Source organism: Sorangium sp. So ce1335 (assembly GCF_051521615.1).
GTDB lineage: Bacteria > Myxococcota_A > Polyangia > Polyangiales > Polyangiaceae > Sorangium.
In genome coordinates this window covers 1,498,557-1,554,011 of record NZ_CP150363.1, presented here as the reverse complement: position 1 = coordinate 1,554,011, position 55,455 = coordinate 1,498,557, and the positions used below count along the sequence as shown (strand labels likewise).

At 70.4% G+C, this 55,455-nt stretch carries 54 protein-coding genes (1 of these 54 cut by a window edge); 27 read left to right on the top strand and 27 right to left on the bottom strand.

Features of this window, described 5'->3' with window-relative positions:
* Positions 1-42: 42 nt before the first annotated feature.
* The 8 genes from WMF24_RS05635 to WMF24_RS05600 all read left to right on the top strand — a co-directional run bounded on the left by WMF24_RS05635 (position 43) and on the right by WMF24_RS05600 (position 9,448).
* Positions 43-921 (top strand): SDR family oxidoreductase, encoded by an 879-nt coding sequence (locus WMF24_RS05635; RefSeq protein WP_437735316.1) that lies wholly within the window; start codon positions 43-45, stop codon positions 919-921.
* A gap of 11 nt (positions 922-932) precedes the next feature.
* Positions 933-3,251: a tetratricopeptide repeat protein gene (locus tag WMF24_RS05630; RefSeq protein WP_437735315.1), complete on the top strand. Its 2,319-nt coding sequence runs from the start codon at positions 933-935 to the stop codon at positions 3,249-3,251.
* Positions 3,248-3,571, top strand: coding sequence for a GIY-YIG nuclease family protein (locus WMF24_RS05625; protein ID WP_437735314.1), 324 nt, complete (start codon positions 3,248-3,250; stop codon positions 3,569-3,571). The genes WMF24_RS05630 and WMF24_RS05625 overlap by 4 nt, the downstream gene beginning before the upstream one ends.
* A gap of 303 nt (positions 3,572-3,874) precedes the next feature.
* The gene (locus tag WMF24_RS05620) at positions 3,875-4,192 is read left to right on the top strand and encodes a hypothetical protein (RefSeq protein WP_437735313.1); all 318 of its coding nucleotides are present in this window, start codon (positions 3,875-3,877) and stop codon (positions 4,190-4,192) included.
* Positions 4,193-4,348: 156 nt separating this feature from the next.
* On the top strand, positions 4,349-5,299 hold the full coding sequence (locus WMF24_RS05615; protein WP_437735312.1) for an esterase/lipase family protein: 951 nt from the start codon (positions 4,349-4,351) through the stop codon (positions 5,297-5,299).
* Positions 5,299-5,646, top strand: a complete 348-nt coding sequence (locus WMF24_RS05610; protein ID WP_437735311.1) for a hypothetical protein — start codon at positions 5,299-5,301, stop codon at positions 5,644-5,646. The genes WMF24_RS05615 and WMF24_RS05610 overlap by 1 nt, the downstream gene beginning before the upstream one ends.
* 567 nt (positions 5,647-6,213) lie before the next feature.
* Positions 6,214-8,727, top strand: a complete 2,514-nt coding sequence (locus tag WMF24_RS05605) for a hypothetical protein (RefSeq protein ID WP_437735310.1) — start codon at positions 6,214-6,216, stop codon at positions 8,725-8,727.
* Between the two features lies 1 nt (position 8,728).
* Positions 8,729-9,448: a hypothetical protein gene (locus WMF24_RS05600; RefSeq protein WP_437735309.1), complete on the top strand. Its 720-nt coding sequence runs from the start codon at positions 8,729-8,731 to the stop codon at positions 9,446-9,448.
* A gap of 65 nt (positions 9,449-9,513) precedes the next feature.
* On the opposite strand, the gene WMF24_RS05595 is transcribed toward WMF24_RS05600, so the two are convergent.
* Together WMF24_RS05595 and WMF24_RS05590 are read right to left on the bottom strand one after the other, a co-directional pair.
* Positions 9,514-9,963: a hypothetical protein gene (locus tag WMF24_RS05595; RefSeq protein ID WP_437735308.1), complete on the bottom strand. Its 450-nt coding sequence runs from the start codon at positions 9,961-9,963 to the stop codon at positions 9,514-9,516.
* Positions 9,964-10,302: 339 nt separating this feature from the next.
* Entirely contained in the window at positions 10,303-10,869 is a 567-nt protein-coding gene (locus WMF24_RS05590; protein WP_437738769.1) for a hypothetical protein, read from the bottom strand.
* A 520-nt stretch (positions 10,870-11,389) separates the two neighbouring features.
* Between WMF24_RS05590 and WMF24_RS05585 the strand changes: the two genes are divergently transcribed.
* From WMF24_RS05585 to WMF24_RS05575, 3 genes are all read left to right on the top strand, one after another.
* Positions 11,390-12,376: an alpha/beta hydrolase family protein gene (locus tag WMF24_RS05585; RefSeq protein WP_437735307.1), complete on the top strand. Its 987-nt coding sequence runs from the start codon at positions 11,390-11,392 to the stop codon at positions 12,374-12,376.
* A 191-nt stretch (positions 12,377-12,567) separates the two neighbouring features.
* Entirely contained in the window at positions 12,568-13,311 is a 744-nt protein-coding gene (locus tag WMF24_RS05580; protein ID WP_437735306.1) for a hypothetical protein, read from the top strand.
* A gap of 180 nt (positions 13,312-13,491) precedes the next feature.
* A complete protein-coding gene (locus tag WMF24_RS05575; protein ID WP_437735305.1) occupies positions 13,492-14,085 on the top strand; it encodes an HdeD family acid-resistance protein in 594 nt (197 codons plus the stop codon).
* A 377-nt stretch (positions 14,086-14,462) separates the two neighbouring features.
* Here the strand turns inward: WMF24_RS05575 and WMF24_RS05570 are convergent, their stop codons facing one another.
* The 7 genes from WMF24_RS05570 to WMF24_RS05540 all read right to left on the bottom strand — a co-directional run bounded on the left by WMF24_RS05570 (position 14,463) and on the right by WMF24_RS05540 (position 20,041).
* Positions 14,463-14,849, bottom strand: a complete 387-nt coding sequence (locus WMF24_RS05570) for a VOC family protein (protein ID WP_437735304.1) — start codon at positions 14,847-14,849, stop codon at positions 14,463-14,465.
* A gap of 83 nt (positions 14,850-14,932) precedes the next feature.
* On the bottom strand, positions 14,933-15,493 hold the full coding sequence (locus WMF24_RS05565) for a hypothetical protein (protein ID WP_437735303.1): 561 nt from the start codon (positions 15,491-15,493) through the stop codon (positions 14,933-14,935).
* 183 nt (positions 15,494-15,676) lie between these two features.
* A complete protein-coding gene (locus tag WMF24_RS05560) occupies positions 15,677-16,474 on the bottom strand; it encodes an alpha/beta fold hydrolase (RefSeq protein WP_437735302.1) in 798 nt (265 codons plus the stop codon).
* Positions 16,475-16,606: 132 nt separating this feature from the next.
* Positions 16,607-17,236: a GDSL-type esterase/lipase family protein gene (locus WMF24_RS05555; protein WP_437735301.1), complete on the bottom strand. Its 630-nt coding sequence runs from the start codon at positions 17,234-17,236 to the stop codon at positions 16,607-16,609.
* Positions 17,237-17,594: 358 nt separating this feature from the next.
* Complete coding sequence (locus WMF24_RS05550; RefSeq protein ID WP_437735300.1) at positions 17,595-17,984, bottom strand: hypothetical protein; 390 nt, start codon at positions 17,982-17,984, stop codon at positions 17,595-17,597.
* A 190-nt stretch (positions 17,985-18,174) separates the two neighbouring features.
* Entirely contained in the window at positions 18,175-18,360 is a 186-nt protein-coding gene (locus WMF24_RS05545) for a hypothetical protein (RefSeq protein WP_437735299.1), read from the bottom strand.
* Between the two features lie 451 nt (positions 18,361-18,811).
* Positions 18,812-20,041 carry a styrene monooxygenase/indole monooxygenase family protein gene (locus tag WMF24_RS05540; protein ID WP_437735298.1) on the bottom strand — a complete coding sequence of 410 codons (1,230 nt, stop codon included), beginning with the start codon at positions 20,039-20,041 and terminating at the stop codon, positions 18,812-18,814.
* A 479-nt stretch (positions 20,042-20,520) separates the two neighbouring features.
* Here WMF24_RS05540 and WMF24_RS05535 point away from each other — a divergent pair, with 479 nt between their 5' ends.
* Positions 20,521-21,402 carry a glutathione S-transferase family protein gene (locus tag WMF24_RS05535; RefSeq protein WP_437735297.1) on the top strand — a complete coding sequence of 294 codons (882 nt, stop codon included), beginning with the start codon at positions 20,521-20,523 and terminating at the stop codon, positions 21,400-21,402.
* 128 nt (positions 21,403-21,530) lie between these two features.
* On the opposite strand, the gene WMF24_RS05530 is transcribed toward WMF24_RS05535, so the two are convergent.
* The 4 genes from WMF24_RS05530 to WMF24_RS05515 all read right to left on the bottom strand — a co-directional run bounded on the left by WMF24_RS05530 (position 21,531) and on the right by WMF24_RS05515 (position 23,417).
* Positions 21,531-21,926 carry a GFA family protein gene (locus WMF24_RS05530; protein WP_437735296.1) on the bottom strand — a complete coding sequence of 132 codons (396 nt, stop codon included), beginning with the start codon at positions 21,924-21,926 and terminating at the stop codon, positions 21,531-21,533.
* 96 nt (positions 21,927-22,022) lie between these two features.
* Entirely contained in the window at positions 22,023-22,397 is a 375-nt protein-coding gene (locus WMF24_RS05525; protein ID WP_437735295.1) for a VOC family protein, read from the bottom strand.
* A gap of 165 nt (positions 22,398-22,562) precedes the next feature.
* Complete coding sequence (locus WMF24_RS05520) at positions 22,563-23,171, bottom strand: GyrI-like domain-containing protein (protein WP_437735294.1); 609 nt, start codon at positions 23,169-23,171, stop codon at positions 22,563-22,565.
* 18 nt (positions 23,172-23,189) lie between these two features.
* Complete coding sequence (locus WMF24_RS05515) at positions 23,190-23,417, bottom strand: hypothetical protein (RefSeq protein WP_437735293.1); 228 nt, start codon at positions 23,415-23,417, stop codon at positions 23,190-23,192.
* A gap of 32 nt (positions 23,418-23,449) precedes the next feature.
* Here WMF24_RS05515 and WMF24_RS05510 point away from each other — a divergent pair, with 32 nt between their 5' ends.
* Entirely contained in the window at positions 23,450-23,704 is a 255-nt protein-coding gene (locus WMF24_RS05510) for a hypothetical protein (RefSeq protein ID WP_437735292.1), read from the top strand.
* A 96-nt stretch (positions 23,705-23,800) separates the two neighbouring features.
* Here WMF24_RS05510 and WMF24_RS05505 read toward each other — a convergent pair whose 3' ends face one another.
* Positions 23,801-24,706 carry a hypothetical protein gene (locus tag WMF24_RS05505; RefSeq protein WP_437735291.1) on the bottom strand — a complete coding sequence of 302 codons (906 nt, stop codon included), beginning with the start codon at positions 24,704-24,706 and terminating at the stop codon, positions 23,801-23,803.
* A 74-nt stretch (positions 24,707-24,780) separates the two neighbouring features.
* Here WMF24_RS05505 and WMF24_RS05500 point away from each other — a divergent pair, with 74 nt between their 5' ends.
* Together WMF24_RS05500 and WMF24_RS05495 are read left to right on the top strand one after the other, a co-directional pair.
* The gene (locus tag WMF24_RS05500; RefSeq protein WP_437735290.1) at positions 24,781-25,233 is read left to right on the top strand and encodes a hypothetical protein; all 453 of its coding nucleotides are present in this window, start codon (positions 24,781-24,783) and stop codon (positions 25,231-25,233) included.
* A gap of 594 nt (positions 25,234-25,827) precedes the next feature.
* The gene (locus WMF24_RS05495; RefSeq protein WP_437735289.1) at positions 25,828-27,384 is read left to right on the top strand and encodes a hypothetical protein; all 1,557 of its coding nucleotides are present in this window, start codon (positions 25,828-25,830) and stop codon (positions 27,382-27,384) included.
* Between the two features lie 38 nt (positions 27,385-27,422).
* On the opposite strand, the gene WMF24_RS05490 is transcribed toward WMF24_RS05495, so the two are convergent.
* Complete coding sequence (locus WMF24_RS05490) at positions 27,423-27,797, bottom strand: hypothetical protein (protein WP_437735288.1); 375 nt, start codon at positions 27,795-27,797, stop codon at positions 27,423-27,425.
* Between the two features lie 10 nt (positions 27,798-27,807).
* On the opposite strand from WMF24_RS05490, the gene WMF24_RS05485 reads away from it, so the two are divergent.
* The gene (locus tag WMF24_RS05485; protein WP_437735287.1) at positions 27,808-29,754 is read left to right on the top strand and encodes a family 43 glycosylhydrolase; all 1,947 of its coding nucleotides are present in this window, start codon (positions 27,808-27,810) and stop codon (positions 29,752-29,754) included.
* Positions 29,755-30,406: 652 nt separating this feature from the next.
* Here the strand turns inward: WMF24_RS05485 and WMF24_RS05480 are convergent.
* From WMF24_RS05480 to WMF24_RS05470, 3 genes are all read right to left on the bottom strand, one after another.
* Positions 30,407-30,823 carry a DUF6210 family protein gene (locus WMF24_RS05480; RefSeq protein WP_437735286.1) on the bottom strand — a complete coding sequence of 139 codons (417 nt, stop codon included), beginning with the start codon at positions 30,821-30,823 and terminating at the stop codon, positions 30,407-30,409.
* Positions 30,824-31,060: 237 nt separating this feature from the next.
* A complete protein-coding gene (locus WMF24_RS05475) occupies positions 31,061-31,978 on the bottom strand; it encodes a hypothetical protein (protein WP_437735285.1) in 918 nt (305 codons plus the stop codon).
* A gap of 467 nt (positions 31,979-32,445) precedes the next feature.
* Positions 32,446-33,081, bottom strand: coding sequence for a TetR/AcrR family transcriptional regulator (locus WMF24_RS05470; RefSeq protein ID WP_437735284.1), 636 nt, complete (start codon positions 33,079-33,081; stop codon positions 32,446-32,448).
* 61 nt (positions 33,082-33,142) lie between these two features.
* On the opposite strand from WMF24_RS05470, the gene WMF24_RS05465 reads away from it, so the two are divergent.
* A complete protein-coding gene (locus tag WMF24_RS05465) occupies positions 33,143-34,123 on the top strand; it encodes an aldo/keto reductase (RefSeq protein WP_437735283.1) in 981 nt (326 codons plus the stop codon).
* Between the two features lie 146 nt (positions 34,124-34,269).
* On the opposite strand, the gene WMF24_RS05460 is transcribed toward WMF24_RS05465, so the two are convergent.
* Positions 34,270-36,840: a hypothetical protein gene (locus WMF24_RS05460; protein ID WP_437735282.1), complete on the bottom strand. Its 2,571-nt coding sequence runs from the start codon at positions 36,838-36,840 to the stop codon at positions 34,270-34,272.
* Between the two features lie 86 nt (positions 36,841-36,926).
* Here WMF24_RS05460 and WMF24_RS05455 point away from each other — a divergent pair, with 86 nt between their 5' ends.
* Positions 36,927-37,394, top strand: a complete 468-nt coding sequence (locus WMF24_RS05455) for a hypothetical protein (RefSeq protein ID WP_437735281.1) — start codon at positions 36,927-36,929, stop codon at positions 37,392-37,394.
* A 176-nt stretch (positions 37,395-37,570) separates the two neighbouring features.
* Here the strand turns inward: WMF24_RS05455 and WMF24_RS05450 are convergent, their stop codons facing one another.
* A complete protein-coding gene (locus WMF24_RS05450) occupies positions 37,571-38,320 on the bottom strand; it encodes a glutathione S-transferase (RefSeq protein ID WP_437735280.1) in 750 nt (249 codons plus the stop codon).
* A 132-nt stretch (positions 38,321-38,452) separates the two neighbouring features.
* Here WMF24_RS05450 and WMF24_RS05445 point away from each other — a divergent pair, with 132 nt between their 5' ends.
* Both WMF24_RS05445 and WMF24_RS05440 read left to right on the top strand, forming a co-directional pair.
* Complete coding sequence (locus WMF24_RS05445; protein WP_437738768.1) at positions 38,453-39,478, top strand: GlxA family transcriptional regulator; 1,026 nt, start codon at positions 38,453-38,455, stop codon at positions 39,476-39,478.
* Between the two features lie 83 nt (positions 39,479-39,561).
* Positions 39,562-40,197 carry an HD domain-containing protein gene (locus WMF24_RS05440; RefSeq protein ID WP_437735279.1) on the top strand — a complete coding sequence of 212 codons (636 nt, stop codon included), beginning with the start codon at positions 39,562-39,564 and terminating at the stop codon, positions 40,195-40,197.
* 52 nt (positions 40,198-40,249) lie between these two features.
* Here WMF24_RS05440 and WMF24_RS05435 read toward each other — a convergent pair whose 3' ends face one another.
* Positions 40,250-41,770, bottom strand: coding sequence for an L-fucose/L-arabinose isomerase family protein (locus WMF24_RS05435; RefSeq protein WP_437735278.1), 1,521 nt, complete (start codon positions 41,768-41,770; stop codon positions 40,250-40,252).
* Between the two features lie 723 nt (positions 41,771-42,493).
* Between WMF24_RS05435 and WMF24_RS05430 the strand changes: the two genes are divergently transcribed.
* Positions 42,494-43,717, top strand: a complete 1,224-nt coding sequence (locus WMF24_RS05430; protein WP_437735277.1) for an MFS transporter — start codon at positions 42,494-42,496, stop codon at positions 43,715-43,717.
* Positions 43,718-43,847: 130 nt separating this feature from the next.
* Here the strand turns inward: WMF24_RS05430 and WMF24_RS05425 are convergent, their stop codons facing one another.
* Both WMF24_RS05425 and WMF24_RS05420 read right to left on the bottom strand, forming a co-directional pair.
* On the bottom strand, positions 43,848-44,234 hold the full coding sequence (locus WMF24_RS05425; protein ID WP_437735276.1) for a hypothetical protein: 387 nt from the start codon (positions 44,232-44,234) through the stop codon (positions 43,848-43,850).
* A gap of 324 nt (positions 44,235-44,558) precedes the next feature.
* Complete coding sequence (locus tag WMF24_RS05420; RefSeq protein ID WP_437738767.1) at positions 44,559-45,467, bottom strand: NmrA/HSCARG family protein; 909 nt, start codon at positions 45,465-45,467, stop codon at positions 44,559-44,561.
* A 128-nt stretch (positions 45,468-45,595) separates the two neighbouring features.
* Between WMF24_RS05420 and WMF24_RS05415 the strand changes: the two genes are divergently transcribed.
* The 3 genes from WMF24_RS05415 to WMF24_RS05405 all read left to right on the top strand — a co-directional run bounded on the left by WMF24_RS05415 (position 45,596) and on the right by WMF24_RS05405 (position 49,201).
* On the top strand, positions 45,596-46,624 hold the full coding sequence (locus tag WMF24_RS05415) for an AraC family transcriptional regulator (protein ID WP_437735275.1): 1,029 nt from the start codon (positions 45,596-45,598) through the stop codon (positions 46,622-46,624).
* Between the two features lie 151 nt (positions 46,625-46,775).
* The gene (locus WMF24_RS05410) at positions 46,776-47,489 is read left to right on the top strand and encodes an HAD family hydrolase (RefSeq protein WP_437735274.1); all 714 of its coding nucleotides are present in this window, start codon (positions 46,776-46,778) and stop codon (positions 47,487-47,489) included.
* A gap of 110 nt (positions 47,490-47,599) precedes the next feature.
* Complete coding sequence (locus WMF24_RS05405; RefSeq protein ID WP_437735273.1) at positions 47,600-49,201, top strand: PAS domain-containing protein; 1,602 nt, start codon at positions 47,600-47,602, stop codon at positions 49,199-49,201.
* 8 nt (positions 49,202-49,209) lie between these two features.
* On the opposite strand, the gene WMF24_RS05400 is transcribed toward WMF24_RS05405, so the two are convergent.
* Together WMF24_RS05400 and WMF24_RS05395 are read right to left on the bottom strand one after the other, a co-directional pair.
* Positions 49,210-50,256: a hypothetical protein gene (locus WMF24_RS05400; RefSeq protein WP_437735272.1), complete on the bottom strand. Its 1,047-nt coding sequence runs from the start codon at positions 50,254-50,256 to the stop codon at positions 49,210-49,212.
* 32 nt (positions 50,257-50,288) lie between these two features.
* Complete coding sequence (locus WMF24_RS05395) at positions 50,289-50,825, bottom strand: hypothetical protein (RefSeq protein WP_437735271.1); 537 nt, start codon at positions 50,823-50,825, stop codon at positions 50,289-50,291.
* A gap of 224 nt (positions 50,826-51,049) precedes the next feature.
* Between WMF24_RS05395 and WMF24_RS05390 the strand changes: the two genes are divergently transcribed.
* Entirely contained in the window at positions 51,050-51,397 is a 348-nt protein-coding gene (locus tag WMF24_RS05390; protein ID WP_437735270.1) for a hypothetical protein, read from the top strand.
* Positions 51,398-51,724: 327 nt separating this feature from the next.
* Here the strand turns inward: WMF24_RS05390 and WMF24_RS05385 are convergent, their stop codons facing one another.
* Complete coding sequence (locus WMF24_RS05385; RefSeq protein WP_437735269.1) at positions 51,725-52,720, bottom strand: metal-dependent hydrolase; 996 nt, start codon at positions 52,718-52,720, stop codon at positions 51,725-51,727.
* Between the two features lie 544 nt (positions 52,721-53,264).
* Between WMF24_RS05385 and WMF24_RS05380 the strand changes: the two genes are divergently transcribed.
* Both WMF24_RS05380 and WMF24_RS05375 read left to right on the top strand, forming a co-directional pair.
* The gene (locus WMF24_RS05380) at positions 53,265-54,062 is read left to right on the top strand and encodes a GNAT family N-acetyltransferase (protein WP_437735268.1); all 798 of its coding nucleotides are present in this window, start codon (positions 53,265-53,267) and stop codon (positions 54,060-54,062) included.
* Positions 54,063-54,093: 31 nt separating this feature from the next.
* Complete coding sequence (locus WMF24_RS05375) at positions 54,094-54,843, top strand: iron-containing redox enzyme family protein (protein ID WP_437735267.1); 750 nt, start codon at positions 54,094-54,096, stop codon at positions 54,841-54,843.
* Between the two features lie 3 nt (positions 54,844-54,846).
* Here WMF24_RS05375 and WMF24_RS05370 read toward each other — a convergent pair whose 3' ends face one another.
* Positions 54,847-55,455: the 3' portion of a type 1 glutamine amidotransferase domain-containing protein gene (locus WMF24_RS05370; protein ID WP_437735266.1), read on the bottom strand. The gene runs 213 nt beyond the window's last position; 609 of the gene's 822 nt are visible here — the last part of the coding sequence; the start codon falls outside the window, past its right edge; it ends in the stop codon at positions 54,847-54,849.

The following is a 55,455-nucleotide window of genomic DNA, read 5'->3' as shown; positions in this document are numbered from 1 at the left end:
AGGTTGGTGGCGCCGCCACGTGACCCGTTGTAAACGCGGGGCGTGACCCAGGTGCGCTCGATCTTCGCCCGAGGACTCTTCGCCAATCAGGTCGCCATCATCACCGGCGGGGGCAGCGGGATCGGCCTCGCGTGCGCCCGCGAGCTCGCGCACCTCGGCGCGAGGGTCGCCGTCTGCGGGCGCAAGGCCGACAAGCTGGAGGCGGCGGCGAAGGCGCTCGAGTCGGACGGGATCCCCGGCGACCACGCGCTCGCCGCGCCGTGCGATATCCGCGAGCCGGAGCAGATCGCCGCGTTCGTGACCCAGGTGCTGGACCGCTTCGGCCGCGTCGACGTGCTCGTGAACAACGCCGGGGGCCAGTTCCCGAGCCCGGCCGCGGACATGACCCCGAAGGGCTGGGAGGCGGTCGTCCGCAACAACCTGAATGGCACCTTCTACATGACCCGCGAGGTCGCGCGGCGGGCGATGATCCCGGCGCGGCGCGGCCGCGTCGTGAACGTCACCGCGTCGGTCGGCCGCGGCTTCCCGGGCATGGCGCACACGGGCGCCGCGCGCGCCGGCGTCGAGAACTTGACCCGCTCGCTCGCCGTCGAGTGGGCGGCGCTCGGCATCCGCGTCAACGCCGTCGCGCCGGGCAACAACATCCGATCGAGCGGCACCGCGCAGTACGGCGACGAGCTCCTCGAGCTCGCGCGGCGCGCGACGCCGCAGAAGCGCCTCGGCACCCCGGAGGAGGTCTCCCGGCTGATCGTCTTCCTCGCGAGCGACCAGAACGACTTCATCACCGGCGCGGTGTACGGCATCGACGGCGGACAGCCGCTCTGGGGCGACATCTGGGTCATCCCCGAGCCGGAGGGCCCCGCGCCGGAGGCCCCCGCGTCGGAGCGCGCGCCGGGCGCCGCTCCGGAGAGCGCGAGCTGAAGGGGCCGGGCGTGAACTCCCCGCCCCCGTACGCCGCCGGCGATCAGGTCGGGCCCGCCTCGGGCGCGCTCGGAGAGCCGCTGTCCGCGCCCCCGATGTCCGCGCCGCCGTCCACGCAGCCGCCGTCCGGGCCGCCCGTGGCGCCGTCGTTCCTCGGGAGGGTCGCGCAGCGCGCGCGCGGCTACTTCCTCGCGGTCGACCCGACCTTCCTGTACGCGTTCGCGCCGTTCGCGGTGCTCGCGGTCATCCTGTTCACGCGCACCCCGTCGACGAACTACATCTTCGACGAGCAGGAGGCGCTCCTCGCCAACCCGTACGTGAACGCGAAGGGCGGGCTCCGCTTCGTCGACGCGATCCACCGCGACTTCTGGGGGCTGCCGCCCGACCGGAGCGTCGGATCGTACCGCCCGCTGCCGAACTTCCTCTGGCGCGCGGTCTGGGCGGTCACGAAGCAGCCGTTCTTCCACCACTTCTACAACGTCCTCTTCCACGCGGTGAACGCCGCGCTGCTCACGTGCGTCACGTTCTGGCTCACGCGCAAGCGGGGGCTCTCGTACCTCGCCGGGCTCATCTTCGCTGGCTGCGCGGTGCTCACCGAGGCGGTGAGCGGCATCGTGGGCATCGCCGACGTGCTCGGGGGCATGGGGGCGATCGCCGCCCTCGCCGCCCTGGCGCTGCCCGCGTGGGCGATGCCGTTCGGCGTGTTCGCGGCCGTGCTCTTCGGGCTCTTCTCCAAGGAGAGCGCGCTCGTCTGCGTGCCGCTCGTCCCGTTCGCCGCGCTCATCGCGGCGCCGCTCACGCACCCCACGCGCCCGGCGCGGCTCGTCCGCGCGCTCCTCGCGCTGCTCGGCGCAGGCGCGGCGTTCGTGCTCTACGTCGAGCTCCGGCGGCGCTGGTTCCCGGCGCCGATACCGGCCGAGCTCAAGGCGCCGCTGCCGGAGGGGGCGCCCTTCGTGGAGCGCGCGCTGCACGAGGTGCTCGTCTGGTTCCACCAGGCGCCCTTGCCGCGCGATCCGCTCAACAACCCGCTCAGCACCGCGGACACGGAGCACCGGATCGTCGGCGCGCTGCGCGTCTACTGGCGGGGGCTCACCCAGGTCGTGTTCCCGTGGACGCTGAGCGGCGACTACTCGTACCCGCAGGAGCCTGCGCCCGACCGGCTGTACTTCTTCGAGAGCATCGCCGGCGCCGCGATGATGGCGCTGCCGCCCCTCGGCTCGCTCGCGCTCTGGATCGCGGCGCTCCGGCGCGAGCACCTCGAGCGGCGCGAGCGGCGCTCGGTGCGCGCGGCGTTCCTCGTCGACGGCGGGCAGGCGACGTCGCGGCGGTGGCCGCTGCTCATCGCGGGGGCGCTGCTCGCGACGGCGGCGGTGGGGCTCGCGGCGTACGACTGGCACGCGCTCCGCCCGGCGGGGCGCATGGCGTGGCTGCGGGCGCTGCCGCTCGTGCTGTGGCCGCTGCCGTTCCTGCCCGCGCTGCTGCTCGGCCTCGGGCTGCTCGTCGAGGGGACGCGCCCCCTGCCCTGCCCTGCGACGGCGGACCGGAGCGTCTGGGTGCCGCTGCGCCGCGGCTACGCGGGCCTGTGCATCGCGGCGATCGGGCTGACCTGGATCGTGGTGAGCTATTTCCCGCACTCGAACATCCCCGTCGTCCTGCCGACGGTGCGCGCGGAGCGCTTCTGGTACTTCCCGGCGATCGGCTCGTCGCTGGTCCTCGCCGTCGCGTTCTCGTGGCTGCACGAGGCGCTCGCGGGCTCGAGCCTCATGCCGCGCAAGCGCTGGTCGTGGCGGGCGTGGGTGACGCCGGCGCTGTTCGCGCTCTTCTTCGGCTTCCAGTGCGTGCAGGCCTACCGGCACGCGATGGACTACCGGAACGATCTCGAGTTCTGGGCGGCGACGAGGGAGGCGGTGCCGAACAGCGCCAAGGCGCACCTGAACTACTCCGTGATGAAGGGCGCCCGGGGCGACCTGCCGGCGCGGCTCGCCGCGAGCCAGATCGCGGTGGAGCTCGCGCCGACGTGGCCGATGGCCCACGTGTACACGGGCGACACGCTGTGCCGCATGCACCGGGCGGACGAGGCGTTCCCGCACTACAGGCGCGGCCTGGAGCTCGGCCCGAACGAGCTGAGCCTCGTGGCGCTCGCGCTGCAGTGTCTTCACGACGAGAAGCGGCTCGCGGCGTACGAGGCGGAGCTCCGGCGGATGGCGGAGGAGCACCCGGGGACGTGGCTCGCGTACCTGGCTGTCGACACGCTCGACAACGGCGAGAAGCACGGCGGCGTGGACCCGAAGTACCGGCCGCGCGGCTACAACGAGGGGCCGAAGGAGTGACCGCGGTGACCGCGGCGGCTGCGGGCTGGCACGTGTACATCCTGCGCTGCGGCGACGGTTCGCTCTACACGGGCATCGCCCGCGACGTGGAGGCGCGCCTGGCGCAGCACGCGGCGGGGCGCGGGGCGCGGTACACGCGCGGCAGGGGGCCGCTCGCGCTGGTGCACGTGGAGGCGGCGGCCGACAAGGGCGAGGCGCTGCGGCGGGAGGCGGCCATCCGGCGGCTGGGGCGCGCGGGGAAGGAGGCGCTCGCGGCGGGGGTGAGCCGGGGTGGCGCGGGAGTAAGAGGAAGGGGAGCGGCGGAGGGGCGAGCGCGGTAGCTCGTCGGCCAGGGGCGTGGCTCGCTGGGCGGGAGGGCGTCTCGAGCTGCCCGGCCCTCGGAGCCCCACATGTCGTCTTCTTCTTGTTCTTCTTGGCGTCCTCGGCGCCGTGGCGGTTCATGTCTCGCTCGCTCAACAGGATCGGTGTTCTGGTGGGCCGCGTTCACGCCACAGCCTGCCGGGTGCGCGCCGCGCTGTAACGGAGAGTCTTCGCTTGCGCCACCGATCTGTCACGAGCGCGAGATCACACTGTCTCCCAGGAACATGCGGATCGATCCACCAGCCACACTGGGACGACACACCGTGACCCTGTACCTCGGGCCCGCGGAGGACGAAGGCCCCGAGGCCAACGAGTCGTTTGGCGAACCCATCTGGTTCGACCGCCGGGACCCACGATCCATTCGCCGCGCTCAGGAGATCATCCAGGACCGCCTGCGACTCCCGGTCGCACCGACGCTGTGCGACGAGCCTTCGCCTGGCCTCCGGGCAACGTTCGGCAGGATCCTCGCGGCCCTCGTCAACGTGCTCGAGCGCTGGCATCGGCGCAACGCCAGTGAACGACACCTCGCGCTCGAGGCTCGAAGGCCGGGAGCGAGCCGCGAGGCATCCCCATCCTGTTAGGGCGTGTCGGCAAACGCGCGCTACCAGCGGCGGCCAGCGTCGCCCGGGGCCAGCGCCTGACGGAGGACCGAGCGGGGGCCACCTCGGGAGCGTGGGCGCCGATCTGCGGAGGGGCGCCCGATGCGGCCCATGGTAGAATGCAGGCTGGCGCATCGCATGGGAGCCAACCTGGAATCGGCCGTTGCCGTCCTCAACGGAGTCCTCGGCGACTACCTGAAGCGGACCACCAACGGCCTTGCGACGACGATGCAGCTCGCCTGCGAGGGGCGCCCGGTGCCGCTCGCCGGGGCGCTCCCCGCGGCCGCTGCGTCGGCCACGCCGCGCGTCGTCGTGCTCGTGCACGGGTTGATGAGCGCCGAGGGCGTCTGGACGATGCCGGACGGCGAGACGTACGGATCGCGGCTCGCGCGCGATCTCGGCTACACGCCGTTCTACGTGCGGTACAACAGCGGCCTCCGCATCTCCGAGAACGGGGAGGCGCTGGATGCCCTCCTCGAGGAGCTCGTCTGTCGCTATCCCGTTCCCGTGGAGGAGCTGGCCCTCATCGGCCACAGCATGGGCGGCCTCGTCGCGCGCAGCGCAGCGCACGCGGCGAGCGGCAGAGGGCGGAGATGGCTGCCGCTGCTGAAGCGGGCCTTCTATCTCGGCACACCGCACCTGGGCGCCCCGCTGGAGCGCCTCGGCAGCGCCGTCGCGTGGGCGCTCGGGCGCATCGACAACCCGTACACGAAGCTCATCGCCGACATCGCGAACCTCCGCAGCGGCGGGATCAAGGATCTCGCCTATGCCAACCTGTGCCGGGAGGACTGGGAGGGCGCCGACGCGGACGCCCTGCTCCAGAACCGGCGGCATCCCGTGCCCCTGCTCCCGCACGTCCGCCACCATCTCATCGCCGGCGCGCTCACGGCCGACCCGCGGCTCTCGCTCCTGTTCGGGGACGCGGTGGTCCCGCTGAGGAGCGCCACGGGGAGGGCCGTGGCCAGGGATCGGTGCTCGCCGTTCCCGCAGGAGCACGTGCGGATCATGCCGGCGCTCGGCCACCTGCGCCTGGCCCGCGACCCGGGCGTCTACGCGCAGATCCGCGCGTGGTGCGAGGAGGAGACGTGATGGAGCGGTGGCGCGGCCTGAAGGACCTCGTGCAGGATGCGGTCGATGGCGGCTCGCGGGCCGTGGAGCGCCTGCAGAAGCACGCGGCGAAGCTGCCTTTCGACCTGCTGGAGCAGATTCCCCCGATCTCGGCGCCGGTGAGGGGGATCCGGCTCGTCCACGACACCGTGGTGTCCGGCGTCCACGTGGCGATCCGCCTCGTCAACCGGGTCGCGGGGTACACGATCGATGGCGTCCTCTTCGTCGTCGAGCAGCAGGAGGGGCCAGCGGGAACGCCGGGCGGGGGCGAGGCCAGCGCGCCGGGCGCGCCCGCTGGCGGTCGAGGGACAGAACGCGGCAGGCCGTGAGCCGGATGTCGTCCACGAAGCAGGGCCCCGAGCCGGCGTTCACGGAGAGCGGAGCGGGCGTCGCCAGGCATCGTCGCGGCGAAAGAACCGCAGGGCCATCACCGTGGGCCTGGCGATTGCGGCGGAAATCTTGTCGGCATGAGCCGCGACGACGCCTGCCCAGGTGCACCAGGAAGCTGAGCCCGATGGACCGTCATTGCCCCCCCATCGCGATGGCAGTCACGATCAAGGTAGCCGACAGCGTGTAGCAGGAACGCATAGCGATCTTGCGCGGAAGCAGCGTTCTGTCGTGAGCTCGACGCTCGGCGCGTAAGCTCGCCGGAAAACTCGCGCAGCAGCGGCGCTTCAGGCCGCGTTGGATGGGTTTCCGGGAACCGTTGACCGCGCCCCCGAGCGGCAGCGCCCCCTCAGGTCCCGAGGGTGTCGGAAAATTCAGCAAAGGGGCTTGTGACTCCCATACCACTCTGATACGTCTGGCGCGAATGTGCCGGCAGTCTGCTTTTTGCCGGCTGCGCCCGCATTTCTGCCGGGTCATGGACCGGCAGATCACGCAGGAGGTGACCGGCCATGAAGCGCTGCGCATTGCTTCTTCCCGTGGTGCTCCTCAACCTCGCCGCGCCCGGTTGTGGCGGCATGTTCGCGAGCACCGTCCGGCAGAACATCGAGAGCACCAACGAAACCGCACGACTCTGTGGCGGCATGTTGCCCATACCGAGGGCGGGCGGCGCCGATCAGCCGGACATTTACGTCGTCGATCTCGGGCACGACTTCGCGCGGCGAGTCCGAGCTTATCTGGGGGATATCAGGGTGTTATTCACCACGGATGTCCTCCCGGACCCGGCGAAGGTCGACGCTCTGACCGCCAGCCTGGAAGCCGCGCAGATCGACGCGCTCCGCAAGGCGACGGACGCGTTCACGCAGAGCCTCGGGACCATCGAGACCAGTGCCAGCACCGTCGCGGATTGCATCCAGAAGGGGCTCACGGAGGCCCGTGACAAGGCCCCGGATGATCATACGTCGCGGTACACCAGCACCCTGAAGACGCTCAGGACCAGAATCCAGAGCTGCGGCCAGGAGGCCGTCAGGCTGCTCGAGGGCGTCAACGAGCTCGACGCGGCCTACATCCGATTCGAGCACGCGGCAGCGGCGGCTCGAGGCGAGCTGATGGCCCAGAAAGGCAACGGCCAGCAGCTCGAGGTGCTCCGGGATCTGACCGCCCGCGTCCGGACATTTCAAGCCTGGATGAGCCGCTCTCGCGGTTTCGTGGACGGCCTCGCAGGCTCGGACGCCACGCGCGCGCTGGGCGCCCTCGCGGAGCGCGAGCTGGGCGGCGTGTCGAAGATCGCGTTCGATTCCATCCGTACGTCGATCCGGCAGGTCGATCGGCAGCTCCAGAACCTCGATGCGCAGGTGTACGGCGGGATCACGCTGTTCTCGGCGTACGCGAGCCCCGAGGTCACCCCGATGGTCAAAGCCATCGGCTGCACCGTCGGGTGCCAGGTCAGCGAGACGCTCAGCAAGATGGATGTGTCTCCGGAGTCGATCGTCGCCGAGGCGTGCGCCGCCCTCAGGACGAACCAGGGAGACGACGATGAGTTGGCCATCCTGGGTGGCATTCTGCCCCACCTCTACACGGGAATGGTGCGCGGCCTCTCGCAGCGCTGCGACGACGATCAGCCCGCGAGCGCGCAGCCGGCAGCACCCGCCGCGCCGACGAGCGTTGCGGGCATGTCGCGGCCGCCGACACGCACGGGCGCGCACGCTGGGTCCGCGGGCGCTGGCCTGGCGGATCTGGCACGGCCGCCGGCGCTCCCCGACGTGCCCCAGCAGCGCGCCAAGCCGGCCAACGGCGCGGCCTCGAAGGAGGCAACCAGGACAGCCCCGGCGGAGGCGCCGCGCGTCGATGACGAGGCGCGGCGCAAGGAGATCGCGGAGTTCCAGAAGACGTCCGCGGGGGCCACGATGCTGTCGGAGTGGACCGCGCAGCTCGTGTTTCAGCAGGCGCATGGCCTGGACGCGGCCAGCGAGCCGACGCGCCTGGCAGCGCTGAGGAACGCGCACGCCGAGGCGATCTTGCGAGCGCCGCCAGTGGAGCCGAGCGAGAAGTCCGCGCTGGTCGGCCGCGTCAAGGAGGATGAGCGAATCGCGACCATCGTCAACGTCATCGCGCAGGCGATCGTGCTCCGCGGCCCGATCGACGTTCACGTGGATGGCGCCGGCGTCGGCGCCGACATCCAGCCGCTCGTCGACAAGATGGCGTCCCTCCAGGACATGCTCAACAAGCGGGATCGGCTTTACCAATCCGGGCAGGACCTTGCGGCGCTCTGCGGCCTGCTCAGCGTCGATCCGCTGCTCCAAGACCCCGACGTGACGGTGGCGCGCTGCTCGGACGATCGCGCGACGGCCGAGCGGCCGTTCAACATCGCCACCATCTCGGCCGACATGAAGTACCCTGACGGGGAGTGGGACGTGGCCACCGCGGCCAGCGATATCAGCGCGAGGCTCGATGAGAAGATCAAGCACCTAGCTGGGTCCAGACAGGCCCCCGCGGCGCCGGAGGCACCCATCAATCTGCTCAATCAGCTGCAGAGCGCCCCGCTCGCCAAGGGGAAGCGGATGGCCGTGCTCCGGGAGCGCGCGCGGCAGCTCGTGGAGCACATGAAGGAGGCGGCGGGGAACCAAGAGCTGACCCTCCGGGTGCGCGGCTTTGCGTCCGCGAAGGAGCTCACGTGCGCAAAGATGGCCGCGCAGCTCCAGCTCTCGGATCTGCCGGAGTGCAAGCCGGACGTAGGTGGGCCTTGCTACGCCGTGAAATGGAAGATGGACGGGACGCTGGAGCAGTTCGAGATCTCCCTCGGCAACGGCGCGGCGGTGCACACATGCACCCCGAAGAACGAGAACGCCACGCTCAGCGCGCTTCGCGCGTGGGCCATGCGCGACTACATCGAGCGGCTCGCGGACTCCTCGCCTCGGGCGCCCTGGGACGTGAAGCTCGCTCCTGGCGCATTCAATATGGGTCACGGCAAGGCGCAGATGCAGCGCGTCCTCATCCAGGTGCTTCCGTCGCGAGGAAGAGAGTGATATGATGCGCTCACGCCTTACCGCGCTCCCTATCTCCGTGCTCCTCACGCTGATGTCGCCCGTCGCGCGCGCCGCCGACGGCGAGCGCTCACCGCCGGGATGTGGTCGTTGCTGGGAGGACACCGGCCGCGACCGCGTATTCATCCATGCAGACGGTGGCGTCGCGATGCTCAGGCTATACGATGGCTCGCTGCTGCCGGACGCCGCGTCCCTCACCCCGACCGGCGTCGCGGCCAGCGCTGGGCTCGCGGTGCGCATTCACACGTTCGGAGTGCCTACCTACCAGCTTGGCCCCGAGCTGGAAGCCGCCGCGAAGGGGGATGTGGCCCGAGCGTTCCGCCCCCCCTACCTGACCCTGGGCCTGCGGTGGGGGGCTTCGTACTTCCCGGATTTCAGCGTCGATGCAGTGATGGTCGGACCGGGGTTTCACGTCCCGTTCTGGCGCATGGAGGCGTCGGTCGGGGTGGATCTCGGCTACGCTTGGGTGGACACAGACATCGCCGTCATCGAGGCAGCAGGTCCGGTGATCGATGGCTATCTCGGGGATGTCAGGTTGGGTCTGGACGTCCTCCTCGGCAGGCACATCAGCGTCGGTCTAGGCGCGCGCGGCGGCGCGATGCGGCTGTCCCGCGAAGCGCTCAGCGAGCCATCGCTCGCGACGCACGGCGTGAGCTGGGGACGACGTTGGACGGTGAACCTCGGGTTCCAGCTGAGAATCTGAATCGCCGATCTGCCCGGCACTCGGCCTCGGCAGGATCCGACCCGCGGATCCGGTAGCGCCCCGCATCACGTCCCCTGGCTCGGACAGGCGGCGAACTCCGTGGCGCACGCCTCCTCGGCTGCCGCGGAGACGCACGCCTGACAGCCGGCGTCGATCCCCCTGCCCTGACACGCCGCCTTGCACGTCGGCCCGCAGACGTCCTCGCGGCAGGCGCACGCGTCGAAGGCATGCGCCGCCTCGCCTGGCGACTCGAACGGGTGGCTCGTGCAGACATGGCCGCTCACGCAATCGCAGCACATGCCGTCGCCCGGACAGCAGCCCGGGCTGCTGCTCGGCGGGCACGACGCGCCTCCTCCGGTGCCGCCGCCCCCCTGCTCTCCGCCGCCCTCGCCCTGGCCCCCGCTCCCGCCGCCGCTACCGCCGCCGCGGGGCGTCTCGGACTCGCCCGAGCACGCGGCGACGAGGAGGGGAAAACAGAGCCAGAGGACCGACGAACGCGCCTGTACGTATCTCATGGGGCCAGGAAATCGAAGCGCGATCCGAAAGTCAATCTCCTCCGGATTGCCATGAGGAAAGCTCATGGGCTTCGAGCGCACGAGCACGCGGAGATCGCCCTCTACCACGCGCTCGTGGACCTGCCGCAGCCCGAACGGCCCACCCAACAACCCTTCCGAGGAAGCTGCAAGATCAATGCGAGATGGGCGCGGCGACCTCGTCGATCGGGTCGGCCGCCGCGCCCGAGCCGCCCTTCCCTGCCCCACGTTCGCGACATGGATTCGCTCGCTGTGCACGGACCACCGCCTCACGTCGAGGACCGGGCGCTGCACCTCCGGCTCGCGGACCGCGGGGTCGACCTACGGCGCTCCGCCCGCGTGAGCTTGCTCCCGAGCCGCGCTCCGAAACAGCCGGGCCGACGTGAGCCACAGCATCACGAAGAAGGCCGTCAGCACCAGGGTGTAGCCCCATCCGGCGATCAGGGCGATCACGGCGACCAGCGCCTGAGCGAGCGCCGTCGCGACCATCGCGCGTCCCATCCCCTGCGGCTGGAAGCGCGCCATGATGGCCCCGACGATCCCGACGGCGAGCACTCCGGCGTACATCCAGTTGGCGGGGTTCTCCTCGTTCCCGATGATGCCGACGGCGAGGTTCATCCAGACGAGGAGGAAGGCCGCCGCGAGGGCAACGCCGACGGCGGCTCTGTACGCCGTGTTGCCAGTGACCCTCGCCGCCAGCTCGTAGGTTCCGCAAGCGCCGACCAGCATGGCGCCGAAGATGGCGAAATCCGCGAGGTCCCAGGCCACCTCTTCGGTGAACTGCATCGCGACCCAGGGCAGCAGCAGGACGAGCGCTGCAGTGCCCCAGACCGCTATCCTCCAGCCGGCTCCGCGCCGTCCGCCACCGTTGTCCGTCGTTCCTGCCATTGACCTGTTGCCGAGCATGGGTGAAACCTAGCTCGCACGACGGGCGTGGGGCATGAGCCGCTCATGGAGTTTCGTGGAGCGACCGTGGGGGTTGCGTGCAAACGACACCCGGTCGAGGCTCAGGCTCGTTGCCGGCGCCCGCAACGGGTCGAAAGCGACCTCCACGCCTGCCACGAGCCTGACCGCCCGCGGAAACCCGCCTGAACGTTCGTGAACCCGACGGGATACGTCGTGACCGTACCTGCCGGCGGGGGCGGGTAGACGCCGGGACATCCCGGGCTGCGCGCGCACACGATCGCGAGATCCCTCGCGGCCGGCGAGGGGCGCGTCCGCGAATCGCCCGACGAGCCCGGCGCGGCAGGAACGATGGAAATGTCCGATTCTTTCAATCGGAGGGCGGCGGCCGGAGGTACGAAGGCGGTGGAGGTACAGCATGAGCAACGGAGATTTCTCGGCCGAAGCCGGATCGAGGCCGAGTGTACCGATGGCGCCGCGACCCTTTACGACGAGGTCAGAGACAATGAGCCAACCTACTCCCGCAGCCGACACCCCCCGCGCCCCGACGCCGGTCCTCTCGGTCAGCCCCATCGTGCTGCCAGCCCCCGGCCGCGCCGTCGATCTCCAGGTGCGCGTCTCCGCGCCCGTGACCGGAAGCGAGCTGCCCATCGTCTTGCTCTCGCACGGCCACGGCCCCTCCAACCACCTCTCCTCCTTGAACGGCTACGCCCCGCTCGCCAGCTACCTGGCGGCACACGGCTTCGTCGTCATCCAGCCCACTCATCTCGACTCGAAGACGCTCCCCTTCAGGGCTTCCGATCATCCCGAGGCGCCGCTGTACTGGCGATCGCGGGCCGAGGACATGAAGCGCATCCTCGACCAGCTCGACGTGATCGAGGGCGCCGTCGCCGCGATCGCCGGGCGTCTGGACCGAACCAAGGTGGCCGTCGTCGGGCACTCGATGGGCGGGCACACGGCGAGCCTGCTGCTCGGCGCGCGGCTCGCCGATCCCCGCGACGGGACGGAAGTGAACCTCGTCGAGCCCCGGATCAAGGCGGGCGTGCTGCTCGCCGCGCCCGGCAGAGGCGGCGATGCCCTCACCGAGCTCGCGAAGAAGTACTCTTGCTTCTCGACGATCGACTTCTCCAGCATGACGACACCCGCGCTCGTGATCGCCGGGGACAAGGACGCCTCTCGCCACCTGACGGTCGCGGGCGCCGACTGGCACGCCGATCCATACTTCCTCTCCCCGAGCCCCAAATCGCTTGTCACCCTGTTCGACGCAGAGCACGGGCTGGGCGGGATCTCGGGATACGACGTCGCCGAGACCACGGACGAGAACCCCGAGCGCGTGGCCGCCGTCCAGCGCCTCACGTGGGCCTACCTCCGCACCGCGCTCTACCCCGGTGACTCCGCCTGGCAGGAAGCGCAAGACGCGCTGACGGGCGCGGCCACCCCGCTCGGACGGGTCGAGTCCAAGGAAGCGAGCCGGACAGGGAGCGGTCGGTAGCCTCGCCGGGGACTGCGGCGACGCGCAGGAGCGCGATCTCGCCGGTGGCCGCTTGACGGCGGAGGGCCGGTCTCGATGTAGCGCGCATGGGGCGACCATCCACCGGGCGACGTCCGCAGTTCCCTTCCACCGTGCCGCGACCGGTCCGGGCGCGCGCCGGGCGCACACCGACGGAGCGGACTCCGCTGGCGGTGCGGACCTTCGGCGTCGGCGTCGACGAGGCGACGAGGGCGCACGTGCGCCAGAGCCTCGGGGCGAAGCTCGGGCGGTTCGCGCCCCGCATCGAGCGGCTCACGGTGCGCTTCACGGACGTGAACGGGCCGCGCGGCGGCGTCGACGTGGAGTGCGACGTGAAGGTGGTCTTGAGCGGGCGCCCCAGCGTCGTCTACCAGATGCGAGGTCACGAGCCGCGCGAGACGATCGACAGAGCCGTCCCGGGGCTCGTACGGGCAGTGCAGAGCGCTCTCGAGCGCGCCGCACCACGCCCGCCGCGCGCCGCACCACGCCCGCCGGCGCGCGGCCCGAAGCGCGCGGCGCGGGCGTCGAAGCGCAGCGCGGCGGCGCCGGCGGGGATCGGTCACCCGTCGCCCGAGGGCAGCTTCATCGGCCGGCGCGTGGGGCGCAGCGAGGAGAACCTCGAGCGCGCGCTGGAGCGGCCCGAGAAGTCGCGGCGTGACTTTCCGGTCGACACGGCCGCTCCGGGGCAGAGCGCGACCGACCGGAAGGCGGGCGGCGGCTCGACGGCGCGGCGCAACTCGATGCGGAGGGCACGCAAGGCCACCGCGGCGCTGGAAGACTCGGCGCGGGACCGCCCGTCGCGCAAGTCGACGCGCAAGAGCGCAAACCGCGCGAAGCAGGACTCGAAGCTCCGGCGACGCGAGGTCCGGCAGGCGTCCTCTCCCGGCGCCAGGGCCGCGAAGGCAGCCGCCCGCTGATCAGGCGGTGCGCTCCCGACCGCCCTCGGCCGTGACGCCTCCCACGAGCGCCAGGCACGATGTTCCCGCCGGCGCGCTGGCACACACGATGCTCGGAAGCGGACGTGGTCCCGGCCACCTCGTCCGCGCGCGGCGGGCGACCGACGGGACACGCGTGCTCCACGAACCGGAGGGGTGCCCATGGTCGGTCCGCTCGAAGAGTCCCCGAAGCCTCTGCGCTTCGCGCCGGTCGACATCGACGCCGTGCGGGAGAAGCGCGGTTGGTTCGTCGCGCTCGGCGTGGCCTTGATGGTGCTCGGGGTGCTCGCGTGCATCCTGCCCTTCATCGCCTCGATGGTCACCGCCATCGTCCTCGGCTGGTTGATCGTGCTCGCCGGCCTGGCCGAGGGCTGTCACGCCATCCAGAGCCGCGGCTGGGCCGGTGCCGGCTGGGAGCTCGCGAGCGCCCTTGTGCAGGTCGCGTTCGGGCTTCTCCTCGCGAACTTCCCGATGACCGGCAAGCTCGCGCTGATGGTGCTCGCATCGGCGTACTTCGCCGCCGAGGGCGCGCTCAAGCTCGTCCGCGCCTCTCAGCACCGCAGGCTGCCGGGCGCGGGATGGCTCGTGTTCGACGGCATCCTCGCGCTGGCGCTCGCATTGCTGATCCTCACAGGCGGCGTCACCGCCGCCGCGAAGGTGCTCGGCTTGCTCGTCGGGATCAGCCTCCTGACAGGCGGCATGTCGATGATCCTGATCGCGCTGGGCGCCGCTCGCGTGCTCCGCACGCGAGCGTAGGTACACGGATGAAACGACGGTCGCCGCCGGTGGACCTGTCACGGCAGGAGCATTCGCTGAGGACGGACGCGCACGCGTCAGGTTGCTTTCGGGGCCAAGATGTGGCCCCGCTCAAGAAACACCCTTCTCACGTTGCTCATCCAGGAGATGGCGATCTCGTCCGAGCTGTTCCACTCGTCCTCCTTGAGAAGCTGCTCGGCGCGTATACGAAGGTCCTAGTGCAGCCCCTCCACGCGCCTGACGAAGGCGCTCATCAGCACGGCGCATTCGGCCGGATGGGTCTCCAGCAGGAAATGCGGGCCGTCGAGGATGTCATTGCGGCCCCCTCCCGCTCTCAAGGTCAGGCGGCAGGTGCGTGCTGAGGCTGATTGCCCTGGTCACCGGCCGGAAGGCGGTTGCCAAAGCTCTACCTTGTTTCCTTCTGGATCGATGACCCAGGCGAACTTTCCGTACTCGGATTCCTCGATCTTCTCGAGAACGTTGCATCCTTCTTCACGCAGGACCTTGACGAGGGCGTGGAGATCCTCGACCCGGTAATTGACCATGAAATTCGCAGCGCCGGGCGCAAACTGGTCACCTTGCGCCGGCGCAATCGACCAGATGGTCGTTCCGGCGACCGGCTTGCCTTCACCGTCGGTCCAGGTGAAAGCCGTGCCACCCCATTCCTGGACATCGATTCCGAGGTGCCGCTTGTACCAGGCCTGTAGTGCAGGAGCGTCTTTGGCTTTGAAGAAGATGCCGCCGATGCCAGTGACTCGCTTCATGGGACCTCCGTGGACGGGTGGTGGTGAGGGAGAGCGCGGTTTCTGCGGATTGAGCCCTTCTGCGTCATCCACAGGCACAGGAATCAGGCCCGGCCGCCTTCCAGACGCCGCGCCTGTTGCTCGAACCAGCGGGTGAACCCCTCGACGGCTGCGACGAGACCGGCCCGCGACACATCCACGCCGCGGCCCATGTGCCCGGGTAGCTCGCGAGAGAGGATGCGCACCGGGCCGCCGGGCGGACAGAGGATGAATGCTTTGCACCCGTTGAACTGCTCGCCCCAGTTGGTCAGGAAATCGTGGGCGCTCCAGAACGTCCAGTCCCGGCGGCGCACCTCGGCCGTTCGATCATCGGGTACTTCGACGTCTCCATGATGGCCGTACAATAGCCCGTCGAGGAAGTTCCATGCAGCGATATCGTCCAGCCCGACCAGCTCCTCGGACCACAGGCGGTCGAGGTTGGAGGGCAGCGAGCGAAAAGAGCGGTAAGCCGGGTACAGCGCACAGCGCGACTCCCCGAGGTCTCCGAGGGCCACCCCGCGACACCAGACACACATGCGCCCCCACACCGCGCTCGGGGGCTCCAGGTTGGGCTCCACGTCGGCTTCGATGGCGAAGTCCAGCCGTTCCCCGAATAGCATATCCACTCCCCCTCCTGCCGCGCAACGTTCGGCCGGCCCAACGTACCAGGTTTCAGCTGCGCCGGTCGGGCGAATTCGAGGTCGGGGTCTGCTGCAAACCCGAGCTAGACCGCAACGCGTCCCATGCCGCCGAAGGAGCGCGAGCTCGCAAGGGGCTCCCGAGGCTCCAGCGCGCGCTGCGTGCAGCAGCTACGCCAGCTCGCGCACGAACGTCAGGACCACCTCTCCCAGGCGCTCGGGTTGTTCGAAGGGAATGCCGTGGCCGGCGTCGCGCACCTGTTCGATCCGTACGCGTGGGTTGAGGCTCCGCAGCTCCGTGGCCATCTCGAGCGTGACGACGGGGCTGCTGTCACCGATGACGAGCAGGCTCGGGACGTCAATCGCGCTCACCACGTCGCGATACCCGGGGTTGGGCGGCGTGAGGACGTCGAACGCGGCCATGCGGGTCTTCAGCCTCGCCTCGGCTTGCAGCTCGACGATCTCGGGCGAGCGACGCGGGTGTCGGGCCCTGGCCTGCGCAACGAGGTCAGACCTCTGCAAGCCGAGGGCCTGGCGGTGTTGATCGGCGACGTCGCTGTCGCGCACCTCGCGCTGGCGCTCGGGGCTCAAGAACGTCGGGTCGACCAGGATGAGGCCGCGGATGCCCCCCGCCCCTCGGCTCGCCACCACCGCGGCGGTCATGCCGCCCATCGAGTGGCCAAGCAGGACCGGACGAGAGAGCCCCAGGCCGCGGATGAGGCCGACGACGTCGCTCGCGTGATCGTCGTACCGGTACCCGTGGAGCGGCGCGCTCGAGCCGCCGTGCCCTCTGGCGTCGGGCATGACGACGTCGAGCTCACCTTCGAGCGCCCGCGCCAGGGGCGTCCAGCAGGCGCCGCTCCCCATCAATCCATGGAGCAGAACGACGGGAGGCTTGGCGCCTCCAGCCCGGAGATAGCGGATGTCGATACCGTTCGTCTCGCAGACTCCACTGATCCAGGTCGTCATGGGACTGTCCCTTCCTGCCGCAGCTTCGCACGTGTGATGAAGTGGTTCAGGTATGCATACGCGGCCCAGCGCCCTGCCGTTCAGCTGCGCGAGCCGAGGGAGGGCTCGGCGCGCGTCCGCTGGGGCGGCTCGTCAGCCGGCGGTCACGGTCGTCGCTCGCCTCTGGACTGCGGCGGCGCCCAGGGCGCGGACGAGCGCGTGTGCGATCTTCAAGCCACCGGGCCCCGACGGCTCGACGGCGTTCGCGAAGTCGGCCACCTCCGTGCAAACGAGGCGGAGGTCGACGACGTCGAGCGCGCGCGAGAACGCTTGACGAAGGATGACGTCATTGAACGTCATCAAGGCGACGCGAGCTCGCTCGGCCTCACCGGGAGCGAGGTTGCCGTCATAGATCGTGCAGACCGTCGTCGGTCGACCGAGCGCGACGACGGCATCGAGCGCCCACGAGTAGGATTGCTCGAACGCGTCCACGCGTTCGCGGAATACGTCCAGCGCCTCGGCCGTCGACCCGACAGGCAGTCCGAGGATGTCGGCGTTCGCGAGCGCGTCGTTTCCGCCGAGCGAGAGGAGGACGTGGGTCGCGTGTTTCGGCACTCGATCGAGCTGGGCTCCGATATCGGAGGTGGTCGTGCCGTCGACCGCACACAGGGTGACTCGCCAGGAGGGCAAGAGGGCGCGAAGGTGCGAGGCGACATCGGGCTCGCCGTGGGTATACGAACCATTATCGAAGACTGAATCGCCCAAGAGAGCTACAGACGACATGATTCTCTCCCGTGGAATGGATCGCAGCGGCTGGCTCGGCGCTCGGTCGGGTCGCTCGCCTGTCGGCGCCGTCCTCGCGTGGGTCTCGTGCGTTTCTATGACGACCCGAGCGAGCGCGCCCGGGCGTCATCAGATCGTGACCGGGAGGCGCGCTGCGATCACGGCGGGGCGTCGAGCTCGAGCTCGTCCGCGAGCTCGTGCACCATGCGCTCCGACAGCCGCGGCGGCGACTGACGGCTCGGCGTTCACCTGCGGGCGGCCAGCGTACGCGAGCTCGATTGTCAGGTGCGACGCCTTGTGTCGGCCCCCGCGCGCCACGAACCTCCGGCGCCGCCGGTCGGCCCTCCTGCGCGCACCATCACGTGACGCCCGGGGTCGTCGTTCCAGTGAAGGCATCCCAGGCCCGAATGTAAGCGCGCGCCCCCGCTCCCAGACGAGAGACGACACGCGCAACGGCCGCAGGAGCCTCCACACCGTGAGCGCAGATTGCCTCCAGGAGCCCCGTCGCGACCGCATCTGCCTCTTGGCCATTTCCTGTCAGCGAACGCTCCACGAGTCGCGAAACCTCATCCAGCGTGGCGTCATCGAGGTCGGGTTCGAGTCGGACAAGAGCACGACCGATGTGGCAGAAGCCGATCGTCACGGGGACCGCGTCGGGCTCCCAGTCGGCGACGACCACAGACACCGCTTCCCGCAACTTCGGGTGGCGCGCGGCAAGATCCTGGTACGGTTTGAGCGCGTCTGTCATCGACGTTCTCATCCCGGACGACGGCTCCCCTCGACGTTCAGGCGGTACCCGGATGGCGGCGACTCGCCGGGTGAAGCCGCTGCTGTCCCCCGATCGACCTGCTCCGGCCGCCCAGCGAACTGTCGGTCTGCCCCGACGCGCAGCGCCGCCGGCAGCAGCGGCTTGTTGAGCGAGCTCCTCGACAACGGTACTATCTCTTGATCTTGATGATAGCGCCAGGGTTCGTCCCGAGTCGCTTGTGCCGCGCCGGCACCCCCGTCGGGGCCTGGGCCTCCGGCTCCTCGTCCGGCCTGGGCGTCGCCTCTTCGGCGGGCTGCGCTTGCTCCGGGGTGTCGCCGTTCTTCGACGGCTTCTCGCTGGGGTCTCGTGGATTCATGCGGCTAATCCTGGTCATGCGCCTGTTCAAGGCGTTGTGCGTAGATGACCAATGTCGAGCCTGAACGCTGAACCTGGCGCCATCTGGACAGCTGCGTAGATAGCACGCATGCCCACCTCGTGCCGGGGGCAAATTCTTCGTTCCCCCGCTCGTGTCCGCCCGCGTTCGCCCGGCCCTGAGCAGGCGCCTTCCCGCGCCCGGCATCATCGACGCCGGCGAGATCCGCATGGGAGCGCGCCCATGCGATGGCTGGGGAGTCGCGGCGCGTCCACAGGCCCGGGTGCAGCGGCCCGCCGCTACGACGTCAGGTGCAGAGCTCGGTTGGCTCGTCACTGGGCGTCTAGCCGTCAGGGATCCCTGCCTGCCGCAGCTTCGCACCTGGGATGACGTGGATCAGGTCCGAGTACGCGAAGAGAAGAATACCGGCGTCGATGCTCCGCGCGGCCCCGCGTCAGGCGTGGCTCGCGATGAAGCGGGCCGTCGCCTCGGGCGACGAGAGGATCGCCCACTGGCGATCCGGGTAAGAGAAGTTCGTGGCGAACGTGTCGGCCAGCGACTGGCTGCGCGAGGCCGCGGCGAGGAGCGCCACCGCGTGGTCCGGCGGCGGCAGGAGGAAGGCGTTCGTCCACTCCGTGGCCGGCCGGAGCGCCTCCCAGAGGCGGTCGTCCAGGTCCGCGCAGAACGCCTCGTCGAACGCGGCGCCGGCGGCGGCCTGCCCCGCGATCCGCTCGGCGGCGAGCCACGCTGCCAGCGTGGCCATGTTCGCGCCCTGGCCCATGATCGGATCGTGGGTGATGTGGAGATCGCCCAGCGCGAGCGCGAACCTGCCGCCGCCGAGGGGCGCGTAGGCGCGCCGCACCACCGGCGTCACGGCGCCGGTCAGGTAGTCGCGCGGGCTGGCCACGCCGAAGCGCGCGCGATCGACGCGCTCGCCCGTGAGCGGCGCGTGCGCGAGCACCGCGTCGAGCAGCGCCGCATCGAACCGCGCCGGATCGTCTTCGTAGCGCATCCGCGTGATCGGCTCGAGCGCGCCGCCGGGGATCGCCTCGATGAGCAGCGCTGGCGCGACCCCGTCGCGCGTGAGGTACTGGTTCTCGAAGATCTCGCCGTGCCCCGGGGAGAGCTGGAACATGAACTCGAGCCGCTCGGGCATGCGGAGCCCGCGGACGATGCCCGCGAAGAGCCGCCGCTGGGGCCCGGCGTGCGGGCTGCGCTCGGGGACCTTCGGGAAGAGATCCGAGAGGCCCGCCCGGCCCGTGGCGACGACGACGAGGTCGTGCCCGGCGGCGAGGTCGCGGATGCCGGCCGCGTCGAGCGACGCCTTCACCACGCGGCCGCCGCGCGCGGCGAAGTCCTCGAGCAGCCGGGGCAGATAGACGCGCATGTCGATGAAGAGCATGTGATCCGCGAGGTGGCCGACGAAGGCCAGCGGCGGATCGGCCGCCACGCGCATCCGGACCGTGCCGGTGGCGTGCTCGGCCCCCTCCCAGTGCGCGACGCCGAGCGCCCGCTGGCGCGCCCGGGTCAGCGGGGAGAGCGCGACGGTGCTCGGCAGGCGCCCCGCCCGGATCTCGTCCGGCGTGCGCTCCTCGTGGAGGCTCACGTCGATACCCTCCTGCTGGAGGTGCAGCGCGAGGTGCAGGCCGGCCATGCCGGCGCCGACGATTGCAATGGTGGGCATCCTTGTCCTCCTCGTCCTTCTAACCCGTGGGGTGCGCGCTTCACGGCGAGGCCCGCCGTGCTCTCGGCGCCCCCGACCGCGGCGACGTCGCGGGAGCGGATCGCGGCGGCGAAGGCCCCTCGCGCGGCGGCCCTTTCCAGAAGACCACACCGCTGCACGGAACGCGCGTGTCGATCTCGAGCGAAGCCCTGAATTCCTCCTCGGCGGCCTCGATCAGGCCGAGGTTTGTGGAGGAGCACAGTAGAGCGGCCCACATCGTCGAGAGGGGGATGTGTGGAATCGACGTCGAGGAGCCGTGTTGAGGCGACCGCCCTCGGGTGTGTCCTCGTGCGCCGGAACGCACATCGACCCGTCCTCCCCGCGGGCCCTGGACCGTCATCGCGGGGCCGGCGGCTGCGGCGGACGAGGCGGCAAGGGGGGCGAGGACGGCTCAGCGAGGCAGCGAGGAGCACGCCGTAAAACAGGCTGCCGACGAGCTCGTGAGAAAGACCGCGGTGACGTCGGGTGAGCACCGCGCTGTCGCAGAGGCCGAGGAGGTGACCGACCTTCTTGAACTCCGTCACGAGCTCCTCGGTATCGAGCACCGCGCCGATCCCATGGAGGCTCTCGCGCGCGGTCTGGCGCTGGAGCTCGCGTTGCCGTCCGCGGCATGGCACGCTCGGGCGCGGGCCGGTGGATCCGGCCACCGATCGGAGGACGACGTGATCACGCTCTATGGCTTCGGAAATATCTTCCCCGAGGGGGTCGGCGAGACGAAGGACCTCCGGGCGCAGTGGGCGCTCGAGGAGACCGGCCTGCCCTACCGAGTCCACGCGCTCGACCACACCGCCGGCGAGCTCGACAGCGACGCCTACGGCCGCATCAGCCCCTTCCACCAGGCGCCGGTCATCGACGACGACGGCTTCGTCGTGGCCGAATCTGCCGCGGTGGTGCTCTACCTGGCGGAGAAGGCCGGCAAGCTGATCCCGCGCGACGTCCAGGGCCGCACCCGCGTCGTCCAGTGGTGCTTCGCCGCGGTGAGCACCGTCGAGCCGACCCTCGTGTGCCTCGACCTGATCGGGATATTCGACAGCGGCAAGGCCGCACGCGAGCTCCACGCGGAGGTGCCCAAGCTCGCCCGCCGCTGGCTCGGCCACGTCGAGCGCCGCCTCGAGGGCCGCGCGTGGATCGCCTGCGCCGATTTCACGGCGGCCGACATCATGATGGCCGGCGTCCTGCGCAGCATCCGCAAGACCGACCTGATGGAGCCCTTCCCGAGGCTCAAGGCCTACTACGAGCGCTGTCAGGCCCGCCCGGCGTGGCAGCGCACCCTCGGCCTCTACGCCGAGCGACTCGGCGTGAGCGTCGACGACATCCGCTAGAGCGCCGATCACGTTGAGCGAGCGAGGAATGAACCGCCAAGGCGCCAAGAAGACCACACCTTGGCGTCCTTGGCACCTTGGCGGTTCGAAACTATGCTCGTTCAGGCGGGTTCAACCCGTTTGTCGCTCTAGCGCATGTGCTCGATGTCCTGCGGCATGACCACCCAGCCGTGCATTCGCTCTTCATAGACCGAGAACGTTGGGCCGGGGAAGGCCGGGTCCGCAAAGGCGCCCACCGGTATGGCGATCATGTCCTCGTGCCCGGCCATCACGTAATAGACGGTGGCGCCACATTCAGGACAGAACGTGAAGGTGCTCTTCGTCCCTTCGTCTCCGATTCGAACGAAGTCCTTCCCGCGACCATTTATCTTCACGCTCCCGCGGCTGAACCTGGCTTGAGCGCCGAAGACACTTCCGGTTCTCCGTTGGCAGGCCAGGCAGTGACAGACGGACACGCGAATCGGCTCGCCTTCGACTTCCGCCGACAACTTACCGCAACTGCAGCTTGCGAAGCGATTTCTCATCGTGGTGCTCGGGCAGGTGGCGTCGCCTTACGTTTGCCACGAGAGGCCGCCGCGAGTGGGCGGAGCCGGCTTGCGGACGCCCCCTCGATGGAGGGCTCAGGCCTCGGGTTCGTGGCAAACCACTTCGATGTTGTGCCCGTCGGGTCCAATGACGAACGCTGCGTAGTAGTTCGCGTGGTAGCGCGGGCGCAGACCAGGCGCGCCATTGTCTTTACCGCCCGCCTCCAGCGCGGCGCGGTAGAAATCTTCGACCTGCTGGCGATCCTCGGCCGTGAACGCCAGGTGAAGATGCGCCGGCTTCTCCTCGGTTTGGTACAGGCACAATGAAGCGTTACCCTTTGAGCTGAGCTCGACGCCGTACGTCGGCGGTCCCTCCGAGACAACGGCCACGCCGAGCGGTTCGAGCGCCTTGAGGAAGAACGCCTTGCTCGCTGCATAGTCGCTGACTCCAAACTTGACGTGGTCAAACATGAGCTCTCCTGAATCCCACAGCCTCGTGCCGCCCCCACGCATCGTGGCCCGGATGCCTTCTCAGCCCCCCTGCTGCCGCGCTCGACACCAGCCGCATCGAGGTCCGCGGCCTTCTCCGGGGGGGCTCTGCCTGGCGGCCCGCCATGGATCCGCGTCACCTGGCCATCACTCCATGGGTTGGCGGATGATGGTTTTCCACCGGACTGGATCGGCGCGACGTATGTCGCTCAGATACACCTCGTGGTGCTTTCCCGCGAGCGCCGAGCGCGCACCGATGAAATCATGGACTCGCTGAATGGTCGGCCCTTCTTCAGCAAAGGGGCCGACGTGAAGTATCTGAGCGCATGTCCCTTCGGTGAAGCTCTCCAGCCTGAGCGCATCCACCGCGGGAAGCGCCTTCTTTCGCCTCACCTCCGCGATCGCCGTCCGGATCACCGCGTCCTCCACGAAGTGAGGCTGCATGATCATCATCGTCCATTTCCACCTTGACCTGTCGTTGGAGGTGAAGACGGACAGGTCATCCGACCACCAGAGGCCTTCGAGAGGCATGACCGCATAATCGATTCCTCGCGCCCCCTTCTTCACCATGAACTTCGTCGTGTAGGAAACGGAGAACAGCGCTTCGACTGCCTCGGCATACTCCTGTGACGTGTTGGGGTCGCCCTCGCCGTCGATCATGAGGAACTGAAATGTTGGCACTTCGACCTGGACCACCTCCTTCGCGGATGCTTGGTAGAGATGCTTGAGCTCCCTCTTGAGATCAACCTTCGACACGGATGCACCTGATGATGGTCAAGGACCCGCGAGGGTGCCGCAGGGCGCCGCGCCGAGCGCAGCGAGGCTATCTGCCCAGGTCAGTCGGACATCGTAGGGCGTCATGATCCGATCGGCGGTGACGATCTGGAGGTGCTCGATCCCGGCGTGCGCGACCAGGATCCGGTCCGATGGAGCCCGCGTCGTCTCGAGCTCTCCGTCTGGCGCACGGGGCCCGACCTTCACCATCCCGTCTGTACAGCTCATCTCTGTTGCTCGCGGGCGGCAGGTTAGCCGATGTGCTCGCCGAGGACCACCGGGACATGGTCCTGCAGGTTGCCGGACGGAGGGTCACCGCCTGGATCAGCGCTTCCACCGCCGTCTGTACATCGCCGGTGCGCGCGGGCGCGCTGCTCGTCGCGCGCGACGGGTACTTCAGGAGGCCGTCGGTGACGACCAGGAGGCGGCCCGGCAGCGGCCGTCGTCGGATGCAGGCGGGCCTGCTCGCGCCGCTGCCGACGAGCGGCTTCCGGCTTTGCGCCGCCACCTGGTGACAACGAGATTGGCCGGTGGTGGCGGCCGCGCAGACGGCCTGTGCGACGGTGCGGAGCGTCTGGCGCATCGCCTTGTTGGGCCGCATCCGTCCATCGTCAGGAGAGCACTTCGGTGGCAGTCTTCGCCCCGAGGACGTTCTCGATCCAGCGGTCGAGGGTCGCGACGTCCGTACATGCCTGGATGCGCGCGCTCTCGTCCTCGGTGAGCACGAGCCCCGCACGTGCAAGCAGCCGCAGCAGCGTGTCCCTCTTGCCCTCGAGCTTGCCCTCACGCATGCCCTTGAGCTCGCCCTCGCGGATGCCGCGATCGATGAGCCTCTGCACGAACGGGGGAAACGTCGCCTCGCCTTCGCTCTGCCGTTCCATGACCAATGCCTCCACAGCCTGCCTCATCGGCTCTCGCAACCCGTTCCAGATGAGCTGAAAATAGACCATCGCGTGCGCCTGGTCGAGCCGGCCGAGGCCGGCGAGCGCCGCCTGCACCACGGTCGGCCCGCTCGGCCCGTTGCCGTGCGCCACCGCCGACAGCACCGCGAGCTCCGTCTCCTTCTCCGCTTCGGCCGGGTCGGTGATCTCGGGGACCACCGCCGGCCCGAGCACCAGCGGCGCGACGTGGCCGCGGCCCAGGCCGAGGTCGATGGTCTCCGCGGCCCACGCCGCCACGCCGGCGTCCGGCGCGACCACGAGGACGATCGTGCCAACGCGCTTCCTGGCGCGTACGGCCGCGACGTACGCCGGCCACGAGTACTTCTTGTCCGGGTCCACGTCGCGCTGCACCTCGAGGACGATCGCCAGCACCAGCGCGTCGTTCTCGTCGCGAAGCTCGAGCACCAGATCGGCGCGGAACTCCACCGGGACGAGCTGGTCGAGCGACGACTCGACGACCGCGACCGCCGCGTGCGGCGGCACCTCGACGCGGAGGAGCGTCGCGAGAAAGCGGGGCGCGAGCGCCGGGTGTTCGCGGAACATCTCGACGAGGGCGTTGTGCTCGAGCGTCGGCATGACGCTCGGCCTCGAGCACGCCCCATGCCCGCACGAAACGCCGGGGAAATGCGAGCAGAGCTCCAGCTCAGGGGGTGGCGGCGCCATGGCGGACGCAGGGAGGGCGACGCCCGTCCGCGCGAGGCGGCCGACGGGCGCCGCGCTGGGGTATCGTCGCGGCCCTGTTCCGCCAGGAGGTCGACCCGGCCGGTCGCTTCGCCGCCCACTTCTTCGGCCACATGCACGAGGGCACCGCCACCTCGACCGCCCACGGCGGCGGCCACGCGCGTCACGCCCTGCAGGGCGCCTCCCTCTTCGGTCTCGAGGAGCACGACGGCCCCGGCGGCCGCGGCGTGACCCGCCTCCATGGCTTCAGCGCCGGCCGCTTCGAGCTGCTCCCCGGCGCCGCGCAGGCCCGCGTGCGCGTCTTTCCCCGGCGCATGTTCACGAGCGCCGGCGGGCGGAAGATCGACCGTGACGTCTCCGCCTACCACATCGATGAGCGCGGCTCGTTCGCCCACGAGGTCCCGACCGCCCGCCGCACATGACGCCCTTCACGCTGGGGCCGCCGGGCAAGGGCGGCACCCGCTGGGACCGTGAGGGCAAGAGGATCTGCGTCCTGGCGTGCTTGCCTGGCAGGATGTCGATGCCTTCAAATATCGGAGTGACGAGCGCGTCCTCGTCGAACATCTGGGCTGCCGCCAGGTGAGTGGCGTTGTTCGTCGGTGCAAAAAAATCGACCAGACGACGAAGGCTTCGGTACACGCGGCGACCCGAGCAATGCGCAGCAACGAGGACACCCCTCAGCGAGCATGTGAACGATCACATATTCACCGTCGGTTCCGATCGACAGGTCCGTGAAGCTCTCGATCCCGGGGGATCACGAGGCTGGCGGGATCCTCCGCAGCGCCGCGGCGAGAGGGCGGGCGCCTTGCCGCCATCATCGCCGGCCCGATCGACGAGCTCGAAGCCGATCAGCGCATCGGCGGCTGGCGCGCGACGCGGTGCGCGGCGACCGCATCGCCAGCCGCCGGCCCATTTCGGTTGACGCCGTTCATGTGAGCGTTCACAATTTCTCCCGAACGTTCCTTTCGCTTCGTTCAGGACAGGCCGTCGTGCGCGCTCGGCGCTCGAGGAACGATATGGCACGTCTGAAGAGCAGCTCGAGAGCACGATGGCTGGTGGCGCTCTTGTGGACTTCCGGGTGCAGCGACCCGGCGACGACGACCGGCGGAGACGCAGGACCCGCTGCCGAGCCCCGCGCGTGCTCCGAGGGCACCTGGGATCACGATGGCGATGGCGAGACGAGCTGCGTCGCATGGACGGCCTGCGCCCCAGGCACCTTCGCGAGCGCCGAGGGCTCGCCCACGGCGGACCGGCGGTGCACGGCGTGCCCGGAGGGCACCTTCAGCGACACGATGAACGCCCCGCGCTGCACGGCGCACACGCCCTGCGCGCCAGGGACGAGGCAGACCGCGCCGGGGACGAGCACCGCGCCCGCGCGGTGTGACGCCTGCTCGCCGGGCACGTACTGCGCAGGCGGTACCGCCGCGCTCGTCGATTGCGCGGACGGCACCTGGGACGACGACGCCGATCCCGCGACGACATGCGTCGCGTGGACCGACTGCGTGCCAGGGGAGTTCGTCGGCGCGGAGGGGAGCAGCGCCACGGACCGCAGCTGCCTCACGTGTACGAACGGCGAGCTCACGGCCACGATGAACGCGACCAGCTGCTCCCCGGGTGCCTGGGTGCTGAGCTACTTCGGGCCGCGTCAGGACGTGTCGAGCGACTCGCTGCACCTCGCCTACAGCACCGACGGGCTTCGCTGGTCGACCCTCGCCGATGGACAGCCTGCGTACCGGCTCACCGGGATGGGCACGAACCACATCCGAGATCCGTTCCTGTTCCGCAAGAACGATGGCACGTTCGTCTATATCGCCACGGACTGGACGCTCGCGGAGAACGACGCGAACTACTGGAACCGTCCGAGCTCCAAGATCTTCGTGGCGGACTCGGCCGATCTCATCACCTTCACCAATCCCCGGCTGATCACGCTCACGAACCTTCCGGGCCCCGGCTCCACCCCGATGCACGCCTGGGCCCCGGAGGCTTACTACGACCCCGATCGCAAGCTCTATGCGATCATCTGGTCCGGAAACGACACGACGGGCGCGAACCGCATCTACGTCAGCTACACCGAGGACTTCGTCACCATCGTCAACCCGACCCCCGACGTGCTCTTCGACCCGGGCTACAGCGTCATCGACGCGACGATCACGCAGTGGAACGGCCGCAACTACCTCTTCTTCAAGGACGAGACGGACAGCAGCGGGAGCGCGCTCACCGGATCGGGCAAGGACATCCAGATCGCGCGCTCCTCGACGCTCGCGCTCGATCCGGCGACGTTCACGCGATGGAGCCCGGACTACATCACGCGCGGGTCGACCCAGAGCAGGAGACGAGCGACGGAGGGACCGTTCGTCATCAAGGATCCGCGGCAGGATCGATGGTACCTGTTCGCCGACTACTACCTGAACGGCGGTGTGTTCGGGTGCTGGAGCACGACGGACCTCGACGCGGATCCGGGCTCCTGGACGGAGCTCCCGAGCGCAGAGTACCGCTTTCCATCCGGCGTGCGCCACGCGAACGCGGTCCGGGTCACGCAGGCGGAGCTCGACGCGATCATCGCCCACGACTGAACATGCTGCCGGATCCGCGGCACCACCAGCGAGGAGTCTCACTTCATCATGTGCGCGCCGAGATCTCCCCACCCAGCGTGCCCTCCCCTCTCTGCGCCACGCGTCGCGCTCACGGCGGCAGCTTGCGCCTTCTCCGCGCTGCTCGTGGTGGTCGGGTGCTCGGATGGGCCCTCGACCGATGCGCCGGGCGCGTCGACCGGATCACCGAGCCATTCGCTGCGCATCACGACGGCGGGCACAGCGCTCAGCACCTCGGAGTCCGGCGGGCGGGTGACCGTGAGCGTGGCGCTCGACGCCGCGCCGAGCGGGCCTGTCACGGTGCCGGTCTCGAGCTCGGATGCGACCGAAGGCTCCGTCTCACCGACGACCGTCTCCTTCACGGCGGAGGACTGGAGCGTCCCTCGAGAGATCACGGTCACGGGCGTGGACGACGCGGAGAGCGACGGGGATCAGATCTTCCGCGTCCGCTTCGGGCCCTCGGTCTCTGTGGACCCGGCGTGGGACGGCCTCGTCGCGGAGTCCGCTGACATCACGAACACGGACGACGGCGGCGAAGGGACGGCAGCGCTCGTCGTCAGCGCCCCGTCGGGGACCCTCGCCGAGCGCGGCGCGCCCGTGACGTTCACCGTGCGCCTCGCGTCGCAGCCGAGCGCGCCCGTGACGATCGCGCTCGGCGTCAGCGACACGACCGAGGCGACGCTGAGCCACGCGGACCTGACGTTCACCGAGGCGAACTGGGGCGCGGCGCAGACCGTGACCGTGAGCAGCGTCGACGACTGGCAGGCCGACGGAGCTCAGCCCGTACGCGTCGTCTTCGGCTCACCGGTCAGCGCGGACCCCGAGGTTGCGGCCCTCGCCGCCCCCGCGGATCTCGAGCTCTCCAACCTCGACGACGACGTCGGAGGGGGTTACCAGATTCGCACGACGCACGTGGGGGACGCCCCGCTCTACGTCGCGCACTCCTATTATCATGCGATGATCACCGACCTCGACGACAGGGCGAACAACCAGATCCCTGCCGACTTCCAGTGGAGGGTGGTGCCCGGCCTCGCGAACCCGGACGATCCGACGCTGGTGTCGTTCGAGTCTGTGGGGCTCGGCGGTCGCTACCTGCACGTCGACAGCGAGAATCCGACCCGGTATCCGCCGCAGGGTGAGGCGTCCAACCGAGCTGACGGGCTCTGGCAGACCCCATCCAATGAGAGGAGCCACCTCCTGTGGATCGACGTGTTCACGGACACCGCCACGTTCCGGAGGGACGCCACGTTCCGGATCGTGCCCGCGCTGAACGGGGATCCGGCGATGGTCTCGCTGCAGTGGTACGCGGATGCGACGCGTTACCTCCGGCACCTGAACTACCAGATCTATGCGCACGCGCTCGACGGCACGGCGGTCGAGAGCTCGGAGGCGTCGTTCGCGCTGGAGCCGCTCGGCTACTTGGTCTCGCAGCGCGCTGATCCCCACATCACGCGGCACACGGACGGTTACTATTACTTCACCGCGAGCGTGCCGACGTACGATCGCATCGAGATCAGGCGCGCGACCACGATACGAGGCCTGGCCGACGCGACGCCGAAGGTCGTCTGGACGAAGCACGCGACCGGCCCGATGGCGGCGCACATCTGGGCGCCCGAGCTACATTTCATCGACGGCAAGTGGTACATCTACTTCGCCGCCGGAAGCTCGACCAACATCTGGGCCATCCGCATGTATGTGCTCGAGAGCTCATCGGGCAACCCGATGGATGGCCCGTGGATCGAGCGAGGGCAGATCGTGACGGAATCGGACACCTTCGCGCTCGACGCGACGACGTTCGAGCACGACGGCAAGCGGTATCTCGTGTGGGCGCAGGAGGACCCCAGCGTCGAGGGCGACAACAGCAGCTTGTTCATCGCGGCCATGGTGAACCCGTGGACGCTGGCCAGCCCCAACGTGCGGATCGCCAGACCCGAGCACGCCTGGGAGACCGCGGGGTTCGCGGTCAACGAGGGTGCTGCCGTGCTCGAGCGGAATGGGCGGGTGTTCATCAGCTACTCGGCGAGCGCGACGGACGACCGCTACTGCCTCGGCCTGCTCACGGCGAGCGCGACGGACGACCTGCTGAGCGCCAGATCGTGGGCGAAGAACGAGAAGCCAGTGTTCGTCAGCGCGAACGGGCTGTATGGCCCGGGCCACAACTCGTTCACGACCTCGGCGGATGGTTCGCTCGACGTGCTCGTGTACCACGCGCGGAACTACAAGAAGATCACGGGGGACCCGCTCTACGACCCGAACCGTCACACGCGCGTCCAGCGGCTCGAATGGAATGCAGATGGTACGCCGAGCTTCGGCGTACCGCTCCTGAACGGCGCGAACACGATCGGCGACTGACCGTTTCGTGGAGGCCTACGCGGCCCCGGCGCCCTCCTGTGCGGCCCCGGCGAGCCTCCTACGCGGCCCCGGCGCCCTCCTGTGCGGCCCCGGCGCCCTCCTGTGCGGCCCCGTTGGTGTCCTATGCAACACTCGCCGCCGTCCTACGCGGCCACGTGCCCCTCCTGCGCGCCCACGTTGGTTTCCTTTGTTACAATCGTCGGGCTCCTGCGCAGCCCCGGTGGCCTCCTGCGCAGCCCCGGTGGTCTCCTGCGCAGCCCCGGCGTTGTCTCGCGCGCCATTTGTGTATGCTGTGCAACATCTGCTGCCTCCTGCGCCCCGTCTGCCAGCTCCGTGGTCCGCTGCCCGCGGCGCCAGGCGCACCGCTCCCCTCTCCCCTCGATGTCGCGGCACACCGCCTCTCCCAACCCTCTCCACCTCGCGGCTCCGGCGCGTCCCTCGCGACGCGACCGACTCGTCCTCTCGCGCGTGCGCCTGGTCGAGCCGGCCGAGGCTGCCCATGGGTCCAGGGATTGAAGCGCGCTCACCAAACGAGGCAGCGGGCTTCGTCCGGTGCAGTTCGTGGTTGGGCGGCGCGCTCATGGATGGCTGCCCGTTGCAGATCGCATCCCCCGTGGCGTCCGTCGGCCGTTTCAATGCCGCTCGTCGATCCTCAGTCAGAGTTTGGCCATGTGAGAATTCCTGCGCGCGGGTATGGCCCGAACCCGGTGAATGGGCTCCAGTCAGATTCGCCCTCTATCACCGCATGTACCCACGCTTCGTGCGAATCCGCGAGACGTGTCCGGTCGGTCACAAGTCCGACGATGCGACGCTCGCGCAGAACGCGATCGATGATGTCTGCATCCTCGTGGTCGAGTCCGAGCATGGCGCCGCTACCCATGTACTTCGGTCCCTCGAAGTGGGCCGTGACGGCGAGCCACCCGTCTTCCGCGTCGAGCGGGACGAATACGCCCTCGATCTCGGGTTGCATGCAAATATTGCCACAGGTCTGGTTCGAGTAGATCACCCCGCTCGGGTAGGGGATGATCAAGCCGAGGTCTGCGTCGCACAGCCTGATGACTCTGTTCATCGCGCTCACCTGTCCAGTGTGCCAGATCTCAGCTCGATGCCCGCGCGAGCGGGCGCCAGTCTGCCACGACGTTTCCGTTCCGGATGCGGCGCCGGCCCCACGGGCAGGCATCGCCAGAGGCAGGGCTCGGTCAGGCGGCTCTTCTCGGCCCAGCAGGAGACGTGCCTTCCAACGTCATGGCGACGCTCAGCAAAGCCCGTCTGACCCATCGCCTTGTTGGGCCGCGTCCGTGAGCCGTCAGGAGAGCACGTCGGCGGCGGTCTTGGCCCCGAGGACGTTCTCGATCCAGCGGTCGAGGGTCGCGACGTCCGTGCATGCCTGGATGCGCGCGCTCTCGTCCTCCCTGAGGACGATCCCTGCACGCGCAAGCAGCCGCAGCAGCGTGTCCCTCTTGCCCTCGAGCTTGCCCTCACGCATGCCCTTGAGCTCGCCCTCGCGGATGCCCTCAAGCTTGCCGCGATCGATGAGCCTCTGCAACGACGGGGGAAACGTCGCCTCACCTTCGCTCTGCCGTTCCATGACCAATGCCTCCACAGCCTGCCTCATCGGCTCTCGCAACCCGTTCCAGATGAGCTGAAAATAGACCATCGCGTGCGCCTGGTCGAGCCGGCCGAGGGCAGCGAGCGCCGCCTGGACCACGGTGAGCCCGCTCGGCCCGTTGCCGTGCGCCACCGCCGACAGCACGGCGAGCTCGGTCTCCTTCTCCGCTTCGGCCGGGTCGGTGATCTCGGGGACCACCGCCGGACCGAGCACCAGCGGCGCGACGTGGCCGCGGCCCAGGCCGAGGTCGATGTTCTCCGCGGCCCACGCCGCGACGCCGGCGTCCGGCGCGACCACGAGGACGATCGTGCCAACGCGCTTCCTGGCGCGCACGACCGCGACGTACGCCGGCCACGAGAACTTCTTGTCCGGGTCCACGTCGCGCTGCACCTCGAGGACGATCGCCAGCACCAGCGCGTCGCGCTCGTCGCGAAGCTCGAGCACCAGATCGGCGCGGTACTCCACCGGGATGAGCTGGTCGAGCGATGACTCGACAACCGCGACCGCCGCGTGCAGCGGCACCTCGACGTGGAGGAGCGTCGCGAGCAAGCGGGGCGCGAGCGCCGGGTGCTCGCGGAACATCTCGACGAGGGCGTTGTGCTCGAGCGTCGGCATGACGCTCCGCCTCGAGCAGGCCCCATGCCGGCACGAAACGCCGGGGAAATGCGAGCAGAGCTCCAGCTCAGGGGTGGCGGCGCCATGGCGGACGCAGGCCGCCAGCGACGCCGGCCGCGAAGCGGACCGGGCCGGCGACGGCGGCCTGGGCACGTCGGGCCAGGGCGGCGGCGGAGGCGGCGAGGGCGGCTACGGCGGCCCGGGGCGCGGCGGCGACTCGATCGGCGTCGCCTACCTCGAGACGTCCAACCATCAGAGGTCGGTGCGACCGCATGCAGCGCTCACATCACCGCTTGCTCCAGTAGCCCGGCCTCTGCTTTGCGTGTGCGATGGCCACGACACCCCGCCCGCATCGCCGTCGCCTCACGCAGCCGCACAACGAGCTGGCGCACGCGAAGCCAGAGGCCGTGGCTTGGTTCCCTTAACCTCGGTGATCGAGTACGCAAGCCGCAGGGGCACCCACCGCGTCATGACGCCGGTCGAGCTCGTTGCGCGCCTTCCCGCCCCACGCCTCCACCCGGCCGACCACTGGACGCGCCGAGCACGCGCGACACGAGCGCGAGCAGCATCTCGCGCGCGTGGCCGCGGTCGACCCCTGGATCGCGCAGCCGGATCGCCTTGCTGCCGTCCAGCGCGGCGAGCAGCATGGTCGCGAGGTCCGGCGCCGACAGCGCGTCGTCGACGAGGCCGGCGGCCTGTCCGCGCGCGATCGCGCTCGCGAGGAGCTGCTTCATCTCGGCGCTGTGGCGCCGGAGCCGATCCGCGATCGCGGCGTTGCGCTGCGACTCGGCGAGCAGGTCGAAGAGCAGGGACGGCCCCTTGCCGCTGCTGTAGAGGTCGGCCACGAGCGCGGGCAGGTCGCGCGCGTCCTGCACGTCACCCGACAGGTGCGTCGCCGCTTCGTCGAGCACGAGCTGGAAGAGACCCTCGAGGATGGCCTCCTTGCTCGAGAAGTAGTGGTAGAGGTGCCCAGGGCTGACGCCCGCCTCGGCGCAGATGCTCGCGATGGAGGCCTGCACGCCCTCGGCGGCGAAGCGGCGCTGGGCGGCGCGCAGGAGCTCGCGACGCTTCTTCTCGTGCTGATCGGGGTTGACAGTGCGCATGCGGCGAACCATTGATAGAGCGTTCGCTCTAACATTGGAGGGTCGAGTGATGGGTCGAACAATGCCCATGATACCGCGCGTGCATCTCGGCAAGAACGGCCCGCTCGTGGGCGCGCTGGGCCTCGGCTGCGGCGGGATGTCGCCCGGCCACGGCGCCGACAGCGACGCCGAGAGCATCGCCACGATCCAGGCGGCGCTCGACGCCGGGATGAACCTCCTCAACACCGCCGATTTCTACGGCATGGGGCACAACGAGGCGCTCATCGGACGCGCCATCCAAGGCCGGCGCGACCAGGCCTTCGTGAACGTGAAGTTCGGCATGCTGCGTACCCCGGGCGGGAAGTTCCTTGGGATGGACGGCCGCCCGGCCACGGTGAAGACGTTCGCGGCCTACTCGCTCCAGCGCCTCGGCGTCGACGAGATCGACCTCTACCAGCCCGGGCGACCCGATCCCGACGTGCCCTACGAGGAGACGATCGGCGCCATCGCCGACCTCGCGCGCGAGGGCAAAGTGCGTCACGTCGGCGTGTCGGAGGTCGGCGCGGATCTCCTGCGCCGCGCGCACGCCGTTCACCCCATCACCGCGCTCGAGATCGAGTACTCGCTCGCGTGCCGCTTCATCGAAGCAGAGATCTTGCCGACCGCGCGCGAGCTCGGGATCGGCATCGTCGCCTACCGCGTGCTCGCCGACGGGCTGCTCAGCGGCGCGACGGCGCCGAGCCCTCGCGCGCACTTCGTGGCGCCGCGGATGGAAGGACACGCTCTGGAGCAGAATGTCCGCACCGCCCGCCCGCTCGTCGACATGGCCGCCCGGAAGCGCTGCACGCCAGCCCAGCTGGCCATCGCGTGGCTGCGCGCACGCGGCGACGACATCGTGCCGCTCGTCGGCATCAGCCGGCGCGCGCGGCTCGACGAGAACCTCCTGGCGCTCGACGTGCGCGTGTCCCCGGACGAGCTCGCGCAGCTCGACGCTGCGTTCGCGCCGGGCGCGATCGTCGGCGATCGGTACCCCTCGTTCGTCATGAAGTACGCGGCGCGCTGAGCGACCGGAGCGTCTTCGCCACGAGAGCGACCTCTTCGGGCTCCGCAAGGCCCACGCTGCGGCGCTCCTGCGATGGCGCGAGCACATCGAAGGAGCCGCCTTCACTGCACGGTCTGGCTCGGGGAGACCGTCCGGAGAGCGCCTTTTCAATCGGTCTTCGTCGGCGATTTCCACCGGAGCGCCTCGGGGAGGACGCTGACGACGGCCGCGAGCGCGTCATCTCCGCCGACGCGCGCGATGAGGGGCGCGAGCTGCTCCACGCCGCCCCAGCGGCTCAGCGTCGAGACGAGCGTGATGTCCTCCGCGGCGTCCCCGAGGCTCACGAAGAACAGCCGTGCCGCTGCCGTGAGCGACATCCAGGGAGCGCAGCGCACCACGCTCTCCAGACCCTCAGTACCCCGGTCGTCGTGGTAAGCAGCGATGGCGCGCATGGCCAGCGCGGGGCGCGCCCCCTCGGGGGCGGCGAGACAGAGCGCCGCGAGAGCCATGATGCGCGCGGCCTCCGAGCCACCTCCGCCGCCTCCCTCGGCGATCTCCACCGCCGTGTCGAGCCCGAGCACCTGGATCGCCTCGGCCGCGTGATCACACACGAGCCCCGCGGCGGCCCATGGGGGATCCAGCGAGGCCACCGCGTCGCGCGCCGCTTGCGCGAGGGAGCGGCCTCCCTCGGTCGCCGCGGCGCAGAGCAAGGGACGAGCGGCGAAGATCCCGCTGCCGCAGCGCTGTCGGATGATGCCGAGCGCGCGCTCCGGAGCGCCGAGCTCGGCGAACCGCACGGCCAGCGCGGAAGGGGGCGGGAGGGCCTCGTCCAGCAGCCTCGAGAGCTCGGCCTGTCCGAGGAAGGGAAGCAGCGCCGCGGTGCATGCGTCGGTGTCGTGTCGCTCGGCGCCCTCGTCGTGGTCCGCAAAGAACGCATCGAAGGACATCGAGACAGCGCGGGCCCGCTCCTCATCGGGCAGCACGGGCAAGAGGGGCGCCAGGGCGTTCGCTCGGGACGTCGGTGGAAGCGACGCCGCCGCGCGGAGGATGGCGAGCGCCTGGTGCTGCCCGATCCCATCCGCCGTGGCGAGCCGCGCGAGCGCCTGCCCCGGCTTCGCGCTCGACAGCGCGCGTTCGACGGCTTGCTGGACGAGCGTTTCCGCTTCGGATTGCGGCAGAAAGGCAGCGGCCGTGAGCCACGCGCTCAAGCAGCTGTCGGGACCTCCGTCCGCGCGCCACGTGGACGAGACCGCCCACCGCGCGAACGTCGAGGCCTCGTCGCCCGATGCTGCGCGCGCCGCGGTGAGCAGCGCGAGCGCATCCTCCCAGCCATCACCGCGCCATGCCGCGCCTGTCCGCCTCACGACATCGAGCGCCCGCGCCTCGATGTCGCCGCGCAGCGAGGGAGAGGCGCGCCCCGCGAGGGCGAAGAGCGAGACGGCGAGCGCCCGCTCGGTGTCGCTCCACGCCTCCTCGTCGGCCTGATCGGCATCAGGAGGCCACGCGCGGTGCAGCGTCGCGAGCGCGCCCTGCGCGAGCGCGACCCGCACGAGGCTCGAGATCGCGTCGGGCGGGATCTCCATGGCGTCGGAGGCGAAAACCGGCGCTGACATCGAGCGTCGCACGCGCCCGAACTCTGCCCGACGCGCGGCGAGATCCTCGCGCGAGCGCGGCCATGCCCAGCGCGGTGCGGAGAGCGGAACGAGATCGGCGCGCGGTGCGCCACAGGAGACGAGGTGGTCGCCCGCGTACCGGCGGAGGTAGGTGACCCCGCCCCTCTCGCCCGTGTCGACGCTCTCCCAGGTGCGAACGAGCGATCGGGCGGCCTCGGCGAGCCGCCTCTCGGCGAGCGCGACGTGCTCCGGGTGCGCGGCCACCCAGGTTGCGCGCAGGATCTCATGACGAAAGCGAATCCGGTGACCGCCCTCATCCCACTGGAGAACCGGCTCGACGGCCTCGCGGTGCGTGTCGAGAGAGCCGGTCACCTCCGCGACCTGCGCGCCGAGGAGCGGCGCCAGCTCGGTCGCGTCGAGCGGCGCGAAGGCGCACGCGAGCGTCGTCACGAGCGCTTCCAGCGGCGCCGCGCCGCGATCGCGGAGCGATCTCGCGATCGCGTCCACATGAGCGCGTGGACCAGGACCGTCGACCGCCGCCCAGGCGAGATGGTCGCGGAGCGACGGCTCGACGTCCTCCAGGCGGAATCCGTCGATCGAAACATACGTCACGCGCTCGGCGCGGAGCCCAAGCCGCTCTGCCCACCGTTCGGCAACGCCGCGCGTGCCGGAGATCGTCACCAGCACACGCGCGGCGGGGCCTGGCTCGTCCAGCACCGAACGGCGAGGGTCGTCCGGCCAGTCCACACAGTCGTCAGGCGCGATCAAGCCAATCAGGAGCTGCGGCTGGCCGTCCTCGCCGTCCCAGTTCACGATGCGGTTGACGAGGCTGGTGCGGACACCGAAGTGAAACTCGTCAAAGCCCGTATCTTCGGGCCATGGGCCGGCTGAGAGCCGCGCGAGCACCTCTTCCTCGAAGGCCGCGCCAGACACGCGCCCGGCGTGGACGAGGAGCGTCAGGGTGCCAGGACCCCTGATCGAGCGGAAGAAGCGTTCAACGACCGTGCTCTTCCCCGCCCCGGAGGGACCGTGGACCACGCACGCCGACGGGCGCCCCGCCTCGTGCCAGGACCGCAGCGCTGCGAACGCCCTGGACTGGCCGTCACCAAAGAACCGTCCCTCCATCGAACTCTCCTCAATGCGGGGATGACACGTCATCTTCGCCGGTACTTCCCGAACTTTCCGCGCTTTCCTCCCTCGCCTACCACCGCGTGGCTGATGTCGAGGTCGGCGAACATCTGCTGGCAAAGGTCGCAAGGGTTGACGCGGTTGCCGCCTTTACTCTGAAATGTCTCGATCGAGATGTCGGGGTTATCGAATCTGGCTTTGAGCCGCGCCAGCGGCTCGAAGCCGAGGATACGCCAGCGGACCGGGGTGCGGTCGAGCATCTTCAGCGCGCGGTCGTCGACCTGCAGCCGCAGCTCGAACAGGCTCTGGTAAACAGCCCGGGCGACCGCGTGGCGCGCGGCGAGGTACTTCTGCTCGGGCTCGAGCTATCATCGTCGCCGTTCGGAGGGTCATGGGGTCCCCCTGGCGTGCTCAAGGTCGATGATGGCTGCGTCAGCATGGAATATTGGGTCGGCCATCACTCCATGCTGGAACGGCCTTCGAGCTCGGCCGCAGCACCCAAGCCGCCCGGCACCAGGTCGACTTCATCGTCGTCGGCGTCGCCGCCGTGATCCAGGGAGCCCCCGTCAACACGTTCGAGCTCGACGTCGTACACGCTAGCACGCCGGACAATATCGACGAACGACGATGGATCTGATCGCCGATCCGCAGATCGCGCTGGCTCCCCCGACCTCGATCGGGTCACGGCGCCTCGCGCGTGACGTCCTTCAGATGGATCGCGCCGGACTCACCGCCTCTTCGACGGCGCCGGATCGAGCTCCGGATAGCGCCGGAAGATGCCGTCTTCGTTGAAGGGTATCCGCCGCTCCGAGGCCAGGTAGGCCGCGATCTTCGGGCGCTCGGCCACGCGGTCGTGCAGCGCGACGAGCCCGGGGATCCGGGGCGCGAAGGCGGCCATGGCGCGCGGGAACGCGTAGCGGAGGCCCGCGATCACCTGGAACATCGAGAGATCCACGTAGGACATCGCGCCTCCCACGAGGTGACGGCCGCCGTGGCGATCGAGGACGCGCTCGAAGTAGCCGAGGAACTTGGGCATGCGGTCGGCGAGGAAGGCCTGGCTGCGGCGCAGGGCCTCGGGCTTCTGGTCCTCGTAATAGAGCTCGACGGAGATGGGGTGGTGCGTGTCGTGCACCTCGGCGACCAGATCGGTGACGGTGAGCTGGAGCTGATGGGCGCCGAGCCTGCTCGCCTCGTCGTCCGGCGCGAGGCCGAGGCGCGGACCGAGGTAGAAGAGGATGTTGGCCACCTGGGCGATCACGAGGTCGCCCGCGCGGAGGAACGGCGGCGCGAAGGGCTCCAGCGCGAGCGCGTGGCTCTTCATGAGCTTCTGCATGGCGGCGACACCGCCGTGCTTCGCCTCGGGCAGGCGGGCGACATCGACATAAGGAGCGCCGGCGTCCTCGAGCGCGAGGCGCACGAATTCGCCGCGACCCTGAATGCCCGGCCAGTAAAACAGCTCGTACATTGGCGCGTTCATGGCGGATCGTTCGCGCCGGCGAGGGCCGCGGTCAACGGGCGCGCCGCCGGGCGGTGGTGCCTCGACGCGAGGGCGCTCCCGCTCTCCCGCCTGCCCCGCCTTGATCTATCTACCTGTCTCCTCATGCCCGTCATGCCAGCGAGCTTCACCCAGCCCCGCCTCGTCGTCCTGCTCGCCTTCGAGGGCGTCGCGCTGCTCGATCTCGCCGGGCCTCTCGAGGCCTTCACCGTGGCGACCACCTTGCGCGCGCCGGGCGCTCCTCCGCCGTATCGCGCGATCGTCGCCTCGACGGCCGGCGGGCCGGTGCGCACGACGACCGGGCTCGCGGCCTGCGCCGAGCCGCTCGCGGCGCTCGACGACGCGCCCATCGACACCCTGATCGTGCCGGGCAGCGGGCCGCCGGAAGCCCCGGCCGTGCCGCCCGATCTCGTCGCCTGGCTCGCCCGCCGCGCGCCGCGCGCGCGCCGCGCGCCGCGCGCGCGCCGCACCTGCGCCGTGTGCACGGGCGCCTTCCTCCTCGCCGCCGCGGGCCTGCTCGACGGTCGCCGCGCGGCGACCCACTGGCGCGCCGCGCCGCTCCTCGCGGAGCGCCACCCGCGCGTCCGCGTCGACGCGGACTCCATCTACGTGCGCGACGGCTCGATCTGGAGCTCGGCGGGCATCTCCGCCGGCATCGACCTCGCCCTCGCGCTCGTCGAGGAGGACCTCGGGCACCGCGCGGCGATGGCGGTCGCCCGGCAGCTCGTCGTGTTCCTCAAGCGGCCTGGCGGGCAGTCGCAGTTCAGCGCGCCGCTCGCGGCGCAGGCCGCCGAGGGCGGCACCTTCGCCGACCTGCACGCCTGGATGGCGGACCACCTCGCCGGCGATCTCCGCGTCGAGCGCCTGGCCGCGCAGGCGGGGATGAGCCCGCGCACCATCGCGCGCGCCTACACGGCCGCGGTGGGGCAGACCCCGGCGAAGACGGTCGCAGCCATGCGCCTCGAGGCCGCCTGCCAGGCCGTCGCCGGCACGGACCTCCCGCTCAAGCGGATCGCCCACCGGTGCGGCTTCGGCGACGAGCAGAACCTGCGCCGCGCCTTCCAGCGACGGCTCGGCGTGGGACCCCTCGAGTACCGGGAGCGCTTCTCCGGGAACGCCCGCGCGCCTGGCAGGAAGTGACGGGACAACGGCAGGGCGCCCGGCGCCCCATCGCGCACGCTCCCGGCACATCGGCCCTCGGCCGGCAGACAGGAGCCCCCGCCATGACCACAGAGATCGCCGGAATCCACGTTCCTGACACGCGCCTTGCCCAGGACGCGACCGCGCTCGCGCGCGAGGTCTCGGCCCCTTACCTCTTCCACCACGTGATGCGCTCGTACTACTTCGGCGAGCTCGCGGCCCGGCAGCGCGGCCTCGCCTGCGACCGCGAGCTGCTCTACCTCTCCGTGGTGCTTCACGACCTCGGCCTGACCGAGCGCTTCGCCGGCCCCGAGCGCTTCGAGGTCGACGGCGCCAACGCCGCCCGCGCCTTTCTCGAGGGCCGCGGCCTGCCCCGGGAGAAGGCGTCCCTCGTGTGGGACGCCATCGCGCTGCACACGAGCCTCGGCATCGCCTCGCACAAGGAGCCGGAGGTCGCCGTCGCCCATCTCGGCATCAGCATCGATTACGGCGGCCTCGATATGGAGGCGCTGCCGCGCGGGGCGGTCGAGGAGATCCTGAGGGCCTATCCGCGGCTCGAGATGAAGCGGGAGCTCCGGCGCGCCCACTGCGGCGTCGTGGAGCGGAAGCCGCACACCGCGGCCGGCAATTTCCTCTCGGACTTCGGCCGCCGCTACGTGCCGGGCTTTCAGCCCTTCGACGCCAGCGCCCTCCTGGAGGGCGCCCCCTTCGACGGCTGAGCTGGAACGCGGCGCTCGTGCCGGCTGGGCGACGCACGCCGCCTCGGAGCCGCTAGAGCTCTTCCACCGTGCTGTGCTCGTAGTACTCGATCAGCTCGCGACCTGCATGGCTCATGCCTGCCTGGGCATTGATGTACGGCAGGGCGTCTCGCACAGCCTTCATGGCGGTGGCAATCGCCCGGCCCTCCCCCACGACGAGGGCCGTGTGGTGCTCCACCGCCCGCCTGGGGTCCGTGACGTGGCGGAAGAGCTGCTGGATACGCGGAATGTGGACGCGACCGCGCGTGCCAAAGGTCTTGATGCGCTCCTCCGTCACGCGCCCCACGCCACCATACATGAAGATGTTGCCCTCCCGCGCGTTGGTGCACGGACGCAAGAAAGCGCACGTCCCGGGCTTCAGATCGCCGTCGACCGCGCCCCAGCTGTTCTCCTTGCCCACCTCCTTGGCCAGGATCTGATGCTCCGTGATCCTGGCCCCGGGGTGCATGACGCTCTTGGCCCAGACACCGCAATGAAAGAGGTCGACCTCCTCTCGGTCGTCATCGAACATGTTGTTCCAGTCCCCCAGGACCGGAACCAGGCCGGACGCGCATTGCAGCATGTACATCCCCATCCAGCCCGCGATGTCCGTCTCACACGCGGCGGGCAAGAGCTTGTCCGAGAGCATGCTCATGCACGTGCACGGCATGACCCCGACCGCTCCGCCGATCTGGTACTTCTGCATCTCCGTCCAGCAGCGCACGGCGATGCCGTCCAGATCGTTGTCGCGGATGAAGCGGTCGAAGACCACGCCCATCCGCGCGATGGCGTCCAGCGAAGGCGGCGGAACATCGGCTGCGCCAAAGTGGGCGCGGATCTCATCGCGCTTGTCGGAGAGCTGCGCCGCATCCACCTGTCGCATCTGCCGATCCAGGGCGATCAGCTCCAGCCCCACCGTGCTCAACCCCATGTGCCCCAGGAGCTCCGTGGAGACGTGGGTGACCGTCTGAAAGGCGTCCGGCCCCGACCCTACCAGCCCAAGGCGAACGCCGCGGCCGCGACGCCGAAACTTGGAAGCCAGAACACACGTGGCATGGAACGCCTGCAAATCCCGCGCGAAGTGGGCAGAGCGCACCGACTCGCAGTGCTTCGTCGTCAAGGTGTAGGGATAGCCGATGTGGCGCAGGGCGTTGGCCGCGGAGAAACGGCCACAAGCGCCGTCACGACGGCCCCGCTCCCCCATCCTCCCCTGGCCACGCACGTCGGGCTCCGTGTGGATCAAGACCGGGATGTCCAGATCCGCGAGGCGCAGGAAGTCCCGGATGCCGTTCTCATCCGAGAAATTGTACATGGAGCAGATCACGCCAAGAGCGCCGGCGCCATCGACGCCCTGCCGATACTGCTGAGCCACCCCCGCAGCGCGCTTGGCGTCCGCGTAGGACTCCACATTCCCCAGGTCCACGTATTCGACGTGCTCTCCAAGCAGCTGCTCCACGACCGCGGCCGTGGCCCGCGCGCCCTCCACCGCGAACTCTGTGGGAAAGAACCCCCGGTTGCCCATGAAACCCAAGATCACTGGCTTGCGCGTCTCCATCACCCACCTCTCGCGACGTTCCATGCGGTCCGTGGACCGCCTTTGATCTGTCCAGCTCCCCGTTACCTGCGGCCCCCCGCGACGATGGACGAGCGCCCCCGTCCAGCCCTCGTGCTCGACACACGTCTGCGGCGGATAGGACGATATGGCGCCTCGCCCCAAGCGAGCGACATCCCCGGCGCCTTCCAGCTCGACGGGGCCGCGGTCGATCCCAGCGGCCTTCCGCCGCCCAGCATCTCGTCGTCCGGGAGTAAGTTAGTACTATTTACTAAGTCCGTCCAGCCCTTTGAGCAGCGCACCGTCGAGCGCTTCGTTGCGCGCCGCGCAAGCCGCCGCGTCGACGCACCAGCGCTCGCCTCGAGCGGCCAGCGACTGCCATGTCCGAGGGCTCCGGCGCCGCGCGAACGTCTCGGCACTCAGCCGATGCCCGTCAGCCCGAGCCCGCCCTCGAATGTCCGTTTCGGAAGACGTGGTTCCGCTATACCGGATTCCCCCCTTGCTGCGCCAGCAGCGGGCGCGTGCTGCGCGTGTGCTGCTGGAGCAGCAGGCGGCGGGCGAGCTGCCGCCGGCCTCCTGCCGTGGCGAGAGGGGCGATGACGCGGTCGCCATGGGCCTGCTGCGGCTCGGGAGCGCGATTTGCAGGGCGCCCGCGCGGCAGCACCACCCGACTCGGCACAGCGGACGAACGCTCCCGTCGACCGGCCGCTCGCCTCGGTTCGCGTGATGACCTCTTCGCCGCCTCTCCCCCAGCGTTACCTCCTCGGCTTCATGGTGCTCGGCCTGCTCGCGGGCACGAGCAACGGCGTCGCCAAGGTGGTCCTGCCGCTGTACGCCGCCTCGCTCCACGCCTCCCCGTGGCAGATCGGCCTCGTCGGCGGCCTGCAGTTCACCGGCATGCTGCTGCTCTCGATGCCTGTCGGAGGCCTCATCGACCGCCACGGCAGCCGGCCGCTGTTCCGCTTCGGCGGCCTCGCGGGCGCGGCGCTGTACCTGCTCGGCTTCACCCGGATGGATCGGCCCTGGCAGCTCATCGCGGGCGTCATCCTCTTCGGGCTGCTCAACCCGTTTCGCATGGTCGCGACCCAGACCGAGTTTCTTCACCTGCTCCCTCGCCTCGGCCCGCGCAAGGCAGGCTGGCAGCGCGCGTCCCACGCGCTCGGCATGTTCTTCGTGGGCCCGATGCTCGGCGCGCAGCTCCTCGGCCTGCTCGGCTATACCGGCGTGTTCGTGGTGACCGGGCTCGGGCTCCTGGCGACGGTCTTCGTCGGCGACCGCGTGCTCTCCGGGGCTCCCCCCGGCCGCGGGCGCTCGGCCACGCCGCTCGTCGAGCGCCTTCGTGGACAGGTCGGGATCATCCTGTCTCGCCGCGAGCTGCGCCAGAGCATGTTCATCGAGCTGTGTGGCCAGATGGCCATGTCCTACTTCGCCGTGTTCGTCGTGTTGATCGGGATTCGCGAGTTTCACCTCTCGGTGCCACAAGCCGCGAGCCTGGTGACCCTCCAGGGCGCCGTGTTCGTGCTGACCTTGCTCCTCGCCGGGGGCGCCCTGTCGCCGCTGCGCGACGCTGCCCGCTACGCGATCGCCTTTTCGCTGCTGCTCGCGACCGAGCTCCTGCTCGCTTTCCCCCTCGGCGTCGCGTCGCTGTGGATCGGGGCGGTCTTGCTCGGGCTCGGGCTGGGCGTGCAGCACCTGACGAGCGTCAATCGCTTCGCGGCGCTCACCGCCGAGCTCGGCCGCGGCCGGGTGGGCGGGCTGTTCTCTCTCTCGGGACCGGCCGGGAGCCTGATCGGCGCAGTGGCGGGCGGCTCGCTCGGGCAGCGCTTCGGCCTTCTCAGCGGCTTTCGCGTGCTCGCGGTGCTCTATGCGGTGCTCATGGTATGGCACGGGCGCGGCGTCCTGACCGAGAGCGGCCAGCCCGTCGCGCTCGCCGAGGGCGAGCCGGAGTGACCGCAGCAGCCAGGCCGCTCACGCAAAAACGACAGGACCAGCTCTCCCAGGCGCTCGGGTTGCTGAAATGGAAAGCCGTGGCCGGCGTCCTGTAGCGCGGGGTTCGGGTGCAGCGCCTCGTTGAGCGGCTCTAGCCAAGACGAAAAAACCCGACGAGCTCTGGCGTGAACGATACGTTGGCTTCACCGACGGAGCCCAGAATACCGTCGCGCACGGCTTTACTGGGGCTGCCATACACCTCCATGCTGCGAACCACACAATATTTCATCACCTCAGCGATGTTTGGGTCAGACACCTGCCAGTGGCGAAGAATCGCGTCGGAGTCCTGGAACAACTGAAAGCTGTAGCAGAGGCCCTTCTCATCGTCGACGTAGGTCTGAACCATCAGCTGTGGAGCGTGCTTGCTGGCAAACTCGACCGCGTCGACGATGGCTTTCTTGAATTCAGCCGCGTGCTGCCGGTCGAAGGCCATGGTGTTGCGAAGCAGAATCGGCCCGCTTGTTTTGTCAGCACTCATATGAACCTCAACTGTGGAGTTGAATCCGTGGACGGATTGATGATTGGCGCCAGGCACAGGAGGAGCGCTCCTCGGGCGCGGTGGCCCGGGGTCGGGCGATGATCATGGGTCCGGCAGCGCCAACCATCCACGGCGACCAGCCATTCCCGGTCCTCGGCGCACGGTCCCCGCCCGCAGCGCGGAGCCTTGCTCCGGGCGATCCCTGGCGACGTCGAGGGGGGTCGCCCCCGGCGTCCCGCGCCGCTCCGGCCGCCCAACGTCGCGCTCCGCTGTGCAACGCGACATGCGCTGGGCCGCTGCGCGCCGTCAGGCAAGCCCCCGACCTCACACACGGTGGTGTCGAAGCCACGTCTCGAAATCGGTGAGTGGAATGCCAAGCGCTCGCGCCGCCTCGGGCGTGGCCGGGCTGCCGTGGTGGTTCAGCCGCTCGTGCGAGCGCGCAAACATGGGCATCACCCCCAGGGCGATGGCCTCGTCGACAGAAAGCGACGGAGCCTCGATGGGAACGTCGAGCGCACGGGACAGGGCGCGGGCGATCTCGCGCATCGTCAACCGCTCGCTCGCGAGCTCGAGCTCCACGCCGTGGAAGCGCGACGGCTCCTGGACGGCGGCGGCAGCCGCTACCCCGATGTCCTGCACGGCGACCAGGGCCACCTCCGTGTCAGGCGCGATCGTGGTGAGCAGGCGGTCCCCCGTGCCTCCCTCGAACATCATGGAAGGGCGGATGAAGTTCTCCATGAAGAAGGACGGCTTGAGGAGGGTCCAGAAGCGGAATCCGGCGTTCTTCACCAGCTCTTCGGTGTACGCCTTGCTCTCCCAGTAGTTGCGGCCAGGGCCCCGCTCGATCTCCCAGCCCGGCGCTCGCCGGTGGTATGCGCCGGCTCCGGACACCGAGGTGTGGATGAACTGCGGCACGCCGGCTGCCCGGGCTGCCTCGACGAGGTTCTTCCCGTGCACGCGCTCGGAGTCCGACTCGAGGTCCGCCATGTTCGGGAGCTGCACGGAGAACACAGCCCGCGCCCCCTCGCAGGCGACGCGCAGCGAGCCGGGATCGTCGAAGTCGCCCCGCACGAGGACCGCGCCGCGAGCACGCAACGCGACCGCGCGGGCCGCGCCAGGGTCACGAACGAGCGCGCGCACGGGGACGCCTCGCTCGAGCAGCGCAGCGGCAACGGCTCCCCCTTGCTTGCCGGTGGCGCCGGTGACAAGCACCGGATCGGTGGTTGATTCTATGGACATGAGTTATCCTTCCCGAGGCGAATGAAGGCCTCGAATCACCCCCCAACCATGCGGCGATCGAGCGGCGACGACCAGTCGAGCGCGTCCACGTTGCTTGCGAAATCGTCCAGCCAGGGCCACGCGTGGACGCTCTGAGCGAGCTCCTGTCCTCGGTGCGAGCGAGGGCGGCGTCGTGGGCCTGCCTCGACGCAAGGGCGCCGTGGGGCGTCTCGCTTCGAGGTAGGCCTTCGACCTTCTGCATCCACCACGTGGTGAGCGGCACGGCCTGGGTCTCGACAGAGAACGACGGCGACGCGCTCGCCCTGACGACAGGTGATGTCGCCGTGGTACCGCACGGCCGGGCGCACGCGCTCCGGGATCGCACCGACACGCCGGCGGTCGCTCTCGAAGAGCTGCCCGGCGTCCGCGCGAGCGGGGATGATCGCGTGTGGCACCTGCACCTGGGCGGCGCGGGGACCAAGACGAGGGTCACGTCGGCGCTTGTCGAGCTCGAGGATCCGTTCTCCGTCCCGATCGTGTCGTCGTTGCCGCCCTTGTTCCGGCTCGCGGGTGCGGGGCAATCGATGCTCGGGGAGCACCTCCGTCTCCTCGCACGCGAGATCGAATCGAGGCCGTTCGGCTCCGATCTCGTGCTCGCCCGTATGGCAGACGTGCTGTTCGTCCACGTGATGCGGGCGTACGTCGAGACGCTCGGCGACGCGCCTTCGGACTCGTGTCGATCGCTCGAGCTGGTCAGCGCGCTGCGCGACCCGGGCGTGGCAACGGCCCTGGCCCTGATGAGCCGTCGACCGGAGCATCCGTGGACGGTCGCCTCGCTCGCCGAGCAGGTCGGGCTGTCGCGGTCCGCCTTCGCGGCGCGCTTTGCGAGCCTCGTGGGCGAGCCGCCGCTCGGCTTCCTCACGCGGATGCGCATGCAGAGGGCGACGACGTTGCTGCGCGAAGGCGCGACGCTCGCGTTGACCTCCCAGCTCACCGGCTACGCGTCGGAAGCCTCGTTCGGCCATGCGTTCCGACAGTGGTCGGGCATGGCGCCGGGAGCGTACCGCCGCCAGCAGCACGCGCCCGAGAGCAAGCCACACACCGAACCTGGCGCTCGGCCCCGAGCCGAGGGAGCCAAGAATCGGCCAGCTCGACGAACCCCGAGGGGGTGAGATGCGCGAGAGGTGATGGCGAACGCGCTTGGCCAGCGCGACGGCCCGGTCCATCGTAGGGCGCAGCGGTCGCCCGGCCTCGATGTCGACCGCGGCCGCCATGCAGCTTCGTTCGACGCAGCTTCGCCCGCACCCACCTCCAGGAACCGAGATGCCCCACGCCGTCCCGCCGATCCACGCCGTCCTCTTCGACTTTGCCCGCACCCTCTTCCGGCTCATCGATCCCGTGGAGATGATCCGCGACATCGCGACCGAGCACGGCCACCCGGAGATCGCCGCCGACGCCGAGGAGCTCGCGCGCGTCCTCGGCGACGCCCACCTGCACCCCGAGGTCGTCCGGCTCTGGGAGCTCGGCGATCTCTCCGAGGCGGGTCACCTGGCGTACCGCACCGGCTGGATCGCGCGCGTGGCGAAGCTCGGCCCGATCCTCGATCCGCTCGCGGCCGCCATGGCCAATCCCGCGCGCTGGCCTCCGTACGCAGACACCGCCGAGGTCCTCGCCGGCATCGCGGAGCGCGGGATCCCCATCGCTGTCGTCAGCAACATCGGCTGGGACATCCGCGCCGCGTTCGCGCGGCACGGCCTCGATCGCCACGTCGACGTCTGGACGCTCTCGTACGAGGTCGGCGCGATGAAGCCGAGCCCCGCGATCTTCAAGCACGCCTTGCGAGAGCTGGGCGTCGCCGGACGAAACGCGCTGATGGTGGGAGACACCCCGGGCGCCGACGGCGGCGCCACGGCGGTGGGGTGCCGCGTCCTGCTCCTGCCGGGCGCGGAGGGTGTCGTGTCGTGGCTCGCGCCGTCGGAGGAGGTGCGAGGACTCGGGGCCGTGTTGCACCTGCTCGACGCCGCAAACCGGCGCTGATCGCGGCCCGCTGCAGGCCCGCTGAGCGCAGCGCGGGCCGCTGCCTGCGCACGCGCCACGGGGTCACCGAGGCCGACACCCGGAGGAGCTCTTGCTCTACGCTCCTCCCGATGCCCAGCGACGCTCCTGTCGATCTCTACTCTCTCGCCTTCACCTGCAGCGTCGACCCGCTGCTCTTGCTCGATGAAAGCGGTCGGATCCTGGCGCTGAACCCCGCCGCCGAGCGCCTCTCCTCCACGCCCGCGGCGGCGGCGCGCGGAAGGCACGTCGATGAGGTCCTGCGGGTTGATCCGCCCCTCGGCGCGCTGCTCGAGCAGGCGCTCCGCGATCGCGCCCCGCGCGCCCTGCCGCCCGACGTCACCCTCCACCTCGAGGGCGAGCGCGTGGTCCTCGCCGAAGGGCACCTGAGCCCGCTCGTCGACCCCGCAGGCGCGTGCGCCGCCGTGCTGCTCGCGCTGCGCGACGTGACCGAGAAACGCCGGGCCGAACAGGCGGCGCGCGAGCAAGGAGCGCGCCTGCACGCGGCCGTCGAGGCGCTCGACGTCGGCTTCGTCCTCTATGACGCCGAGGAGCGGCTCTGCTTCTTCAACACCGCGTACAAGGCGCTCTACCCCGAGTGCGCCGCCGCCATCGAGATTGGCAACACGTTCGAGGACGTCGTCCGCGAGGGCTGCCGGAACGGGATCCACCTCCACAGCGGCCTCAACGAGGACGAGTGGGTCGCCGGTCGCGTCGCGGACCACCGCCGCGCCGGGGACGTCTACGTGCGTCGGTTCGGGGACCGCTGGATCACCCTCAAGAGCTGCCGCCTCGCCGACGGCAGCTTCGTCGGCCTGCGGATCGATACGACCGCGCTCAAGGAGGCAGAGCTCACCCTCGAGCGCGAGCGGCAGTTCATCCGCCTCGTGCTCGACACCATCCCGATCATCGTCACGGTCAAGGATCGGGACGGCAGGATGAAGCTCGTCAGCAAGGGCTACGCCGATCTGTACGACACGACGCCGGAGAAGGCGGTGGGCACGACCCTCTCCGATATGCCGCCCTCCCGCGCCGAGCTCTCCACCATCGGCGAGATGGACCGGGAGGTGCTCACGCGCATGGAGCCGGTCTCGCGGGTCCTGCCCGTCGCGCGCCCGAACGGCAAGACACGGTGGATGTCCCTCATCAAGGTGCCCCTCGTCGAGCAGGACGGCACGGCGCACATCCTCGCCATCGGCACGGACATCACGGCGCAGCAGGAGCACGAGCAACGCATGGCCGCCACCATCGCCGAGCTCGAGCGGCAGAAGGAGGCCATCGCCGATCAGCTCGCGGTCATCCAGCGCCAGCAGGCGCTCATCCGCGCGCTGTCCACGCCCATCCTCCAGGTCGCCGAGGGCGTGCTCGCCGTGCCCTTCATCGGCGCGCTCGACGACGCGCGCGCGGCCGACGTCACGAGCAAGCTCCTCGACGAGGTCGTGCGCACGGGCGCTCGCTTCGCCATCATCGACGTCACCGGCATCGAGAGCGTCGACGCCCCGACGGCCGACCACCTCGTCCGCATCGTGCGCGCGATCCGCCTGCTCGGCGCGAGCGGCGTCCTCACCGGCATCGGGCCCGCCGTCGCCCAGTCCATGTGCGGCCTCGGGGTCGACCTCTCCGGCGTCACGACGCACGGCAACCTCCGCGCCGGCATCGAGGTCTGCCTCCGCGCGCTGCGCGAGCGGCGCTGAGCGATGCCCTACGAGGCGCGATCGGACAGGGTCACCGCGGGCGGCCCGCGCAACCGACGCGGGGCAGGCCACGCGCCCTCGCCGCGGAGCGCGTCCGGCTCGGAGAGCGCGGAGCCGGGGGGATCTGCCCGCACCCCGAACGCAGAGAGGGTCAGCACGGCCATGATGGCGCCGAAGACGCCGAGCCCCATGAAGACCACGATGCCGACGTGGAGCGCCACGGTGGCCGCCACCCAGAGCCGCCGGGTGCGCCGCGGCCAGATCATGATCGGGTAGCCGATCTCGATGAGCAGCACCATCCAGCCCGCGCCCACCGCGAGCCATGGATAGGAGGCCAGCCAGGTGAAGTCGACCTGGCGATACTCGGGCATGTTGAGCGTTCGCCAGATGGCATCGCCGTTCCACCATTGCTCGCCGAGCGCCTTCCCCACCCCGCTCGCGAGGTAGACGATGCAGAGGTGTACCTGCACCACGCGCAGGGCGAACCGCGCCATGCTCGTGGGCCGGGCGGGCGCGCGGCCGAGCCGTTGCCCGAACCGTCGCCCGAACCGTCGCCCGAACCGTCGCCCGAACCGTCGATCGAGCGACAGCGCCGCTCCCGCGGGCATCCACATGAGATAGAACAGGAAGATGTTGGCGAACTGGTCGACGCCGTAGTTCGTGCTGTCCGCCGTCATCATCAGCATCAGGTGGGAGCACCAGGCTCCTGCGGCGGCCATCCGCGTGTGCCACCCCGCGAGCAGCGCGACGAGGGCGAGCACATACGCGGCGCCCACGGCGACGATGACGGGCACCTCCCCGACGCCGACCGCGGCGAGGCGGTCTATCAGCCAGCCGAGCCGGACGAACCCCGGCCTTCCAAGCGCCTCGAGGAGCGGCCCCTGCAGGATGCCCGATCGCCCGTAGAGCTCGAACAGCGCAGGAGCGACCATCGCCGCCTGGAGGAGGAGGACGGAGGCGAGCCCGATCCGGAGCACGGCGAGCGGCGCCGCAGACGCAGGAGCGAAGGCGAAGCGCTCCACGGCCGCCCACGCCCGCGCAAGCCCGCGCTCCATCGGAGCCCGGGGAGCAGCCATCGACCGCGCGTTCACGGCGCCCTCCCGTCGCGCTGCTGCGCGCGCAGGAGCTGCTCGCGATGTACGAGCTTCGCTCGATAGATCGGCGTCCACCCTGTGCCCTTCCCCTCGCGGTACTCCGCCATCGAGGGGAGATCGAACGTATCGAGCTGGACGACGACGCTGTCGGCGTCCGGATGCCTGGCGAGCACCTTGCCGGCCCAGGAAGCCACGAGCGAGCGCCTCACCGTCTGATCCTCCTCCAGCCAGAACATCCCGATGATGTTCCCGACCCGGATGTCTGCTTCACGGCTCACCCCCGTCTCCAGGACATCGGTGGAGCTCTCCCCGTTCGCGCCGTTCACCAGAAAGCTCGCCGAGAGCGTCGTTCCGACCCCCGGAGCGAAGAACGAATACCCGCTGTCGGCTCCGGAGATCATGCTGTAATATTTCACCGCCCGGCGCGCCCAGCCCTCGTCTCCGAGGCCGACGTGCAGAGCGCCCAGACAGACAACAACGATGTGCGCCGCCGCTGCGGCGAGCAGCAGGATGGCGCGTCTTCGGTCCATGGTTGTTCCGTTCATGCAGCTCCCCCCCAGGGTGCCCGCGACGCCGGCACCTTGCCCGACCGGACGACCCTTGTTGCCGGCACGGCGCCGCCGGGGCCGAGCGTCGACTCGGCCCCGGCGGCGCCGTGAACCGTCAGCGATCAGCGCTGACCATCCGCCAGGCTCACGACAGGTGTCGGGAGCCCGGCCGACGGGGAAGCGTCGGACCGGAAGCCCCAGTGGCCGTGAAACCCGCGGTGGCCGCGGTGGCCGTGAAACCCGCGGTGGCCGTGAAACCCGCGGTGGCCGTGAAACCCATGGTGGCCGTGAAACCCATGGTGGCCGTGAAACCCATGGTGGCCGCGGTGGCCGCGGTGGCCGTGAAAGTGCGAGCGGGCGCTCGCGTCCGCCGGGCTGGAGGCACTCGTCTCCTGGACGAGCGCGAGGTCCTCGATCGGCGTGGTGCTGGCTGCACGGGCGAGCGGAGCGACAGCAATCGTCGCCGTGGTCACGAGAGCACCGATGAATTGCAACTGTTTCATTTTCGATCCCTACCCCTCTACCCGAGCATGCTGACTGGTGATGCCGGGTGATGTGTGGCGGCTTTGCACGCTGCGCGCCATAATGCGTCTGGGGCTCGAATCGCCGGCAAACCCCGCTGCGCGCGGGCAAAACGCAGCAGGACACGTGGAGACGACCGGGCTCGAGCGATGGATCCGGCACCACGCTGTCGACAGGCGACGGCGCGAGCACGCCAGGACTTGCTCGAACGCGCAACGGGGGCCGATGCTGCTGAGCCTGCCGGAGGGGCAGGTCTCGATGAAGCGAACGAGCGGCCCGGCGCGGCCGGGGTACGCACGACAAGCTCCCTTCTGGCCCCCCGAGGCTCGCGGCCGCCGTGCGACGGCAGGCGCGGGGAGCTACTCGCGCCAGCGGTCGAGGAGCTCACGGGCGGAGCCGCCGCGCTCGAGGCGCGCGCGCGTCACCGCGCCGTCGGGGGCGACGTCGACGATGAACTCGAGCGTCGGGTCGCCGCGCAGGTGGTAGCGGAGGTCGGCGATGCGCACGGTGGTCCCGCCGTCGCCGGCGGGGGCGTGGCGGACAACGGGGAAGCGAGCCCAGGCGAGCGCCTCGCGCACGGTGGGGACGGCCGCGACGCGGGCGGGGACAGGGCCGCTCGGCGCGCGCGCGACCCGGCGCTCCTCGGTCGGCGCGCCGCCGAGCAGGTCGACCGTGCCGGCGGCGTACGCGTCCTCGTACGTCGCGAGGAAGCGCCATGTCGTCACGCCGAGCAGCGCGGGGAAGACGGCGACGCGCTGCGCTCCGGGGTGGGCGGCGGCGACGCGGGCGACGAGCACCTGCTGCGTCGCGATCCGGCCGCCGACGTACGCGGCGGCGACGGCGGCCCCGACGAGGATCGCGCGCCGCCAGCGCGCCGGCCGGCGCCACGCGACGAGCGCGCCGAGGGCGAGCGGCAGCGTGACGAGCGGGTCGAGCACGCCGGTCCAGTCGAGCGTCAGGCGCGCGTCCGAGAACGGCAGGAGCAGGCGCGTTCCCCACCCGGTCCAGAGATCCGGCAGGAGGTGCGCGAGGAAGACCGAGAGGACGCTGAACGCGTAGACCGGGCCGAACCGGGCCCGCCGCCGCAGGACGAGCCAGGCGACGCCGGCGGCCACCGCGGCCACCACCGGCGCGAAGAGGAGCGCGTGCGACGGCCCGCGGTGCGCGCGCAGCGTGCGCAGCACCGCGTCCCCCGCCGGCCAGAAGTAGTCGAGATCCGGCAGCTCGGCGGCGATCACGCACGCGAGGAGCACGGCGCGGTCGGTCGGCGACGCGCGCCCCTCGCCGGGCCCCACGTCGGGGCGGCGCACCGCGCCGACCGCCAGCCCGAAGAGCCCGTGCGTGAGCGAGTCCATGACGGTCGTCAGCTACCTCATGGCCCCGAGCCAGCGCAAGGCCGTGACCCGCGCCAGCCGGCCGGAGGGCAGGCGCCGGCCCGCGGCGCGCAAGGGGGCCGAGGGCGGCGCTCCTCGCGCCGGTCGAGGCGGGCGAGCGCGGTGCGGCGACGGTCCGCTGTCTCCGGCCGGAGCCACGGGCGGGCCTGACGAGCTCGCCACGGTGTCTCCAGCGGAAGCCACGCCCGCGAGCTGCCGCGCAGAAACGCGCCCAGCGCACGACGGAGACCCACGGCACGCGCGTTGCCATTCCCACAGGACACCTGCGCACGCCGCGAGCTCCCGCCGGGGCGAGCCGGCGATGGCGCGGTGAGACCTAGAACGCCGATCACGTTGAGCGAGCGAGAAATGAACCGCCAAGGCGCCAAGGACGCCAAGACGGAGAGAAGATCTTGGCGTCCTTGGCGCCTTGGCGGTTCGAAGTTCCGCTCGTTTCAGGCGGGTTCAACCCGTTTGTTGCTCTAGACACCTCTCAGAAGGCCTGCGCTGAAGGCCGGAGGAGCCGATGATGACCTCGATTCAGTGCCGTATCGCGCACACGCGCAAGGATCTGGACGACGCGCTCCGCGTCCGCTGGGCGGTCTTTGGCCAGGAGCTCGGTCTCCTCGCTGCCGCCGCCGCGCCGCGTGAGATCGACCCGTACGACACGCTGGACACCACACTTCATGTCATCGCCTACGCGGACGGAGAGGCCATCGCGACGACACGGCTGCTCTTGCCGAGCCCCGAGGTCGCGCGCGCCCGCGGCGGCCGCCTCGGCGTGGACCTCGAATCGAGGTTCGATCTCGGCGCCCTCCGCGCTCCGGGTCTCTCGCTCGCGGAGGTCACCCGCTTCTGCGTCCTCGATCGGCACCGGAAGAGCGGCGCCCTGGACGCGCTGCGCGCCGCCCTGATCGAGGAGAGCCGCCGCCGCGGCGTCACGCACTGGATCGCCGCGGTGAACGCGGAGACCGACGACGCGGAGGACGCCGCGATCATCCTCCAGGTGGCCGCCGCGCTCGGGCTCGTGTGCGCCCGCGTGAAGGTCTCCCCGCTCGGCGGCGATCACCCGCCGGCCTCGCCGGGCTCCCCCTTCTATGGCGAGGCGGAGCGCGCGCGCGCCCGCGCCGGCGCGCTCGGCGGGCTCCGGCTGCCAAGGCCGCTCCGGGTGTTCACCCGCCGCATGGCCGCGCGCCTCGTCGGCCCGGCGCGGTACGACAGCCGCTTCCGCCGGTTCGCCATTCCCCTGTTCGCCTCGGTCGAGGAGCAGGCGACGGCGCCGCGCCCCGCGACGACAGCGCCCGTGACCCGTAAGGCCGCCTGAGCGAGCCGGACAACTCGAACGGAGGAACACCATGGCAAACCACGAACAGGACTGGATCGCCGCCCTCGATCGCGAGGTCGCGGCCCTTCTCCTCCGCCTCGACGCGGATCCGGCAGCCCGCCGGCTCGTCGACGGCGCCGCGACGGCCGCCGAATACGCGGCCTTCCTGGAGCAGATCTATCATTACGTGCGCTGGACGCGCCCGCTGTGCGCCCGCGCCGGCGCGCGGCTCGCGGCGAGGTGCGCCGGCGCCCCGGGCGAGGCCGGCGCGCCGGGCGACGCGGAGGGACGCGGCGTCCTCGCGGCGCTCCTGCTCCGCAAGGCAGAGGAGGAGTCCGGGCACGAGCGATGGGCGCTCGAGGATCTCGCCGCCCTCGGGCGCGACCCGCAGGCGGTGATGCGCGCGGAGCCCGCGCCGGCGACGAGGGCCTACATCGCCTGGAGCCGCTACACCGCGGAGGCGGGCGCGCCCGAGGCCTTCCTCGGCACGGCGTACGTGCTGGAGGCGCTCTCGGCCCGCCGCGCCGGAGACGTCGCGGCGCGCCTCGTGGCGCGGGCCCGCATCCCCGGCGTCGCCGGCGCGGTGCGGTTCGTCCAGGGGCACGCCGACGCCGACCAGGGGCACGTGCGCGAGCTCGCGGCCCTGCTCGCGACGATCGCCTGCCCGGAGGCGCGGGAGGCCATCCTGCTGTCGGCGCGGATCACGCGGACGCTCTATCCGGACATGATCGCCGGCGCGCTGGCCAGCGCGGCCGCGCGCGCGCAGGTCGCCGAGGGGTAGACCTCAGCGCGCCTCGGGGCGGAGCAGGCGGACCATCGCCTCGGCGACGCCGGCGGCCGACGCAGGGTTCTGCCCGGTCACGAGGCGCTCGGCGACGACGACCTGCTCCTGCCACGGCGCCGCAGGCTGGAAGAGCGCGCCGCGCTCGACGAGCCGATCCTGGAGCAGGAACGGCACGACGGCGTCGAGCTTCACCGCGCGCTCCTCCTCGTTCGTGAACGCGCTCACCGCCTTGCCGGCGACGAGGTACTGCCCGGACGAGAGGCGCACGTTCACGAGCGCCGCGGGCCCGTGGCACACGGCGCCGACGACGCCGCCGCGCTCGTAGATGCTCGCGGCCGCGCGCGCGAACGCCTCGCTCTCGGGGAAGTCCCACATCGTGCCGTGCCCGCCGGCGAAGAAGATCGCGGCGTAGCGCGACGGGTCGACGCTGGCCGCAGGCAGGCTGTCGTGGAGGCGCCCCGCGAGCGCGCCGCCGTCGAGGAACGGAGCGCCGGCCGCGTCGGCCCTATCGACGCCGTCGAGCGGCACGCGGCCGCCGCGCGTCGAGGCGAAATCGACGGCGATCCCCGCCTTCGTGAACGCCGCGTACGGGTGCGCGATCTCGGGCAG

What these genes read in the sequence shown, in the direction of transcription:
- WMF24_RS05590 (WP_437738769.1), bottom strand. Translation starts at nt 10,869, where the DNA reads ATGGCAGGAACGACGGACAACGGTGGCGGACGGCGCGGAGCCGGCTGG.
- WMF24_RS05410 (WP_437735274.1), top strand. Translation starts at nt 46,776, where the DNA reads ATGCCCCACGCCGTCCCGCCGATCCACGCCGTCCTCTTCGACTTTGCC.
- WMF24_RS05380 (WP_437735268.1), top strand. Translation starts at nt 53,265, where the DNA reads ATGATGACCTCGATTCAGTGCCGTATCGCGCACACGCGCAAGGATCTG.
- WMF24_RS05560 (WP_437735302.1), bottom strand. Translation starts at nt 16,474, where the DNA reads ATGACGACCTGGATCAGTGGAGTCTGCGAGACGAACGGTATCGACATC.
- WMF24_RS05595 (WP_437735308.1), bottom strand. Translation starts at nt 9,963, where the DNA reads ATGAGATACGTACAGGCGCGTTCGTCGGTCCTCTGGCTCTGTTTTCCC.
- WMF24_RS05610 (WP_437735311.1), top strand. Translation starts at nt 5,299, where the DNA reads ATGGAGCGGTGGCGCGGCCTGAAGGACCTCGTGCAGGATGCGGTCGAT.
- WMF24_RS05375 (WP_437735267.1), top strand. Translation starts at nt 54,094, where the DNA reads ATGGCAAACCACGAACAGGACTGGATCGCCGCCCTCGATCGCGAGGTC.
- WMF24_RS05430 (WP_437735277.1), top strand. Translation starts at nt 42,494, where the DNA reads ATGACCTCTTCGCCGCCTCTCCCCCAGCGTTACCTCCTCGGCTTCATG.
- WMF24_RS05605 (WP_437735310.1), top strand. Translation starts at nt 6,214, where the DNA reads ATGAAGCGCTGCGCATTGCTTCTTCCCGTGGTGCTCCTCAACCTCGCC.
- WMF24_RS05550 (WP_437735300.1), bottom strand. Translation starts at nt 17,984, where the DNA reads ATGACAGACGCGCTCAAACCGTACCAGGATCTTGCCGCGCGCCACCCG.
- WMF24_RS05440 (WP_437735279.1), top strand. Translation starts at nt 39,562, where the DNA reads ATGACCACAGAGATCGCCGGAATCCACGTTCCTGACACGCGCCTTGCC.
- WMF24_RS05450 (WP_437735280.1), bottom strand. Translation starts at nt 38,320, where the DNA reads ATGAACGCGCCAATGTACGAGCTGTTTTACTGGCCGGGCATTCAGGGT.
- WMF24_RS05505 (WP_437735291.1), bottom strand. Translation starts at nt 24,706, where the DNA reads ATGCCGACGCTCGAGCACAACGCCCTCGTCGAGATGTTCCGCGAACAC.
- WMF24_RS05570 (WP_437735304.1), bottom strand. Translation starts at nt 14,849, where the DNA reads ATGAAGCGAGTCACTGGCATCGGCGGCATCTTCTTCAAAGCCAAAGAC.
- WMF24_RS05585 (WP_437735307.1), top strand. Translation starts at nt 11,390, where the DNA reads ATGAGCCAACCTACTCCCGCAGCCGACACCCCCCGCGCCCCGACGCCG.
- WMF24_RS05400 (WP_437735272.1), bottom strand. Translation starts at nt 50,256, where the DNA reads ATGGAGCGCGGGCTTGCGCGGGCGTGGGCGGCCGTGGAGCGCTTCGCC.
- WMF24_RS05495 (WP_437735289.1), top strand. Translation starts at nt 25,828, where the DNA reads ATGGCACGTCTGAAGAGCAGCTCGAGAGCACGATGGCTGGTGGCGCTC.
- WMF24_RS05475 (WP_437735285.1), bottom strand. Translation starts at nt 31,978, where the DNA reads ATGCCGACGCTCGAGCACAACGCCCTCGTCGAGATGTTCCGCGAGCAC.
- WMF24_RS05425 (WP_437735276.1), bottom strand. Translation starts at nt 44,234, where the DNA reads ATGAGTGCTGACAAAACAAGCGGGCCGATTCTGCTTCGCAACACCATG.
- WMF24_RS05525 (WP_437735295.1), bottom strand. Translation starts at nt 22,397, where the DNA reads ATGTTTGACCACGTCAAGTTTGGAGTCAGCGACTATGCAGCGAGCAAG.
- WMF24_RS05405 (WP_437735273.1), top strand. Translation starts at nt 47,600, where the DNA reads ATGCCCAGCGACGCTCCTGTCGATCTCTACTCTCTCGCCTTCACCTGC.
- WMF24_RS05435 (WP_437735278.1), bottom strand. Translation starts at nt 41,770, where the DNA reads ATGGAGACGCGCAAGCCAGTGATCTTGGGTTTCATGGGCAACCGGGGG.
- WMF24_RS05480 (WP_437735286.1), bottom strand. Translation starts at nt 30,823, where the DNA reads ATGAACAGAGTCATCAGGCTGTGCGACGCAGACCTCGGCTTGATCATC.
- WMF24_RS05555 (WP_437735301.1), bottom strand. Translation starts at nt 17,236, where the DNA reads ATGTCGTCTGTAGCTCTCTTGGGCGATTCAGTCTTCGATAATGGTTCG.
- WMF24_RS05515 (WP_437735293.1), bottom strand. Translation starts at nt 23,417, where the DNA reads ATGAGCTGTACAGACGGGATGGTGAAGGTCGGGCCCCGTGCGCCAGAC.
- WMF24_RS05615 (WP_437735312.1), top strand. Translation starts at nt 4,349, where the DNA reads ATGGGAGCCAACCTGGAATCGGCCGTTGCCGTCCTCAACGGAGTCCTC.
- WMF24_RS05540 (WP_437735298.1), bottom strand. Translation starts at nt 20,041, where the DNA reads ATGCCCACCATTGCAATCGTCGGCGCCGGCATGGCCGGCCTGCACCTC.
- WMF24_RS05385 (WP_437735269.1), bottom strand. Translation starts at nt 52,720, where the DNA reads ATGGACTCGCTCACGCACGGGCTCTTCGGGCTGGCGGTCGGCGCGGTG.
- WMF24_RS05600 (WP_437735309.1), top strand. Translation starts at nt 8,729, where the DNA reads ATGATGCGCTCACGCCTTACCGCGCTCCCTATCTCCGTGCTCCTCACG.
- WMF24_RS05470 (WP_437735284.1), bottom strand. Translation starts at nt 33,081, where the DNA reads ATGCGCACTGTCAACCCCGATCAGCACGAGAAGAAGCGTCGCGAGCTC.
- WMF24_RS05575 (WP_437735305.1), top strand. Translation starts at nt 13,492, where the DNA reads ATGGTCGGTCCGCTCGAAGAGTCCCCGAAGCCTCTGCGCTTCGCGCCG.
- WMF24_RS05530 (WP_437735296.1), bottom strand. Translation starts at nt 21,926, where the DNA reads ATGAGAAATCGCTTCGCAAGCTGCAGTTGCGGTAAGTTGTCGGCGGAA.
- WMF24_RS05395 (WP_437735271.1), bottom strand. Translation starts at nt 50,825, where the DNA reads ATGGACCGAAGACGCGCCATCCTGCTGCTCGCCGCAGCGGCGGCGCAC.
- WMF24_RS05465 (WP_437735283.1), top strand. Translation starts at nt 33,143, where the DNA reads ATGCCCATGATACCGCGCGTGCATCTCGGCAAGAACGGCCCGCTCGTG.
- WMF24_RS05445 (WP_437738768.1), top strand. Translation starts at nt 38,453, where the DNA reads ATGCCAGCGAGCTTCACCCAGCCCCGCCTCGTCGTCCTGCTCGCCTTC.
- WMF24_RS05545 (WP_437735299.1), bottom strand. Translation starts at nt 18,360, where the DNA reads ATGAATCCACGAGACCCCAGCGAGAAGCCGTCGAAGAACGGCGACACC.
- WMF24_RS05460 (WP_437735282.1), bottom strand. Translation starts at nt 36,840, where the DNA reads ATGGAGGGACGGTTCTTTGGTGACGGCCAGTCCAGGGCGTTCGCAGCG.